We start from the raw sequence: 57,671 nt of genomic DNA on the forward strand, positions 1-57,671 counted from the left end.
CATGACAGCCGCACCAGAAACGACTGCCGTGATGTGCGTCAATGATGTTTTGGCGGTCGGAGCCTTACGTGCGGCTCGGGAAATGGGGCTTGGGGTGCCCAGGGACCTCTCAATTACCGGTTTTGACGATATCGAAATTGCAATGCTCGCCGAACCCGCTCTTACGACGGTCCATGTCCCGCATCGCGAGATGGGTCGTCGCGCCGCTGGGATGCTGATCCAGATACTCCGTGATGCGCACAGCGGTCAAAGTGTTGAGTTGCCGACAGAAATAAGACTACGTCAATCACTCGGTCCTGCCCGCACTATTGAGTGATCCCGACCTTGAGGGCTATGTCTGGAAATCCACTCGCTCGAATCTACCAACGATGTACGACCCGGATTCGGCATGCGCGGCCAATCCAACTTGAATTACTGGTGTGAATAATTCTTAGACTCAGAGTTTATGGCTAGCAGGCCAAGAGAGCTGTGAGAGTGATTGCTGAGAGGAAGGCCTTTGTACGCGGCTCATCCGTTGCGATGCAGAATGCCCCGAACCGGACGATGCCTGCCGCGGCAATCGGGCAAAAATTATTTTGTCGCGGCTGTCTTTCAGGTTCTGGTCACGTGGTTAACAGAGCCGAAAGTTCATTTGCCCCCTTTTTCAGGATACCCAGAAACGACATCAGGCTGTTGACGTTGTGACGTTGTGTCGGTGCATGAACCGAAAGTGTGCCCACCAATCGGCCTTGCCCATCTTGAACGGGTACTGCTAGGGCTGCCATTCCACTCATGAACTCTTCATCATCAGTGGAATAACCGTTCTGAGCGATATGTTGGATTTCCGTGCGCAATGACTGCGGATCGGTCAGGGAACTTTCAGTCTGTGGCTGCAGATTTCCTGCTGAAAGAAATCCATCCAGTGTTTTCTGCCGGAGCGTGGACAAGTACATCTTGCCGCTGGCGGTGCAATGAAAGGGAACCTGTGTCCCGACCGGTAATTGAATGCGCAAAGGCCACTTCGTCTCAACCCGGTCAAGATAGATCATGCCCTCTCGGTCAGGAATGGCGAGATTGCATGTCTCACCAACCTGCTCGGCGACACTGCGTAAGATCGCCAAACGCGCTGTGCGCAGATGCTCGGACGACATGGTGTTGACTGAAAGCAACCTTAGACGGTGCCCAGGACCGTATGAGCGGCCATCCAGATCGCGCTGCAGGAAACCTTCGGCCTCTGCTGTTTGCAATAAACGGTGGATTGTTGGTTTCGCCAGACCGAGTGTCTCGATCAGGTCCGATGGTTTGACGGCAACCCCGCGTCGCGCCACCTCCTCAAGGATGAGGAGAAGGCGCAAGTTAGTTGGGATCTGAGTTTCTTTGTCTTGTGTTTCCGTTTCGGCCATCCCGCAACAGTCTAGTTATTTGGCAGCAGGATCAAGGCCAGATCAGGTACAAGCGAGATCAAAATCCACACTGATATCAGCGCTGCTAGATAGGGCACAGTGTACCGAAGCAGACGGAAGTAGGGAACGCCAGTCACCCCTGATGCCACGTAGAGATTGAGACCGTAGGGGGGTGTGATGAAGCCAATCGAAGCCCCCACAAGGAAGATTACCGAGAAATGGATCGGATCAATCCCGACCGAGGCCGCAATCGGTGCCAGAATCGGGGCCAGGATGATCGTGACAGGCAGGCTTTCGAGTACCATGCCCGAGAAGAAAACGATCACCATCGAAGTAAACAGAACCGCATGGTAGCCACCCATCGAGGTTACGAAATCCCCAATGGTTTGCTGAGCGCCAAGCAATGAAAGGATCTGCTGCATCACCACAGAAATCGCGATCAGCGGTGCGAGGATACCTGTGATCTGGGCCGAGCGGATCACGATTGAGGGGATCTCGGGGATCGTGAAGCCTTCGACGACAAACATCTCGGCATAGCTTTTTTCGGTGGGTGAGATGTCGTTCCGCGCGCCCATGATCCGATTGATCGGATAGCTGACCAACCCTGCAATAACGCAGAAGCCGACCGTCACTCCGGCTGCCTCAGTTGGTGAGAATTTGCCTGTGTATATACCCCACAGCACCAGCCCGATGGCAAAGAATCCAAGCCAGGCACCGAATGCAGTTTTCAGCACCCGGTTCAGTTGCAGCGGAATCAGATGTCCCCAGCCGTTCATGCGGCAAATGATCCAGCAGGCGAACTGCATGCCAAAGACCATCAGCGCGCCCGGAAGGATACCAGCCACGAATAGCTCGGAAATCGGCAGGTTCATCAGGAAGCCATAGACGATGAAGATGATCGAGGGAGGAATGATGATCCCCACCGTGCCGCCTGCCGCCGCCGTGGCCGCGCTGAACCGTTCGTCATAACCCCCTTTGACCATCTCGGGGTGCAGCATCGAGCCAATGGTGGCTGTCGTTGCCGAGTTCGACCCCGAGATCGCAGCAAACAGCCCACAAGCGCCGAGTGACGCCATCGCTAATCCACCGCGTATCCAGCCCAGACAGGCATAGGCGAAATCGCTGAGCCGCCGCGCGATGCCCGATTTATTGATCAGGTCGCCGGTCAGGATGAAAAGCGGCATCGCCAGCAGGGCGAAACCCTTGTTGAACACGTTCAGAAGTTCAGCACCCATGTTGTCCAGCGTCAGGCCAAGAACAAACGAACAGCCGATGACCCAATAGCCGATTACCAGCAAAACCGGCACGCCCAGCATGAACAGAAAGGTGACCGCAAGAGAGATCAGTGTGACCATAGTTCCGTCTGTCATCAGTCTGCTCCGATCACGGCCTGCTTGATCAGCGGCTCGCCTGTTTTCCAGTTGTTCAGATCATCGGCAAGGTTCTGAAACACGCGCCCGACCATCAGAAAGAACGACAGCGGTGCGGCCAGAAGGAACCACCACTGCATGATATTATCTGTACCCAGAACGATCTGAAAGTTTGATGCCGACAATGCCACCAGCCGTGTTGTGGTCACGATGACGATCACCGCAAAGATGAACCACAATATTGCGTCGAGTATCAGGCAAGCCAATTGCCCAGCCCTCGGCATTGCAGTGCGGAATTCGCTGAAGCTCAAATGTGTGCGCAGGCGGACATTGTACGACGCCCCAAACCACGCCATGACCATGAACAGCAGCGGGGGAATGGTGGTCGACCAGGGTTCCTGATCGTTGAACACAAACCGGTCGATCACGCCCCAGAAGATGATTAATGCGATCGCAAGGTAGGAATACACCATCACCGACCGTTCCAGATGACGTTCAACAAATGGCACCGCCCGATAGATCAACATGATCACGATTCCGCCAATCGCTGAGACAATCGCGCCCAACACCCAGGCGGCGTCGGATTCCAGTGCGGATTGAATCTCGAACGAATCCTGGCTGAGAAAGGCGCTGAAAATCGCGCCGATGTCTGCCCAAAACGACATGAACCCCGTCCTCCCAGTCGGTATAAAGTTGAACCGGCCCGCTCAGGGCCGGTTCGTAACAGTCTATCAGGCTTCGCCTTTCCACCAACGGCGCGGTTCGACATTTTCCGGCAGGGTGTCGGCCGGAATCTCGCGCGCGATGTCGTAGATTTCCTGATAGGTATCAATGCCGCCTGCCCATTTATTCAGACGTTCGCGCCACTGGGCCCAAGGCTCTGGGTTGTAGTTCGGGGCGCACATCTCTTCGGCCAGCTTGATCTGATCGTCAGCCAGGAATGCCGGGCGCACGCCATTTTCGGCGAAGATCGTGTCCGGCAATTGCGGCTCCGAGAAACCCACCGTATTCAGCAATGCGGCTTCATTCGCACCCTGGATCAACGCTTGAGTGAAGTAGGAAGATTCCATAACTGCGTCCTGCAATTCTCCACTCAGACCGTCAAAGACCTCGGCCGACATGGACGTATGTTCAGTGCCGCAGAAAAATTTCAGATTGACCGACTGCGAAACCACCGGCGCCATGTTGGCGTAAGCCACGGCCGAGGCCCAGGTTTCCGCCCCATCGATCAGACCTGTCTTAAGCGCATCCAGCGTCTCTTCCCAAGCCACCGGGACTGGGTTCAGATTCAGCAATTGCATTGCAATCCGGCCCAACTGCGTACCCGTCACGCGGTTCTTGGTACCAAACAACTCTTCCAGTTTGGTGACGGTCGGCTTGTCGGCAAAGGTCGAACCCATTTGCAGGCCGCGTAGCTCACAATGGGTAAACAGGAACTTCAACCCGTGCCGTTTTTCCAGCGGATCACGCAGGATGCGCTGGCTCGCCGGGCTATAGAAGAAGTGATACTGCGCCGCGCGGCTGGGGAACATATAGGCATAGTCCAGCACGTTCAGATAAGGTGCGCCTCCGGCCGAGTTTTGAGTTGAGGCGGCATAAATATCGACGATCCCCTGTTGGGTCTTTTCGACACAGCTCAGCTGGCCGCAGATCTGGTTGTCGCCGATGAATTCGATGCGAATCTCGCCGTCCGTGCGTTCTTCCAGGTCGCGCGCGAACTCGATTGCGCCGGCGCGCTCAATCAACAGGTTGCGGGTGTTGAAACCCGACGCGCCGAATTTCAGCGTGTGCTTCGGCTCTTTCGAAAAGCGCTTCTCATAGGTGGATTCGGCGGCCTGCGCCAGATTCGCCAGACTCATCGCGCCGCCGAACCCGCCTGCCGCCAGCAGTGTCGAACTCATGCCGTAACGCCCGGCCACGCGGAAGAAATCTCGCCGTGAAATACCACTTAGTTTCCGTCCGATCTCCATTGCTTACCTCCCTGATCGCAATTATTGAGACGTTTTGTATCAAAAAAGGCTAGTATAATTCTTGCATCTTGCATAGAGTTTTTTTCAGCGAGTTTGGAAGGAGGCGGTCATGGAGGTGGATTATGCAGTTGTTGGCGCAGGATCGTCGGGCTGTGTCATTGCCAATCGGTTGAGCGCAGACCCCAACACAACTGTTGCGCTGCTCGAAGCAGGTGGCCGCGATACCAACCCGTGGATTCACATCCCCGTCGGCTATTTCAAAACGATGCATAACCCCTCGGTTGACTGGTGCTATCGCACTGAGCCAGACCCCGGCCTTAACGGTCGATCCATCGACTGGCCACGGGGCAAGGTACTGGGTGGCTCATCTTCGCTGAACGGGTTGCTCTATGTGCGTGGCCAGAAGGAAGATTACGACCGCTGGCGGCAAATGGGCAACGAGGGTTGGGGCTGGGACGATGTGCTACCCCTGTTCAAACGCTGTGAGGATCAAGAACGCGGCGAGGATGAATATCATGGCGTCGATGGCCCCTTGTCAGTGTCCAACATGCGCATTCAGCGCCCGATCTGCGATGCCTGGGTCGCAGCAGCACAGGCCGCCGGTTACCCGTTCAACCCAGATTATAACGGGGCCGAGCAAGAAGGCGTGGGTTACTTCCAACTGACCACGCGCAATGGGCGCCGCTGTAGCGCCGCCGTCGCCTATCTCAAGCCCATTCGCGGTCGTCAGAACCTCAACATCATCACCAAAGCGCTTGTGTCGCGTGTGGTTCTGGATGGGAAAAAAGTAACCGGGCTGGTCTACCGGGATCGTTCTGGTAACGAGCAGACACTGACTGTTCGGCGCGAGGTCATCCTGTCCGGCGGGGCGATCAACTCTCCCCAAATCCTGATGTTGTCAGGGATCGGAGAGCCGGATCATCTAAAGGAAAATGGTATCAAACCGCTGCACGCCCTGCCGGGTGTTGGCAAAGGTCTTCAGGATCACTTGCAGGCGCGGCTGGTGTTCAAATGCAATGAGCCCACACTGAATGACGAAGTTCGCAGCCTGTTCAATCAGGCGCGAATCGCGCTGAAATACGCACTATTTCGTGCAGGTCCGATGACAATGGCCGCCAGCCTTGCGACTGGTTTCATGAAAACCCGGCCCGATGTTGAGACGCCCGACATTCAGTTCCACGTGCAACCCTGGTCCGCCGACAGCCCAGGCGAAGGTGTGCATCCGTTTTCGGCCTTCACGATGTCGGTCTGCCAACTGCGTCCGGAAAGTCGGGGAGAGCTGCGCCTGAACGGACCGGACCCATCCGAACATGTCAAGATCATCCCGAACTATCTGTCCACTGAAACGGACTGCCGAACCATTGTCGACGGCGTGAACATCGCGCGCGGGATTGCCAAACAGAACCCTCTGGCCTCGAAGATTTCAGAAGAGTTTCGACCAACGGCAGAGCTGAGCTGCGAAGATTATGAAGGCACTCTGGATTGGGCCAGATCGAACAGCGTGTCGATCTACCACCCAACCGGCACCTGCGCGATGGGGAACGCCGAGACGTCTGTTGTCGACGCAAGACTAAAGGTACACGGTATTTCGAACCTGCGGGTGGCTGATTGTTCGATCATGCCGGAAATCGTTAGCGGCAACACCAACGCACCAGCGATCATGATTGGCGAAAAGGCAAGCGACCTGATAAAGGCGGATGCTTGAGAAATCTGCCATCGTATCTGATCGCCTGATCCCTACAGTATCAATAGATCAGTGCGTCAATCGCATCAAAAACGATCTGGCGCTGTGCCGGTGGTTGGAATCTGCATTCGCTTTGCGACCTCTTCGTCTTGTGACTAAACGAAGTCTGGTAACAGAACCTCGGATTATATTGCGTTAGCCAATAGTCCTAACCGCAACTCCAGCTTTCCTTTGACCTCCCCCGCGTTTCGGCCGGCTCAAAGTCGATCTTTGCTGCCTACATTAATGTCTCAGGCAGCTCCCTTTGGCTGACATTCACGAATTCCAAAACGACACGCCACCTACGTACTAATGACGTGCCAGCAGGGAACTCATAATAAAGTCTTCAGCGCACACAATGATCCCGGTCATGGGCATTTCTGACAGCACACTACGATATGCACTGCCTTCCAGAACTTCGATCACCAGTTGTGACGCCTGAAGGGGATCCGGAACGGTGCGCAATTCACCGCCGGTAATTCCTCGCTTCACTACAGCTTCCAGGGCCTCAGTCAAACTCGACCGGTTCTCGACGAACAGCTGCGCGATGTCCGGTTGACGAACTGCTTCGCTCGAAATTTCCAATGTTAAAATAACGTTTTCCGGCGCAGCAAGGTATTTTGCGTAGGCCTTGATGAACTTTCTTATGACTTTGGGCGCGGGCGCATCTGAGTTCAGGATTTTCAGAAACGGCTCCATCTCGTGGCGTTCAAGTATTGCGATTTCTACAAGCACATCATGTTTGCCGCGAAAATGATTATAGAGATTTCCAAGGCTGACGCCCGCCCGCGCAGCGATATCGCGGACGCCTGTCTGATGATAGCCGCGCTCAAGGAAACACATAACTGCGGCCTCCAAAATCTGGTTGCGACGCTTGGCTGTTGCCTTTTCCCGGATTGATTCCGGCTTCCTGGTGTCTTCGGACATTTTTTCAACTTAATATTGAACGAACGATCGTTCATAGTATATGACACTCTATCGAATGCCACAAGGTGCAATGGATTCGGCGGCACAGGAAAGACTGGTCTATGACAGACAAAACTTTGGTAACTCGGCAAAGACCGACCCGGCGGTGGCTTTGGATTGGACCATCGTTGGCACTGTTTGTAGCGATCGCCATCCTCCTGTTTGATACAGAAGATACAATTGATGTTCAGGCAACAACGACCTCACCTCCGCCGCCGACCGTCTCGGTCGTCACAGTTGCTTCAGCAACCGTACAAGCGCGGGTTTCGGCGTTTGCCGAAGTTCGGCCTCGGTGGGATGCCAAGCTGCGATCTGCTGTGTCCGGGCGCATCATTGCAGTGCACAACGCCGCTTTGGCAGGGACTAAGGTGGAACGGGGTGCCCCTTTGTTTTCAATCGAAAATGCACCTTATCAAAGCGCCGTTGCAGCCGCTGAGATGGAGCTTGAGCAAGCGGAACTGGCGTTATTGCGCGCGCAGAACAAAGTGACAGTCGCGCAACGACAGTTTGACCGGGATGAAACAGAACCGCCAAACGAACTGGCTGTGAATCTGCCGCAATTGCGCATTGCCGAGAAATCCGTTGCAGCTGCGCAGGCACGGCTGAATGCGACGCGAAATGAACTGAAGGACGCGGAGGTTGTCGCCCCTTTTTCGGGATTTGTAACCCATCGCTTTGCCAGCCTGGGCCAGACGGTCAACCCAGGCGATGCCCTGATACACCTTTCGGACGACCAGCAATTCGAACTGGTCGCCGAGTTTAGTCAGGCGGACTGGGCGTTGTTGGATCATCCGATCTCTGGCGCCACTGCTGATCTGACACAGCGCTCGGGCGGAGCGTTGGGGTGGGCTCAAGTCCGGCGTGGAGGAGGGTTTCTGGATCAAGACACACGGCAGGTGCGGGTCTTTCTGGATGTCACAAAGCCCGATGAACGCATACTCGCCGGAGACTTCCTGCAGGTTCACATTCCCGGACGCCGGATCTCGGACACATTAACCCTACCCGAAAGCGTCCTGACCCGTGCGGGATACATTTGGATTGTAGACGATAAGGACCAATTGCTGAGGCTTAGCCCGAACATCCTGTTCCGCAGCGAAAGTACAGTGACGGTATCGGCTCCCGAAGGGACCGGCCCGTGGCGCGTGGCCAAAACACCTTTGGCCTCGTTTCTACCGGGTCAGCGAGTGACGCCGCAATCAGATGGAGGCTGAGCCATGCACGCTCTGACATCCTGGTTTATCCGAAATCCGGTCGCTGCCAATCTGATGATGGCACTGATCCTATTTCTTGGGGTGCAAACGCTGCTGAACATTCGGATCGAAGGCTTCCCCCGCATTCCGCCGGAAAGTGTTACAATCGCGATCGAGTTTCCGGACGCCACAGCCGAACAGGTTGATGAATTGGTGACCCAGAAAGTTGAGCAGGCCCTCGAAGGTTTGGAAGGCGTGCGTAGTGTGATCTCACAATCCCAGAATGACCTAAGTGTCGTGACTGTCCGCCGCGCAGGTGGCCAGAAACTACAAGCCGTCCTGGATCGTGTCCGTATTCGGATCGACGGCTTGACTGATCTGCCTGATACTGCGCGCCGACCCGTGATCGAAGCCTCGGGTTTCGATTTCCCGGCGCTGTATCTGAACTTGTTCGGAGAAACAGACCCCGCCACATTACAGAGCTTGGCGCAACGCCTGAAAGAAGAGTTGCTGGCGCAACCGGAATTGTCGCGGTTGCAAATCTGGGGCCTGATACCGCGGGAATTGCGCATCGAAATCGACCCGGCGTTGCTGCGCCACTATGGGTTGACGGTTTCGGATGTGACCCGCGCCATCGAAGGGAATTCGCTGGCCTTTCAGGCAGGTCGTCTGAGGACTGATGGCGGTACGATTTATCTGCGGGCCGATGACAGGGCGAAATACGTGCCGGAATACGCAGCTCTGCCGATCATCGAACGTGACGACGGGTCCTATGTGCCTTTGGGCGATATTGCTAAAATCGAAGACGGGTTTCAGGACGGCGAGTACCTGTTTCGCCTGAACGGCAAACCAACCGTAGGGATGGAGGTTCTGGTCGGGCAGAAGGAAAACCTGCTGGAGATCAGTGATGTCGTGCGCAGCACGGTTGACGAGTTCAGCCGACAGCTGCCGTCGCAGGTACAGGTCGAGGTTTGGGGTGATAGCGCTGGCTACATCTCGGACCGTCTGGCGCTGTTGCGCTCAAACGGGGTGCAGGGTTTGATCCTTGTGACCCTGATGCTGTCGATTTTCCTGAACGTGCGTTTGGCCTTCTGGGTTGCCATGGGCATTCCCGTTTCGGTCATGGGGGCGCTTGCTGTCTCGGGCTCGAAATGGGTGGACTATTCGCTGAACGATGTCACGACTTTTGGTCTGATCATTGCCTTGGGAATTCTGGTCGATGATGCCGTTGTAGTCGGCGAAAGCGTTTTTGAAGAACGCCGCAAGGGGAAGGACCCGATTAGGGACACGGAACGCGGCGTACATCGCGTGGCTGTTGCGACCGTTTTTGGCGTGCTGACCACAATCGCAGCCTTTTTCCCGATGCTGTTGATCGACAATCCGCTGGGCAAGGTACTTGCCGGGTTCGCGGGCATCGTGATCCTGACGCTGATCTTTTCGCTTATCGAAAGCAAATTCATCCTGCCCGCCCATCTGGCGCAGGTTTCGATGCGGCAAGAGCGTCGATACTTGCCGACCCGCTTGTGGGGGCGGGTACAGGATTCTGCGCAGGGCGGGTTGTACTGGGTGCGGGATTGCATCTACCAGCCTTTGCTCGTCGCGGCGGTGCGTCAGCGCTACGCTGTGCTGATCTTGTTCATTGCCGCCGCAACGCTGGGGCTTGGCCTGATGTACAAGGGCAAGGTCAGGACGGTGTTCTTTCCCGAGGTGCCCGGTCAGGTCATCACGATGAACCTGGAAATGGATGCCCGCGCCCCCTTTGCACTGACCCGCACGAACGTGAATCGGATCGAAGCCGTGTTGAACGAGCTGAACGTCGAGCTTGCAGAAGAGGCGAGTATGTCTGCTCCACCCGTTCAGACAGTATTCACCATCATCAACAGCGCTGGAAATGCCCAAATTTTCGCTGAAATGATCCCGGTAGCTGAGCGTCCGAATGTCCCGATCCTTTCCGTGGTCCGCGAATGGCGCGACCGGGTCGGTGCGGTCGAGGGTGCCACCGAGTTGGAGTTCACCGGATCGGAAACGCTTGCCGGAGGGTTCCGAATCCGGTTGGCGTCAAAAGACGAAGACCTTCTGCAGCAAGCCAGCGCCGAAATGAAAGGTTTCCTGTCGAACATCGAGGGCGTGGCAAATGTAAGGGATGGGTTGGTGGGCGGCCAACCTGAACTGAAACTCCGCCTGCGCCCGGACGCGCGGCACCTTGGTTTTAACGCCGAGGCTCTGGCCAGACAGATTGGCTATGGGTTCGGCGGGGCCGAGGTGACCAAGGTCAGACGCGATGGGTCCGAAGTCCGCGTAGTCGTACAGAACGCGCGTGAAAACCGCGATACGTTGGCGGATCTGGTGCAGACCCGGTTGCGCAGCGCATCCGGCGCTTGGGTGCCGCTTGAGACCGTCGCCGAAATCGAGGGCACCTATGCCTCTGGCACTATCGATCGCCGTGACGGCAAGCGCATGAACATCGTAGCAGCGTCCATCGACCGCGACCTTGTTGCTCCCGAAGAGGTGGGGCAGGCGGTGTTCGAGCAGCTGGTCCCGAAACTCCGTGCCAAATATCCCAGCGTAACCGTCCTGCCGGCCGGTGAACTGGAAGAAATGGCCGATATAAGCGATGGCCTGAAGCGCGCGCTGTTGCTGGCAGCCATTCTGATCTATGTGCTGATGGCCGTGCCGTTGAAAAGCTATTGGCAGCCTTTCGTCATTCTGGCCATCGTGCCATTCGGCTTTATCGCAGCCGCCGTCGGGCACCTGATCATGGGTGTCTCGCTGTCGCTGTTTTCGTTCTTCGGCATGCTTGCTCTGACCGGTGTGATTGTGAACGACAGTCTGGTCATGATCACCCGCTACAATCAGGCGCGAGAGGAAGGTCAGCCCGTGAATCTGGCGCTGAGAAGCGCAGGTATTGGACGTTTCAAGGCGATCTTTCTGACCACCGCAACTACTGTGATTGGTCTGCTGCCTTTGCTGACCGAAACCTCTGAGCAAGCGCAGTATCTGATCCCTGCGGCAATCTCTTTAGCTTTTGGAGAACTCTTTGGCACAGCCCTCATGCTGCTGCTGGTGCCGGTACTGATCGCCATCACCGAGGATGTCATTGCCATTTTCAAGTCACCCCTTCCGCAGCCTTCTGAAGAAAGGACAAAGCCATGATACGGAACCTTCTAGCCCCTGCATTCGCCGTGGTAACGCTTGCGACTCCGGCCTCCGCCGAGGGTCTGAATGTGACTGTGGACGGCATCCGCAACGCCAAGGGCAACATCGTGATCCTTGTATTCGATAACGCGCACGCCTTTGACAGTTTGGATGTCTGGAGCGCCATTGACTACGCCCAGATTCCGTCACATAAAGGCAGCGTCAGCCATGAGTTTTCTGACCTGAACGCGGGCCCATACGCTGTGCTGTTGTTTCATGACGAAAACAAGGACGATGACCTGAACATGACTGAGACAAAACTGTTGGAGGGGCTGGGTTCAACAGGTGCCTCAGACCCTCAGGACGAGCCGGATTTCAAGGCTGCCTCGGTCTGGCCGGGCGATGTGCGTGTTCGCATTCACTATGATCAGTAATTCGCCATGCTGACAGATCGAAAACTGACAATCGGCACGCTTCTGAGTGTGTTCCGCTGGCGCGTAGGGCTTACGTGGTTCCTGATCCTGGCTGAAACTGCCCTGACAGTTTTGATTCCGCTGTTCGTCGGCTTCGCCATAGATGGATTGCTGAGCGAAGATTTTGAGCCCTTTGTGCAGTTAGGTGCGCTCATGGTTGCCCTCACTATGATCAGCGTGATCCGGCGGATTTACGATACACGTGTCTACGGTATGATCCGTGTCGAATTGGGCAAGGCGCTTGCCGCGCGGTTTTCAAATCTTCCAATTTCGTCGCTGAACGCCCGGATCGGCATGGGGCGCGAACTGGCCGACTTTCTTGAAGAGATCCTGCCTTCGGCAATCGCGGGGGTGGTGCAGTTCGTCGTATCAGCAATTTTGCTGTTTTACTTCTCGCCAGTTCTGGCCCTGTCTGCCTGTGGGGTTCTTGTCGGAATGATATCTGTATACGCTCTGTTTCATTCGACGTTTTGGCAATGGAACCGTGCGCTGAATGAGCAAATGGAGCATCAGGTCAGTGTTCTGGAACAACGACGTGACCGTCCGGTTTTCGTCCACCTGAGTAAACTGCGCCGGTTCGAAGTAAAGCTCTCGGATACCGAAGCCGTTCTGTATGGCGTAATCTTCATTCTGTTAATAGGTCTGCTCCTATTCAACCTGTGGTTCGCGACCCAAAACCTGGATGCGACACCGGGCATGATATTTTCGATTATCAGCTATTCGTGGGAGTTTGCGGAAGCCGCACTTGCTTTGCCCGTCACCTTACAATCCTGGTCTCGCCTGTCAGAAATTACGACCAGGTTGCAGAGCGATTGATCAGGCTTGCATACCATAAATGGCGTGATACGGGATTTGTAATCAGGAAGTAACCAGTCCATTCCGGTCGTGCGCAGCCTAGCTAAAGGAGGGGTAAGAAGAGCTGATAAACTAGAGCTTTGTGAATTCAGACAAAGCCTGCAACGGGCGCATTATGACTGAAGATCGGGCGTCGCGCTGTAATCGTTCGATGAGCTTCTTGAATATGGCCGGATTTCAATAGCAGATTCAGGTAAGTCAGCTCCAAAAGGTCACGCTGTGCGCGGCTGCCACCCAGACGAGCGTGATCTGCCATGACCGGAGTCAGCTGTTGCAGCGCATCCGTCCAATCTTGTCGCGCAATCGCGCCCCACGCACGGGCCACCGGGCGAACAAGATCTGCCGCAAAACCCAAGCTTGTTTCGGTCAGAACCGCAAGGCGTTCACCTTCCCCTGCCATTGCATGAGCCAGCGCGCCATGTATGTCCGCAAAACTCATGCCTGGGTTTGGAAAAAACCGTGATGCGTATTCGCTCAGGTCGCGCCAAAGTTTGGGCGCAACTGTTAGACCTGCAATTTCAGTGCGGTGCAAAAGTGCAGCAGCATCGGTTAGAACATTTATCGGCAACGAATAGGACGCTGCGGGTGCGATAGCTCCCTCGTAAATCGTCCATAGCTCAGCCTCATTCCCTTGCTCCAAGGCCCACAGAGCGCGATGCCAACTTAAGTGGCCGTGCAATACCGAGCGCACATCATAATCCGCGATCCAGTCGGCAAGGTATGCGCGACCGGCCTCTCCATAACCTTGCTCGTAGAGCGTGTGCGCTTTGAAGTGTGACGCGTTTGCATTGGCGTTGTTCAAAGCGAGCGAGCCGTCCATCATGGACATGGCCTCATCAAGCCGCCCAACTTCGCACAGCGCCTGACCGTGTACGCTCATAACCCACCAGTCTTCGCCCAAGGCATCAAATAATTTGGTCGTGTAGGCAAGTTGCATGCTTTCCCGACCAGGCTCACCCGATGTCCCAATCAAACCAAAAATGTTGGTACAGATCTGCGCGACAAGGACATCGCGGGGGTGATGAGCAGCGTGCTTCAGAACTGCGCTTCGTGCCTGTGAAACACGTCCCTGAAGCAAGAGATCGAATACCGCGAGATGACCCTCCTCGCGCTCAGTCAACCCAGATGCGCAGGCGCGGGCCGACGCCATTGCCTCTTGAGCGCCAGACATATCGTTTTCATACATTCGAGCTCGAGCAAGCCCAACGTGACCGAGGGCGAAGCCGGGATCGGCCGTGATGGCGGCGGAAAAAGCTTCGCTTGCACCAAACGTTGCTGCAAGGATGTGATCAAGCCCCGCGACATAGGCGTCCCGCGCCTCTGGCAGGCTGGTCGTCAGCGTCAGTCCATATCGGTCAACCAGCATCTCCATACTCCCACTTTCGTCAGCATACTCAAACGTGAGTGCTCGCAACTGCCCAACGCTAGCACAAAAAGCGAAACCATAAGCACTATTGTGGATAATCGATTGCTATAAGGATCGAACCATCGGTTAACGGGCTGGCCTTCTGGCCTTCACTGCTGATTGAAATGATATTGATTGAAACAAGCGTGCCTCATAGCCTTTCTTTGCCAATAGGGTTGTCCTAAGGAGGCACAGTGATGAGGTGCACATTGCCTACCAAGTATATGGCGATGGCTTTCTCGCTACGTTTGACGGACCCGGCCAGGCGATCCATCGTGGCAAGGCGATTGGCGATGCCATTTCCAAGCTGAATCTGGAAGTTCGCATAGGGGGTCACACAGGCGAGGTCGAAGTTTCTTTGCATTATGTGCGCGGAATTCCCGTTAACACTGCAGCGCGTATCTCAGAATTGGGCGGAGGCGGCGACATCGTCGTTTCCAGAACAGTAAAAGATCTGGTGGCTGGGTCCGGTCTGGACTTCGAAAGTCTTGTAACAAAAGAACTGAAGGGCTTATCCGAAGACTGGCAAGTTTATAAAGCGGTCTAAAGGCATCTCTAGCCATTCCACCCAGCAGCTTTCGGAAGTCACAAATCAAACATCAAATGATGACGGCGGGAGGGGTCGAGCAGATCTTCATTAGCCTTAAATTGTGGTTTTCACCCAATCAATATGAACGGCGGATTTGGCCTCAAAGCCGCCGAATAGCAGCGTGCTAGCCACCTCGGCACGAATGCTTCGGAGCTGGGCATCGCCTAATGTGTAACCGCTCTTTGAACGTCCGACATCGTTGATCCATTTGCCAAACGCATACTTTTTAGCCAATTTGCGACAATGGAGTTTCTCGACGTCAGCCACAACAGTTTCCTCGTCGCCATGTCCTGCATTGTTGCCTTCGTGGCAGGGTTTACAGGATTGTCGATGACGCGAGATCTTTCGACGAAGCCGGTCTTTGAAAAGAAGGCCTCGGTGGCTCTTGCGGCTGTTTCGCTTGGCGGTGGAATCTGGGCCATGCACTTCGTGGCCATGCTCGGGCTTCAGATGCCGATCCTGTTCTATTACGACGCTGCAATCACACTTGTGTCTGCCCTTGTCGCGATCCTGCTCGTCGGAGCTGCGCTTATTCTGTTGCATTTCACCGAACGCAACCGCGCCACGATTGCGATGGCAGGAGGCGTTGTTGGGTTGGGCATCTTGGCGATGCACTATATTGGCATGGCTGGCTTGGAGCTTTGCCGGGCAGTGTATACGCCCAGTGGCGTCATCTTGTCCTCGATTGCTGCAATAGCGCTTTGTATGCTGGCTTTCGCGATTGCCTACGGGCAGCGAACAAACAGAAACATTTTGCTGGGCACTTTGTGTTTTGCAGCGGCGGTTTGCACCGTTCATTTTCTTGCTCTGGCGAGCACCCGTTTCGTCGCGGTGCCAAGTGGGGTTGAGTTTGGCCCGTTGATGAGCAATGAGACGCTGGCCATTGGCGTAATCCTGTTCAGTTTCATCATATTTGGTGCTTGCTTGTGGGTCAGCGTGACCTATTTGCCTGGACCTTCGAGGAAAGACCCGGAGCCAACAGAAGCGGCCGTGGATGTAAAACCATTGCTGCAAATTCCTTGCGAACGGGATGGTGGAAAGGTCTTCATCTCTGCCGAAGATGTTTTGTTTTTGCGCGCGGATGGGCACTACACCCAAGTTTACACCGAAACGGATCGGTTGTTTTGTGTCTGGCCAGTGACCGAGGCCGCCAAGCGATTGGTGCCCACCGGATTTCTCCAGACCCACCGCAGCTACCTTGTCAATCCTCAGCGCGTGGCGCGGTTTGAGCGGACCAAGGATAAGGGCCGATGCCTGTTCGACGGGGATGGTTTACCACCCGCGCCGGTCAGTCGATCCAAACTCAAGACGGTTCAGGATGCGCTTGCATCGCAGGTGGGCGCAATTCGTGCGACCTAGGGCGCATTTCGTGCAAAATACCTGTTTTTTGTTGATTTCCTGAAGCGTCGCCATCCAAGCGCATGCAGTGATCCGTTCAGCCAGAACATTTGCTTGAAGGGAGGAGAGCCGATGATTCCAGCGGCATTCGAATACTACAGACCCAAGGACATGGCCGGTGTGCTGTCGATCCTGGAAGAGCATGGCGATGATGCCCGCGTCATGGCCGGTGGGCACAGCCTGATTCCGATGATGAAGTTGCGGATGGCGGATGTGCCGCATCTGATCGATCTTCAGGATGTTGGCGGCATGTCTGATATCGAGATCGGAGGTGACAGTATCCGCATCGGTGCGATGGTCACCCAGCACGCGATTATTGATCACGACGCACTGGCTGAGGCCGCTCCGATTCTGCGCGAAGCTGCCCTTCAGATCGCAGACCCGCAAGTCCGATACATGGGTACAGTTGGTGGCAACGTGGCCAATGGCGACCCCGGTAATGACATGCCCGGCCTGATGCAGTGCCTGAATGCGCGTTTCACTGTCGAGGGTCCTGACGGGGAACGCGACATCGCTGCCCGCGAGTTTTACGAAGCCGCCTACATGACCGCTCGGGAAGACGAAGAAGTGTTGACTGCAGTCACCATCCCAACGCCGCATGGCGGTTACGCCTATGAAAAACAAAAGCGCAAGATTGGTGATTATGCTACCGCTGCTGCTGCAGTCCAGATCGTGAAAGAAGGTGGCACCTGTGCCTCCGCCTCGATTGCAATGACCAATCTGAGCGACACACCGGTCTTTTCCGAGGCGGCTGGGGCCGCTCTGGTTGGCACCGGCGTCGATGCAAATGCCATTAAGACCGCTGTGGCCGCCATGCTCGGTGATATTGACCCCACCGAGGACAACCGCGGCCCCGTCGCTTTCAAAAAACACGTGGCAGGTATCATTCTGACCCGCGCCATTGAGCGCGCCTGGTCGCGTGCGTGAGGAGATCGTCCGATGTCAAAGAAACAACACTACAAGATCACGGTGAACGGCAAGGAAGAGGAATTCCTTGCCGAGCCACGCGAGCTTCTCATCTACACGCTGCGCGAGCGGCTCAACATCACCGGCCCGCATATTGGCTGCGAGACTTCCCATTGTGGCGCTTGCACCGTCACCATTGATGGCAAATCAGTCAAGTCCTGCACCATGTTCGTGGCGCAGGCCGATGGCAAGGATATCACAACCATCGAAGGCATCGGTGGGCCTGACGCGCTGCACCCGCTGCAAGAGGCGTTTAAGGAACATCACGGGCTGCAATGCGGCTACTGCACTCCGGGCATGATCACACGTGCGGCAAAGTTGCTCGAAGAGAACCCGAACCCGTCCGAGGAAGAGATCCGTTTTGGCATGGCAGGTAATATCTGCCGCTGTACCGGGTATCAGAACATCGTGAAGTCCATCAAAGCCGCAGCGGCCGAGATGAATGCAGCCAAGGAGGCGGCCCAATGAATGACATGACTCCAGATCGTGAGGAACGCACCGCGAACCTCAAGGGCATGGGCTGTTCGCGCAAAAGGGTGGAAGATGCCCGCTTTACTCAAGGCAAGGGCAACTACGTCGATGACGTGAAGCTTGACGGGATGCTCTTTGGAGATTTCGTCCGCTCTCCCTACGCTCACGCACGGATCACCAACATCGATACGGCGGCAGCGCTTGAAGTGCCCGGCGTTCTCGCTGTGCTGACCGCCAAGGACCTTGAACCGCTCGGCCTCCATTGGATGCCGACGCTGGCCGGCGACAAGCAAATGGTTCTGGCCGATGGCAAGGTTCTGTTTCAAGGCCAGGAAGTGGCGTTTGTGGTGGCCGAAGACCGCTATGCGGCGGCAGATGGAATCGAGGCCGTCGAGGTCGAATACGAAGAGCTTGAGGTTCTGGTCGATCCGTTCAAGGCGATGGAATCAGAGATAGTTCTGCGTGAAGACACCGTGGGCGAGGATGGCAAACCAATCGATGGAGCACATGGTCCTCGAAAGCATCACAACCACATCTTCACGTGGGAAGCGGGCGACAAGGATCCAACATTCGAGACAATCGACAATGCCGAGGTCGTTGCCGAAGAGACCATGTATTACCACCGTACGCACCCATGCCCACTGGAAACCTGCGGCTGCGTCGCCTCAATGGACAAGGTCAATGGCAAGCTGACTCTTTGGGGCACGTTCCAAGCGCCTCATGCTATCCGCACTGTGGTCAGCCTGATTTCCGGGATCGAGGAACACAATATCCGTGTGATCTCTCCCGATATTGGCGGCGGGTTTGGAAATAAGGTTGGGGCCTATCCGGGCTATGTGTGTTCGGTCGTCGCCTCCATCGTCACCGGCAAGCCGGTAAAGTGGATCGAAGACCGGATGGACAATCTGATGACCACCGCCTTTGCCCGCGACTATTGGATGAAGGGCCGCATTTCTGCCACCAGGGACGGCAAGATCACCGGGTTGCATTGCCATGTGACAGCGGACCATGGTGGATTTGACGCCTGCGCCGACCCAACCAAATTCCCGGCGGGTTTCATGAATATCTGCACCGGATCTTACGACATCCCGACTGCATTCCTTGAGGTTGATGGCGTCTACACCAACAAAGCGCCGGGCGGGGTCAGCTACCGTTGTTCCTTCCGCGTGACAGAGGCGGTTTATTTCATCGAACGGATGATCGAGGTGCTGGCGATCGAGTTGAACATGGACGCGGCAGATTTGCGCCGGATCAACTTCATCAAGAAAGAGCAATTCCCCTATCAGGCTGCGCTTGGCTGGGAATATGACTCTGGCGATTATCACACTGCCTGGGACAAAGCGCTCAGCACCGTCGACTACGAGGGATTGCGCAAGGAACAGGCCGAGCGTGTAGAGGCGTTCAAACGGGGCGAAACGCGCAAGCTTATGGGAATCGGTCTCAGTTTCTTCACTGAGATAGTGGGTGCTGGCCCAGTGAAGAATTGCGATATCCTGGGTCTCGGCATGTTCGATAGCTGCGAAATTCGCATCCATCCCACGGGCTCTGCAATTGCACGGCTTGGAACGATTTCGCAGGGGCAAGGCCACGCGACGACATTCGCACAGATACTGGCCTCCGAGATCGGATTACCTGCCGATAGCATCACCATCGAAGAGGGCGACACCGATACCGCGCCCTATGGTCTGGGCACCTACGGCTCGCGCTCGACCCCGGTTGCCGGGGCGGCTACGGCCATGGCTGGCCGCAAGATCCGCGCCAAGGCGCAAATGATCGCGGCCTATCTGTTGGAAGTGCATGACGATGACGTCGAGTTCGACGTCGACCGTTTCGTGGTCAAAGGAGCGCCCGAGCGGTTCAAGACCATGAAAGAAATCGCATTCGCCGCCTACAATCAGGCCATTCCAGGGATTGAGCCAGGGCTTGAAGCGGTTAGCTACTATGACCCGCCGAACATGACTTATCCGTTCGGTGCCTATGTTTGCGTGATGGATATTGATGTGGATACAGGCGTGCCAGACATCCGCCGCTTCTACGCTCTGGACGATTGCGGTACCCGGATCAACCCGATGATCATCGAAGGACAGGTGCATGGCGGCCTGACCGAAGCACTCGCCGTCGCTTTGGGCCAGGAAATCGCCTATGACGATCAGGGCAACGTGAAGACGGGCACGCTGATGGATTTCTTCCTGCCGACGGCATGGGAGGTTCCGAATTACGAGACCGACTACACCGTCACGCCGTCGCCACATCATCCCATCGGTGCGAAGGGCGTGGGCGAAAGTCCGCATGTGGGCGGGGTGCCATGCTTCTCCAACGCGGTGCAGGATGCGTTCCGGGCCTTTGGTCTGCGGCATACCAACATGCCCCATGATCACTGGCGGATCTGGAAGACCGCCAATGAGCTTGGCCTGCACGGCTAAAGGCGAAAGGCAGGGCGGAGACGTTCCGCTCTGCCCGGAGACACACATGACCTGGACCGATTTACAATCCGCTCTTGAAGGGCAGGGCTATGTCGCATCCGACGACCTAGCAGTTGCTCTCCATCTGGCGCTGACGTTGGAGCGGCCTCTTCTTCTGGAGGGCGCCGCAGGCGTAGGTAAGACAGAGGTTGCGCGCACCCTGAGCGATGCGCGCGACACCAAGTTGCTCCGACTGCAATGCTATGAGGGGCTCGACGCCGCGCAGGCCATCTACGAATGGAACTACCAGCGGCAATTGCTGACGATCCGCGCCGCCGCCGAAGATGGTGAGACGGGCAAAAGCGTTGAAGAGCGTATTTTTTCCCGTGATTTCCTGTTGGAACGCCCTCTATTGGCCGCCATTACCCAGGACACGCCGCCTGTTTTGTTGATTGACGAAATTGACCGTGCTGATGTGGAATTCGAAGCCTACTTGCTGGAAGTTCTGGCCGACTATCAAGTGACTGTGCCAGAACTCGGCACCATCACGGCCTCTAGTAAGCCGATCGTGATCCTGACATCAAACGGCACACGCGATCTATCCGATGCACTGCGTCGTCGCTGCCTTTACACCTATGTCGATTATCCGGACCGACAGACAGAACTTGCAATCCTCAAAGCCCGCTGCCCTGCGATTGAGGCGCGTCTTGGCGCGCAAGTCGTAGGCTTTGTACAAAAGCTTCGCGAGGAGGAACTGGAAAAGACACCCGGCATCGCTGAGATGCTCGATTTTGCTGCCGCCTTGATGGGACTTGGGATTGCGGATCTGACCAACGATCCAACCGTGTTGCACTCCACCTTAACCACGCTGCTGAAAACTCAAAGCGATCAGGCACAGATCACCGCCGAAGTCGCGGCCCGTATCGCGGGGAAGGCCGCATGAGCCGGGTTTCCAAATTTGCGGCGCGTGATCCGGGGCCAGCGGCCCGTGTCGCCGGGTTCATTGCGCATTTGCGCCAGAACGGCCTGCGCCTAGGTGTGGCAGAGGCAGAGCTTGCCTTGCTTGCCCTCGGCGAGGTCAATGCCGCTGTCCCGAATGAAAGCCGTCGCGCGTTACGGGCCATCTGCACAGGATGCAAGGATGAGGCCGAACGGTTCGACAGCCTCTTCGATAGTTTTTGGATGGATTCCGGTCGGGTGAAGCAAAGGGCCGTGCCCAAAGCGCAGTCTGCGCTCAGCGATGACGTGCATTCCTCTCGTCAAGCCAAGGGTCAGGATATGGGCGCATCGGGCAGCGCCATCGCTCCTGATTCCGGTGACGGCGAGGCCGACAGCGACGGCACCGGTAAACTTATCGCAACTCAGCAACGCAATCTCAGCCGCCGCGATCTGCGTGATCTGGTCCGCGCGGATGATATCGCAGAGGCCGAAGCAGTTGCGCGTCGCATCGGTGCCGCTTTGCGCGACCGACGTTCGCGCCGTCGGATCGCCGCCCGCAAAGGCGACCGCCTGCATTTTCGCAAGACCATTCGCCTGAGCCTTGCGACAGGAGGGGAACCTCTGCAGCTCTTGCGCAAGTCTCGCCCAGATCGCAGCCGCAAAATCGTAGCGCTTTGCGATGTATCGGGATCGATGAGCGTCTATGCACAAGTTTTCCTTGCTTTTCTCGCTGGGCTGATGCGCGCTGACAAAGATGCCGACGCTTATCTTTTTCACACACGGCTGGTTCGCATCACTGAAGCATTGCGCGACAAAGACGCACTGCGTGCAATTGGTCGGATGTCGCTGATGGCAGATGGCTTCGGCGGTGGATCAAAGATCGGGCCATCGTTGCAACGCTTTGCCGATACCTATGCGCGGCGCTTTGTAGATGGCCGGTCTGTCGTAGTGATCCTGTCGGACGGCTATGATACCGAGCCACCCGCAATCCTGGCAGCAGCGCTTGAGAAGCTGAGAAAACGCGGCTGTAAGATCATCTGGCTCAATCCACTGAAGGGCTGGAGCGAATACGCGCCCATAGCTGGCGGAATGGCTGTGGCCTTGCCTTATCTCGACCTTTTTCAACCGGCCAACACCCTTGCCGATCTTGCCGCCCTGGAACCAAAATTGGTGACGCTATGAGTCCGGCAGAGATCCTAGACACGGACCTTGCCGATGCGGCACAAGACCTGCGTGACCGGCAAGAACCTTTCGCCTTCGCGACAATCGTGCGCACTGCGGGGGCGACGGCGGCCAAGCCGGGTGCTAAAGCGCTGCTCAGCGCGGACGGGACAATCCTGCATGGATGGCTTGGTGGCGGATGCACGCGTGGCGCGGTCAAACGCGCTGCGGTAGAGGCTTTGCGCGCCGGTCAGCCGCAACTGGTTTCTGTCGCGCCCGAGGAACTCCTGGAAGAAATGGGCGTGATAGCGGGGGATGAGATCGACGGGACGCGCTTTGCGCGCAATGGTTGCCCGTCAAAAGGCACCGTCGACATTTTTATCGAGCCCTGTTTGCCAATGCCCGAACTTGTCGTGCTTGGCGCATCCCCTGTGGCCCAAGCGCTTAGTTCCCTGGCACCGCAATTCCACTGGTCGGTTTCTGGCACCACGTCGGCTGATACGACGTGCAATCGACGACGCTTCGTTGTCATTGCGACGCAAGGCCAAGGAGATCTGGACGCGCTCAAATCCGTACTGACAGATTTGCCCGACTATGTTGCCTTCGTCGGAAGCGCTCGGAAATTCGCGACACTGGCTGAAAAACTAAAGACCGCCGGCATAACGCCCGAGGCCATCAACACCGTCCACGCCCCGGCGGGTCTGGACCTGGGGGCGGTCACGCCCGAGGAAATAGCGCTGTCGATCCTTGCGCAGTTAGTCCGTGTCAGACGGCAGACTGTGGGGCTTGCCGATGGCTGATGTTGCCGCGATCCTTCTGGCCGCCGGTCTTTCCCGTCGCATGGGGGCGCAAAACAAGCTGCTGTTTCCAATAGACGGCGTACCGATGATCCGCCGTGTAGCCATGGCTTACTTAGGCGCCATTGATACTGACCTGACGGTGGTAACAGGACATGAGGCGAGCGCCGTGCGCCGGGCATTATCAGGGCTAGCTGTTTCTTTGGTTCACAATGCAAACTTCACCAGCGGCCAGCAGAGCTCGGTTGCCACGGGATTGCATTGTGCACCTGACGCCCATCTGCTTCTGATCGGCTTGGGTGATCAGCCGCTATTGACCACTCAGGATCTGCAAGATCTGATTGCCGCTCACATTGCAGGTGATGCGACTAAAGTGACGATACCTGTCCATAACGGCGCACGAGGCAATCCAATTACTATCCCGCAGCTATTGCGCCGGCGATTGCTGGAAAACCCCGTACGCCCCGGCTGCTTGGGCTTTACGCGCGATCATCCCGAACATGTACAAGCCGCTACGCTGCCATCGCCAGGGTTCTACACCGATGTCGATACCCCGGATGACTATGCGACCCATTTGGAAACCGCGAACGAGCCGATCTCATGAGCCGACTTCTGATCTGGATGCGCGGGCGTCTTAAATCGCTCGAAATGACCACTGAACAAGCAGACAACATAAGATTTCCCTGTTGCTAAGAAGGACTAGACTATGGAACTGAAGGACGAAATCATCATCAACGCCCCGAAAGATCGCGTCTATGCGGCACTGAATGATCCCGAGGTGTTGAAACAATGCATTCCGGGTTGTGAAGAACTAATCAAGCATTCTGATACTGAACTGGAGGCCAAGGTCTTGCTTAAAGTAGGGCCCGTCAAGGCGCGGTTCGGAGGCAATGTCACCCTGGACCAGACCGGCGCCCCTGATGCATTCTCGCTGTCTGGTCAGGGCAATGGTGGTACCGCTGGTCATGCAAAGGGTGGCGCAGATGTGACGCTGAGTGCAGACGGCGACAAAACGATCCTGCGCTATGAAGCAAAGGCCGAGATTGGCGGAAAACTGGCTCAGCTCGGCAGTCGTTTGATCCAGAGCACAGCCAAGAAGCTCGCAGGAAAATTCTTCAAGTCCTTCGCTGATGTAGTGAATGAAGACGCGATGATTTGATCTTAATGGGTGGAGATGAAGCAGTTCTTTGAGCTTGCTCCACCTGCTAACGATCCGAATTGAAATTTGCACCGTTCCAGCAACAACAAATGTGCCGAATATGCGAGCGGAAGCTGCAGGAGCAAGGATCAAGTATTAAGATTCTGGTAAGTCCACTCATCCATCATTAGCTACTTGGTTCTAAACGCTTGATCTGAACAATTGCCGTCGGTTGCCATAGATTCACAGTTTTTCTTTTGCGCTCATCTGCCTATTGCAACTCGGACATGAACGTCTGGTTTTCGCTCTAGTGCCCCGATCTTACCGGCGTGGCCTGTAGAAGATTTTTCTATCTATAACCCGCGTACTGCTCATAATTCTGGAATAAGTATAGAAAAATTCTTACCACTATTTGCCTAGGCACCAAGCGTAAGTGCGCCAGAAACTAACGGTCAACGTAGTATAGCTTACCTAAATGCACTCTGGTTAGTATTTCTGTCCTCGAAAAAAGCGACGCTTGGAATTTTTCTCCTTGAGGGAGAACTGGGGGGCAATTTCGACCGAGATACGGAATGTGATAATTCAACCAATCGATAGTGACTTAATATTCAGATATTTAAGTGAAATATGGCTGGGATGGAAGAATGTCAAACTAAGTCATTGACATGTTATTTATACACGTAAAATGGAGGGGCAGGGGGCAAGTTAAAGTTCTTGTTGCCTGGTTTGTATCCGCAACAGAATAATCGCCTTGGTAACTTGACCAACGTTGTAAAAAGGGGAGTATTTGGCGGTTTTTCTTGACTAAAAGATGGGCCGATCCCGATTTAGCTCAGGCCGACCTCTTGCCCAACACTCCGGGCGACGATCAGACTGGGTCGCCTCCGAATGCGTGGCCCATGCGCCGCAAGCGACGACTTACTTGTCGTCGCCACGGCTTAGAAACTTGGAAAAGTAACCAAGATCTTTCCTACACAGAAGCAAACACGTGTAGCCTGAGCGGGTACTCACGCTTGGTTCGGCACGTCTCTTTCTGCGACAGTAAAGCGTTGATTTTTGAAACAAGCCCTAAGGTAACATCCGGGATAATCTAAGATTGTTTCGGCCTTAGCACCGATTACCGACATTCGGAACTATGCTCCAAAAGTCTCATATTTGATCTGATCGCTCATGACGCCTGCAGCCTCCAATCCAGTTTTCAAACCGGTCATAAACTCCAGAGGGCCGCAGATCATATAGTGCGCGTCCGGCCCCGCCCTGATCGCCAACAAGTCCTTAGCAGTGATCCGGCCATGGACGTCAAACGTCTCGCCCAGAAGATCGGTCCTTTCCGGTGAACTGAAGAATATCAATCGAGTTGCATTCGGGTTTCCCGCAATCAGTTTATCAACCTCACGGCCAAACGCATAGGCGCGCCCACTTCGAGCTCCATGGACATACCACACTGGCCGATGGTTTTCTTCTGCTGAGGCTTCGTAAAGCATTGCAAGCATTGGTGTCAGGCCGACACCAGCGCTGATCAGAACTAATGGATTGTCATCTTTGGGGAGTACAAAGTTACCAGCGGGCGGCTTTGCCTCGATCACATCGCCCACGTGCACCTCGTCATGTAGGAATTGCGACCCGATACCGCCTGCCTCGCGTTTTACGCTTATCCTGTAGTTCTGAATCGCGACCGAGCCAGATAGTGTGTATGTCCGACGTACCTTCGCCCCATGACCCGGGATGTCCAAGGCAATCGGCAAATGCTGTCCTGCAAGAAAAGGTGTCACCGCCTCGCCGTTCGTGGGTGCCAGATGGAAAGAGGTGATGTGCTCTGCTTCTAAGACCTTGTCGATCACGGTCAGTTTTGTCATCGTCGCAGGGTCTGCAGACCACCTCAGAGAAAGCGCGGCTGGTCTGTCGATGACAGATTCTATCTCTACATCAATCACACGAAGGATGCTTGGATCGCGCGCTTCCTCCGGGTCCCACTCGACCGAAGCCCGACCCGTCAAATGCAAAAGCCCGCCAGTTGAGAAGTCGACAAAGAGCAACCCAACACGCGGATCTTCGAGCAGGTTCCCGATCGTGTTGAAGAAGTTATTGCCGGTATAGTCGGGGATGCGCAGGCGCTTCGGCCCAACTACCCGGACGAATCCAGGGTCACCGCCACGATGGGAAGCGTCATAGCCGTCGGAGTGCGCTTCGTTAGAGCTTTGTCGCCCCGATCCGATGAATAGAGTGTCAGCGGCGCCTATGTGTTTGATTTGTTCGGAGCTGAGTTGAGTAGACGTCGTCGCTTCAATCGTCATCGCCCTATCGGCTCGCCACCAATTTCGCTCGTTGATATACTTCGGACAATTCCCAAAGGTCTGATGGATATCGACTGCAAAGCCATCCTTGGTTGGACGCGACTTACCGCTGAAGCGGTTGCGGCGGCGCGTAGCGAGTTCGATGCCAACCACGCCGATATCGGTGCCAGCCATAATCGATTCGCTCAGCGGATCTTGTGGATCAATCCGTGTTGCAAGCGTCAGCGTCTGAGAGTCTGGTGACCCAATGAATCCTTCCTCGCCTTCGATGATCGTCGCCCACACTCGTCCCTGGTTATCGCTGGAGGCAGCAACCAAAAACGGTTGTGCTTGATAAAAAGCGCGGTGTTGATCTGGCATGTGATTTCGGATGAAGGGCGCCACGCGTTTGGAAAGCCCCCTAACACCCGCGCGTTCTTGTGCAGCCAGTTCGCCCGGATGAAATGGGGTTTCTTCGTCCAACATCGTTTTGTCCTTCTTTCTCAATCTTGTCATCAAAGACGCTGTACACTCAGGTCCGGGTTATCGTCCGCAAGCAACCCCATGACCCAACAGAACAAGCGACTTTCGGGGTGCTCTGCACGGTTGCGTCAGTTGCCGCCTCGCGTTTATGCGGGCGCGACCTTAGCTACGTTGCGTCCGTTCATGCCGACTTAGTCAAGGCGCGCGTTTTCAATCACGGTTTCCCGAGTCGATGATGAGACGGCGCTTCGTTCGCCTTCGCAAATGTCCATTGAACTACTCGGCAGCAAGACCAACGGCGGTGGCTGGCATCGCTTGAAAACCGGCCAGCGCTTCGAACCTTGCAATCCAGGCACGGACATTCGGGTACGGCGCGAGCGAAATATTCCCTTCTGGCGCATGGGCTGTGTAGGAATAGGCCGCAACATCAGCGATGGTCGGTTGATCACCAACAAGCCAGTCGCGACCGTCCAGCCCAAATTCCAGTTTTTGCATTGCTTTCGCCGCGGTTGCAGCTGCAAAGTCCTCGTCCAGAGGTGCGCCAAACACCGTAATCAACCTTGCAGCACATGAGCCAAATGCAATTTCACCTGCAGCGAGTGTCAGCCATTGCTGAACGTTCGCTTCTCCTACGGCATCACTTGGTATCCAGTCGGGTGCGTATTTGCGGGCTAAGTAAACTAATATTGCGTTTGAGTCAGAAATGACGGCGTCGCCATCTTCCAGCACGGGCACCTGTCCATTCGGGTTCATGGCAAGGAAGTCAGGCGTTTTGTGCTCACCAGCGGCGAGATCTACAAAGACAGCTTCATGGGCAATCCCTGCGAGCTTAGCAAAAACCAAAGCGCGATGCGCGTGACCTGATTTGGGGAAGTGATGAATACGAACCGGGTTTGACATTTAAGGGCTCCTGCTGGGTTGGTCATTTACCAAAACAGATACGACTTGCACAATTGCGCGATAATCGTCAATTTTGGAGAAAGTTTAGGCCCTGAGGGGGCTGAATAAGCTATGGATAAGATTGACCGCATGCGAGCCTTTGCGCTTGTCGCAAAGAACGCCTCTTTCACACTTGCCGCACAGCGTATGGGACGATCCGCGCGGCAGGTCAGCAAATACGTCGCGGATCTGGAAGAAGCGCTAGGCGTTCAGCTTCTGAACAGAACCACACGCAGTGTATCCCTGACGGATGTCGGCGCCACGTATCTGGCGATGTGTGAACCACTTCTTGACGGGTTCGACGAGTTGGAAGAAACCGTCAGGAACCAACAAACGGCTTTACGCGGTGTCATCCATATCTCGGCTCCGACGGGATTTGGATCGGTGCGGCTCGCGCCTTCTCTTGCGGTATTCGCCGCACAGCATCCGGAAGTTGAAATCGACCTTCGTCTCTCGGATCGAAGGGTGTCAATTATTGACGAAGGTCTGGATCTCGCGATCCGCATCGGACCGATGAGAGACAGTTCACTTAGAGTACGCCAGCTTGGCCCAATGCCTTTGCTAGTCTGTGCATCTCCAGACTATTTGAAGCGCACAGGTATACCGGCGCATCCACGTGCACTGGAGACGTATGAGTGCATTTTAGACGGCAACATGACGGATCCTACGATCTGGCGCTTCGATTTAGAAGGTCGGGAAATTGCGGTCCATGTTAACGGTCGGCTTCGCGCCAATGCACCAGCAGCATCAGCACGGCTGGCAGCCACGGGAATAGGGGTTGCCCGTTGTCCGGCCTACACAGTTTCAGAAGCTCTAAAGACAGGAGAATTGGTCGAGCTCTTCGCCGAGAATCGCGTTACACCCTATGTGGTCGCCGCACTTTTTCCGCAGAATCGCCGACTAACGACCCGCGTGCGCGCCCTTATTGATCATCTTACAAGCGACACGTCGCTTTGCACTGACTTAAAGGGGTGATGAAGCAAAAACGGTTAATAAAAGCCGTTACGATGTGCAGCTTCCTTTGAAGCTCCTGCTTCTCAATATAACTTAATGAGCTCCGCCTGGACTGAAACCCGCCAATTGCAGCTTAAAGCTGCGTTCAGGATCACCGCGGAGAATGACTGCAGTGGAGAACCGGTTGATTGCCATCATGATCGAACGGCCAGACAATTTGGTCGCGGCGGCTATCGTCGGATTGCAGTTTTGCTCGAACCAGTCTTCCATTTGAACGCGGTCGGATTGTACCTCGCATCCAGCCTGAACCGGATCGTTGGTCGATGGGTAACGGCACCTAGCGTCATTTTCCTGGGATTGCGCCGCGAAGCACCAACCTGAGCCGAGCGTTCAGATGCGTCAACCCGCTTTTAGTTCAGGTTGCCATTTGTGCCAAAATCCCTATCGACGGAAAGTCTTTCGTACAGCTCCAACAACCGTTTCGCCTGCGCGTTCCAGCTATACTCTTTGTTAAGTATCTCGAGGGAGTTATCCGTGAGTTTATAGGCTTCGCGGTTCTCAGCAACTTTCTTTATGGCTACGGCGATAGCAAGTGGGTCGGTTTGATCCATAGCGACGCCATGACCCAATACTCTGACAAATTCCTTTTGATCAGGGCGATCTGGAACGCAAACCGGCAGCCTAGCAAATGTGGCCTCAAACAGTTTGTTCGGCATCGAATGTAGATAGCTTAACCCGATGTTTTGTGAAGCGCTCGCTGCAAGCGTAGCATCTGATACAACGTAGGGTACTGCTTCGGCAGGAACGGGCGCCAGCAAGTGAATTCGGTCAGCAACGCCCAGTTCCTCGGCGATACCCATAATCCAAGCGTCGTTGGGTTCCTTGCGTGGCCCAAGATTTGCAATATGAAAACCAGGTAAGTGGACTAATGCTGCAGCGAGTTTGTCCACGCCACGGTTTTCTCGTTGGATCCCACCAATGTAAGCGATCAATGGAACGTCTTCTGGCAGATCTAGCAGATCACGTAGCCGGTTTCCGCCTCGGTTAGTTTCACTTCGAGCAATGTCGGGTGAGTTATAGATTAAAGTAGGCTTACTCTTTGTGAAGCGCTTAGAGTAGAGTTCAGCAATTCCCTTAGAAACTGTGATCACATGATCTGTTTGCTTCAGGCAATCGTCTTCCAGTTTCTTCGTTAGTTCCTGCACATCTGTATGGAGTCCGGCACGTTCGGCTTCATACTCATGAGCGTCATAAATAAGTTTACCATTGCCTCGCTTTGCGAGCGCGACACCTGCGGGCAAAGTTAGCAAATCGTGAGCATGAACTATGTCGAAAGTACTGTCGTCCAGCACGGGTAACAGGTTTTGCATGAATACCAGCCCCCGAATTGCGCCGAGGCTCTCCCAACTTGCGGCAAGTTCTTTTTTTTCGCGGTCAAGTTGGGCGATAAGTTCATATTGCCTTGCAACACCGGGCGCGCCGATGCCTATTTTGCTTAAGCTTCTTATAACCTTGTGATGCAGTTTGCGCCGCATTCGAGCGGTACCACGCGCAGATTTATAATAGTATTTGTTTAACGGAGATTGTGCGCAGCAAAACTGAAGGCGTTCTAGCTGACGCTTCTTCTCAAGATAGTCGTCAAACCGTTTTGTTACTTCTGCTCCCGAGTACTCTAAAAATGGAAGTTTGTTGACAATTTCTCTGTCCAGAGTGGAGCGTTCGAAACAGCGGAAACGCTTAATCTTGATGTTCGAGATCGTTTCGTTTTTCTCTCGGTTTCCAAGCTGGTTGCAAAAGACATGAACATTATGCCCTGCATCAGCAAGAACGCGAGCTTGTTTAAAAACACGCGCATCTTGCGTTACTTCGCTGTAATTCAAGATTGCGATGCGCTTCCGATTGACAATATTCATCGCTGTTTTTGCTCGCTTTAATGTGGTGAGGTCAATTGCTGAATTTTGGATTTGTTTGTCTGATTGGCCAATCTTTTTACTGTCGTCAAACTATCTGAAGTTATGATTTGGATCTAGAGATCACCCTAATATGGTCAGAAAAACTTCTCTTCGCCTAATCCGAATAGACCCATTGGTGTGCACACCGCAGCCTAGCAGAATCGGTAACATCCCAGCCATGTTACTTCTCATTTCCGATGGGCGAATGCATAAGATGGAATATCTTGGGAAGAGAAAAATATAATCCCCATCCCAATCAAACGGGGTCAAACTGCGGATCATAGACGGTTCCGAACGCTTCGTCAGGGCTTGGCATTTCCTTTTCGTAAGTCTCTACTAGCACAGTTTTATTAACAAAATGCTTGATCGAAAGGTTCTCTGATATGGAATTTTTGCCCCAAGTCCCACACCCCATGGTAAGCGTGAATGGTAGTGCATTATTCATTCCGCCGCCATTTCCGAATGTGTGAGCCTGGTTCACGAGAACACGCGCAACGTCAACTTTCTCAGCGAGCGCCACCGAGCGTTCTTTTCTAGCGGTATGAATGCCTACGGAATGTCCGGCACCCTCGTAGTCAAGAATATCGTTGCAAATATCGATGGCGCCGTCAAAGTCTTTCGCTTTGTACACCGAAAGTACAAGTGCAAGCTTTTCTCCGGAAAGAGGAGCTTCTTTTCCGATTTGAGACTGAGGAACCAATATGAAGCGCTTCGAATTCGGGAGCTTCATTTCAAACAGTTTCTGAAGGGTAGAGATGTCTTTCCCTACAGCTTGACGGTTTACGGCACCATTTGTAAACAACTTTTCCTCAATCCTGCCTACTTCTGTAGGAGTCGCGAGGTAACCCCCAGCAGTCTCTAACTCTGAAATCATTGTTTCGTAAACACTTTCGAGCAAAATGACCGAGTTTTCCGAACTGCAGGATGTGGCGTTGTCGAAAGTCTTTGACGCCACAATTTTCGCGGCCGCGTCTTTAATATCCGCGGTCTCATCGACAATTACAGGAACATTGCCTTTGCCGACGCCTATACAGGGTGTGCCACTGCTGTAACCTCTCCGAACGTTTGTCTGGTCACCAGTGACCAGGAGAAGGTCGACATTTCGTGCAAGGTAGTCAGCCTTGTCGAATGATATAGGTGCATGTAGCACTTGGAACAATTCAGTCGGGGCGCCGATAGCTCGCAATGCGTCATCGAAATATGATTTCAGTTTTTGAGCAGTGCGCAAACCGGCAGGGGAAGGGCTGATTATGATTGAGTTTCCACCCTTGACCGCCATGAGTGCCTGATTTGCCGGAGTTGCTGCAGGGTTAGTCGAGGGTGTTAGGCTACCGATGACGCCAACAGGCTTTGCCCATTCCGTTATGCCGCGCTCTGGATCTTCAAAGATCTTTCCAACTGTTGGAGTCGCGAGTAAGTCGCAAAGTGTTCCAAATGTTTTCCGACGGTTCTTTAGTATTTTATCCTCAATGTTTCCAAGGCCAGTATCGGCAACTGCCATTTCCGCCAGGGTGCGCGCATGGTCCTGTCGATAGATCGCCCAAGCTAGTGCTCGCACAACGTTGTCGATCTGGTTCTGACTATATTTTGCAATTTCCTGCTGCGCGTCATGAGCTGCGGCCAGCTGTTTATCTATCTCTGAAAATGCCAAACGATTTGTCCTGAGTTTGTCGGGTTACTTCTTATTGAGAGGAGTTCAACATTGACACTATATCGTCAAATTTACGAGGCTGTTAGAGCTATCCTAATCTTAAGCACCGCTATCCATAATTTATTTCGAGTCACGAAGGCCTGCGTATATTTCGAGATTTCTCTGATGAGAGATTGCAAAGTTCCCCGATACCACTGTGTTATCAGGGAGATGCGAAATGACGATGCTGCCGATCTTGATATTGCAATTGCGTCCAATCCGCCGATTGTTCGATATCGTCGATCCAGCCCAGATTTCAGTTCCGCTACCGATCTTCGTGCCACCGGCGACCTGGCACCTAGTTCCTATCAAGCAGTCTTCGTCAATTTCGACATTATGTGCGATCTGAGTAAGGTTTCCGATGCGAACACCATTGCCAATCATTGTGGGCGACAGGCCTCCACTATCAACACAGGTGTTTGACCCAATAGAGACATCGTTCCCGATTACGACACCACCGAGGTGTGGAAACGGCTTAAGGGCACCATTTGGCTGACGTACATGTCCGAAGCCAGGCGCCCCGATGACGCAACCAGAACAAATCTCAACGTTGTCGCCTATGCTTACGCCTGGGTAGACAGTCACATTCGGATGAATAATCACATCTGCACCAATTGCTGCTTCTTTTGAGACAGATGCAGTATGAGCAATCCAGGTATTCTCGGACGTTTGGGCAAACATAGTTTCGTCGTGGAGGCCCTTTGAGAAAGCTATTTCATCGCTGTAGAGCCCAACCAGGATCATTCTAAAGGTGTCACGTGGATTATCCACCAAAATTAGTGTTTTATCGCTCTGAGCTGCTATGTCTTTTGCTTTAGCTTCGGGTAAAATCAAAATACTTGCCGGAACAGAGATTACGTCGGCGGATACCTCGCGCGACCATGTAAGATTTATTGATTCACTTTTTCCAATCGGAGCAGGGCCTATAAAGTCGCGATGGTCTCCAACGATCCTATGGGCTACCCGCATTTTTGTAAGAAACGAGCAAAGAGCTTCGGAGTTTATTGATTGGAACAGCACGGATCAAACCTTTAGAGTAATTAATTCAAACGCTTCTGAGTATTTGACACCCTGCTGGATGCCACGAACTGCAGCAAGCCCCCGAATAAATTCAGATTCAAAATAGTTGCGGTTCTTCAGAATCTGAGACTCATACGACTGTAGTGCTCTTTGCTTCGCCGCTAGATGCTCTTCAGTAACCCGGACAAAAACCCGGCTCTCAAAGCGGAAGTTGTTCCAAGGTAGCTCGTAGCCCAGCATAGTGGTCGTTTTGAATGCGCGCAGTGACTCATTGTGAACAACTTGATGATCCTGATGAACGTCACCACCGGAAGGCGTAAAAATTATGTTTGGTTTGATTTTGCTTCTTAGTTGCACCAGATCTTCGAGAACATCTTGGCGCGAATAATTCAAGCGCCTTACTTGATAATCAAATACGTGCAGCCGCTCTTTGGGAATATCATAAGTTTCCATAGCAGCAAAAAACTCACGTTTTAGGTGGTCCTTGTCGAGGCCACTAGGCAGGGATTGCGCGGCCGTGGAAAACACTGCGACATCAACGGTTTCGCACTCCTCCATGCATCGAGCAAGCGTTGCTCCACACCCAAGCTCTACGTCGTCAGTATGTGGGGCGAGAAACAATACTCTCGCACCGCTGAAAAGACTCATGTTGCCCTCCGGTACAACGCTCTGGTTTCGATCAAAAAAGTGTTATCGGCGTTCTGGCTAGAAATCATAGGGCATTAAATATGTCTAGCAGAAAACCTCTGACTTTGTTGGAGAGATGCCAGCAACCATTTCCGATCAATAAGGTTGGGTCGTTGAGAGTCGCGCGCATACAGTTCATCAAGGGCTACGAACCTGAATTTGCGCGAACAGTTGACAGCGCTCTTCAGGTTGCCTTCGGCAATTGGTGAGTCAGTTGAATGTTGTGGCAAGGCTTGTTTCAAATGCCGCTTAGCCTTGCGCTGGAAAAGCCCATTGGCCTGCCAACCAAAGGTCGCTTAGGCGAGAAATCAGAACGGCAACAATTCGTGACAGGTCCACAATTGCCAGATAGATGACAAGTAACGAGCCAAATCATTGCGATGGTTTTACTAGGTTGCATGCCACGCTGAGATTAACGTAAATGCGATTGCATCTGAATTTCTAGGCAGGAAACCATCTAATCTGGTTTGGACGAAGAAGCGATTTTTAAGGGCTTGTCAATGAAAAGAACTATCGCTGTCGGTCACCGTCTCCCTTTCGTCAAGATTCCCCTCTTCGGTGATCGCGACCGCTTCGGTTTGATTTCGGACCGTAAAGATCCAATGTGGGACGAATGGGAGAAAGCGTGCGCGGATTTTTATCGGGCCAACCAGCGATCAGGGCTCGGAAAGTCTATCAACGACGCGGGTTACCGTGTTCTAAGTACATTTGATTTCACCGGAAAAACTGTGATCGAGATCGGGCCCGGTTATGCGCCACATTTGCCGTTCTTTAAGACGAAACCTTCGCATTACATTCTGATTGATATACGCGAAGAGTTTCTACTGAGCGCCGCTGAACAATTGAGCAAGATGGGAATTTCCTACGAAACTCATCTGATCGATCCACAAAATCCGCATAAGCTACCTCTAGAGGCTGGTGTGGCAGATGTTCTGCTAACATTCTATTCTCTCGAGCACCTCTATCCATTGCAGAGTTTCGTTGAGGAATACCGACGTGTTTTGCGGCCCGACGGCCATGTTGTTGGTGCGATTCCAGCTGAAGGCGGGCTTGCCTGGGGCCTTGGAAGATACTTTACCTCGCGTCGTTGGTTGAAACGCAATACTACGATCGATCCCGACAAGCTGATCTGCTGGGAACACCCAAACTTCGCTGACCATATTCTCGATGTTCTTGGCGGGTCGTTCCACTTCAAAAAATTGACATATTGGCCGCTTGGTATTCCATTGATCGATACAAATTTGATAGTTTCCTTCGTCGCAAAAACTCGACATGACGAATGATTGCAAGACAGCATCCGCTATGAGTAGGTCGGTTCTCGTCATCACGGGGAACGGATCGCCGGCCCGAGCAGCTGCAAATATCTATGCAAAAGCTTTCTCTGAGGCAGGCTACACTATTCATTTCATTGAGAATACGATAGGTCCAAGGCGCATCGCGAGTTTCTTCTGGAAACGGTTCAGACGTTATGGATTACGCGATGTATCAAGCATGTTCTGGCTACGTCTAACTGGTCCGGGGCCTGCGTCGGTCGAAAAAACCTATACACTGCATAAGACCGTTAGTGACCTGGATCACATCGACACCGATTATCTGGAGAGTATCGCTCCGTCTGTGGTCATTACCAATGCCTGCGCCCTTCTGAGTGGTGCTTTGATTGATCGTCTTCATTCGTTTGGATGTGAGATTATCAATGTACACAATGGCATAAATCCCCGTTACCGAGGAACCGGAAACATCTGGGCTGCATACGAGCGCAACTTCAAGATGACCGGCGTGACGCTTCATCATATTGATGCGGGTATAGATACAGGCGAGACCATTGCTACCCGCTATATTGATTTCATCGCACAGGAGACGTGTTTCAGGCAGATTGATGTTGTCGCCTTTGAGGAAGGCGCAAGAATGGCTGTCGAGTATGTTTTGGAGGGATCCGTAACCGGAACGAAAGGAGTTGCTGCACGCAGCCGCGCTTACACCTTTCCACGGCAGGGCCAGTATATCGCTGCGAAGGCACGATATAGTGCGGCACTGAGCGCCGATGCAGTTTGTCAGACATCTGAAATCTGGCAGAAATCGTTTAAGGATTTGGCATCCGAAGAAGACAAGGATGTTTATCAGCGTCAGCACTGGGGGGACTCTGGTACTATCGCTTCGCGGGATCAGCTTGTACGACAGATCGTTGATGAATGCGGACCAGGCCCCAAAATCCTGGACATCGGTTGTGGTGACGGGCGGTATCGTAGCTTTTGGACCGGTAGCGATTATTGGGGCTGCGATTTTTCATTGGAAACAATGAGCTTAGGTGGCAAGCTGGTGCCTTCATCTACCCACTTACAGTGCCCAGTCCGACCAGGTGCAGAAGTCCTTAGCGATGGTGACGGAAATCATTTTGTAGAGGCGGCCGTCGATGCGATGCCTATCGGGGACGCTCAGATGTCTACTGTACTTTGCGTGGGTTTGTTCCAACATCTTGATAACACGGGCGAGGCGGCGGATGAAATTTTGAGGGTGCTGGCGCCGGGTGGCCAGTTAATTGTCAACACATTGAGACAACCATCGTGGTTTGAGCTCTTTCCGCTGCGACTGCTTGGCTTGATGAAGAGGGATCTTGGTGCCCTTGTGTCGGCGATTAGCCGACAAGACTACTTTTGCAATATCGAAATTGCTGGCACAAAACTCGCACGCCGCTATTCAGTCGCCGAGTTGTCTTTGCTTTTCGCTCCGCAAGCTGTGGTGAAAGCCGTCCATTATGGTGGACTCGGGAGAACTCGCTTTTTGTCGCGTGAAATCACGATTGTATTTGAGAAAAAGCACCGCTAGGCATATTTTATGTTAAATGAGGCACTAGGACAGGCGGTGCGGCTTTCAAAAGCCATATTGGGCTATGCGCAATTACTTGGCGGGCCAGAGAAAAGCTAGAATTCAAGTCTATCGGCTTGGGCGTATGTTGCCAATAATAGGCATAGGCGGGGCTTTCGGTACAGCCCCAACGTTGTTTGAAAAACAGAAGTGGTGCATCACTAGGTGCTGAGGAACCAAAGCCGAATGTTTGCGCTTCAGCTTCAATGGCCAGAGAAATCGCATGATCCAGTATGAGTGATGCTAAATCACGCTGGTCAAAGTCTGCCCGCATTGCTCCCCAGCAATAATCCCATCGCTGGCTGTCATGTAGCAAGAACACCCCGCCGACCACTCGCGAATTTTCTCGCGCCAATAACAGTGTACTATGACTCTCAATCTCAAGAAGACGCTGATACAGCGAAAGAGGCTGGCAAATCATCCGGTGCTTATTCCGGTATAACTGTAACATCAGATCGTACCATTCGTTCAGATCATTCGGATCTCGACTGGTACCGATCTCTAACTCGGCTAGTTCTCTCCGAGCTTTGTTCACCTTCGTACGATGACGTTTTTTGTAGCTTTGCCGCTGTTTTTCAATCGTGGAAGACAGCGGCACTTCGCTGACAATTGAAAAGATGGTTTCCGCTAGCTCATGCTGATTGACTACATCTCCATCCAACCGATCTAGCGTCTTGTATTCAGCATAACAGCGCGGGCCTTGGGTTTTGGCCAAAGAAATCAAGTGTTTCACTGCGGCCTGTTGTGAACCTTCCCCTGTGAGCGGTGGATAGAAATTGAAAGGTGCACTTGTAATTTTATGACCGGAAAAAAACGAATGGCTTGCAAAGGCCGGAACCCCGGTGATACCGGTTTCGCTCATTACCGATTGATGGAGCGGTTTGATTTTGTAAACGTGCTCCAGCACCGACACAAATTCGCGGGCATTCATATAGGAGCCGGCTTGTGCTTCTGTGAAGAATTCAACCAGACTCATTGGGTGTCTTCCGTTTTATGCCGTTTGCCGTGAATCTGCCAAATTCTGTGATAGAGATCCCGGAAGTTGAACCCATCAAATACCAGAATGTACAGAAGCAATAAGATATTTGGCACTAGCACGATCAATCTCAGCATCAAGCCGTGCACCAAACCCTCGACGAGGGGGATTCCGTATGTGCTCAAGGCGAGAGCAATAGCAAACTCATAAGTTCCGATTCCACCAGGAGTCACCGTTACAAATAGACCCAGTGCTCCGGCTATGAAAACCAACAGTACCGCCAATGCGCCGATCTGAGCAGTTGTTCCTTCAGTGTTCAAATGCACGAGGTAAACATAGAAAATAAGGTAGGAATTGGCCCAGACGATGACAGATAAAACGCCCGCCTTCGTAAGAACAGGGGTAGAGTTTGTCAAAGCGTACAGGAACTGAATGGTCATCCGTTTCAATCCGTCAAAGGGCAAATTTTGAACGGCGCGAACCAATGCGTTTGGCGCAAATATCAGTAGTGAAAACACAAGCACAAGGATCACGGCCAGCGCGGAAAGCAAGGTGGTGCTCCCGATCAGTGCCTCGTCTCGGGCGGCTCCTTGAGCAAAGATCAGTATAGCCAGCATTCCAAGAAGGACAAAAACGTCGAGAGCGCGCTCATAAAATAGGATAGAGAATCCCTTGGATAGCTCAAGAGAGGCACGCTCAAGCAGATACACGGGCTTGACGAGGTCGGATAATCTGCTTGGAAAGACAATTAGAAGTGAGGCAACAAGCGCTATGGATTTGCTCCCGGTGGCAAGGCTTACGCGCCCTTCGCTAAGCACTTGCATTCGCCACGCAGCGCTTATAAGCGACACCCCGCTGACGAGGACCGCTAAGATAAAACCTCTGATCGGAACAATGGTGTAGTCTTCCTGCCAGAGTGTCCGAGCTGCCCAGATGATCAACAAACCAAGCAGCAATAGTGCGATGCTAATGCGAAGGACTGGCCGGTTTTTGGGTGCTTTCGTTGCGAATCTATTGTGAGGCATCGCGCTTTGTCAGACGAGCGTAAATCATGAAGCCTGCGTGCTTATCGAGAAACTTGTGTAAACCAAGAGGTATCGGGAAAGGTAGCGCCCGAGCCGGAAAGAAGTGATAGAAGATCTGGTCAATTTCAAAATATGGAGACAGCAAATCGACAAATTGCTGTTTCGAATAGGATTTTCCTATGGGGTTCTCGGCGCCGTCATAAAGCCGGACAATTTCGTCAACATCAGAGTTGTTCATTATGTCTTCGCGCCCACGTCCTTTGAGACCACCGCCCAGCTTACTGACGATCCAACCGCCATATCGCAAAATCGGCCACATCCGGATAAACAGATTTCGGTAGTAGACCGAGATCATCGCGGTGCCGCCAGGTTCAAGGACACGAGCGATCTCTCGCACGCAAGATTCTGTATCGGGCGTGTGATGGATTACTCCCTGACAATTCACATGGGTAAAACTCGCGTCGGGGTATGTAAGCTTTTCCGCGTTTTGCTGGCTCGCCTCGACTGTCAAACCATAAATTTCAGCGCGTTTTTTTACCAATTGTACCGCCTGTTCGGTCAAATCCGCCGAACTGACGTGTTTGGCACCCCTATTTTGCAGTTCTACAGACCACATGCCGGGACCACAGCCTAGGTCCAGAACGTGCTCATTCGTCTGCGGGCTTGGGAATAAATGATCGGGCAAAGCACCGGCAAAGCAATCATCAATCACGACCTGACGATGGTGATCAAAAAAAGCCTTCGTCGCAGGCTCATGTTCGGATTCACCGGTGAACAAGGGATTTGCTTCCCAAAAATCGCGGACGTCATCGATGGTTTTATTCTGACTCATTTCCATGATGCCTCCAATTGAACCATTGAATATTGGTTTTGGTTCCGGACTTACTTGATATCAAGGCGCATATGCCACGTCTCTTCCACCTGGCGCAACCATGCTTCAAGGCTAAGTAGCATCCAAATTCGGTGGCTGGGCAACTCGTCCAGCGGGCGAAATTTCCGCTTCAGACTTCTTTGGTAATCATGAACCACAGCCTCAAGGTACTCTGGCCTGAATAGCCGTTGCAGAGGGCTGTCTTTTGCAGTTAGGCGCTTGGTCATCCAAGATTGCATCGGCCCTCGCAGCCAATTGCGCAATGGTGTTGGGAATCCACGCTTGGGCAATTGGTATAGCTCACTGGGTAAAAGGTCGCGGGCACCACCTTTGATGATTGCCTTCAATTCTCCGCCTGTCAATTTGACGTCGGATGGAATCGAAAGCGAAAGAGCAATCATCTTATTGTCGAGCATTGGAGTTCGAGACTCGAGCGCATGCGCCATCGAAATCTTATCTTCCACCACCAATAAACCCGGCAGGTATATCTTGAAATAGGTGTAAATTAGCTGTTCGTACAAACTTTGTGCTTTGGCGTTGACCTCCTTCAACTTGGACGCCGGATCATGGGGCTCCAAGGCGTTCCAGGCATTGGGCTGCAAAACGCGAGCCTGATGTTTGCGTGAAAACAAAACCGGAAGCAAATAGCGCCCTTCTCCTCCGCGCAGCATCGAAAGCGTAAAGTAGCCAATGTGTGGGAGCTCGGACATACGGATCGAGCGCAGCGCAAACCAAGTCTTCCTTAAGCTGCGGCGGAAACCGGATAGCACCGCGGCAAACTTGAAGACAGGGTAGCCGGAAAAGAGTTCGTCACCTCCATGTCCGGTAAGGATCACCTTGCATTTTTGCGCAGCAGCTTGTGCAACCAAATACTGCGGAAGTGCACCCATACCCATTTGGGGAGCGTCAAGTGCATAAGCCAGATTATCCATCTCTGCCATCGCACAATCTGGAGTGATATCCACACCTTGATGCGGGGCGTTAATACTGGCAGCAACAAGCGCGGCCCCTGACATCTCATCGTACCATCCACCCTCGGGGAAACGCCCGGTAAAAGTCAGTGGTGGGGTCGGCAATAGCGCGGCTGCGGAACTGGCTACTGCCGAACTGTCAAACCCTGCACTGAGATAACTGGCAACCCCCACGTCGCTCATCAGGTGTCGCTGTACACTTCCCTTTAAGGTATTTTGAAAGCCCATGGTAGCTTGCACGAAGTCAATTTCGTTGTTTGGAGTAACGCAGAGCTCCCAATAGTGTGTCTGCGTTACGTGATCTTCAGAGACTTCGAGGAAACAGCCAGGCTCAAGAAGCTTGACATCCTGAAAAAGCGTCGTTGAACCGAACTGGTTCTGGTAGGTCAGGTATTGAGAAAGTCCTGTTGGATCAATTGGCCATTCTCGGGCATCGATAGCGCCAAAGAGGGCCTTGATTTCAGATGCGAACAGAAACTCGCCCAACCGGGTGCTGGAATAGTATACCGGTTTGATACCCATCCGGTCACGAGCAAGGATGAGACGTTTTCGGGCAGGCTCCCAGATGGCGATCGCGAACATTCCGTTTAACTTAGAGAAGGCATCCGTTCCATACTGTTTGAATAGGGGCAGAATAACTTCGCTATCGCAATCGGAGTGAAACACATGACCAAGCGCTTGCAATTCGCGACGTAATTCAGGGTAGTTGTAAATCTCTCCATTGACGACACTGCTCAAGGTGCCATCGGTGCTGTGCATTGGTTGGCTTCCCGCATCGGTCAGATCGACTATCGCAAGGCGCGTATGTCCGAGAGTAATATCGTTATCCGACCACTTTGCCTGTCCATCGGGTCCACGATGCCGCAGGCGTGTCATCATTCCATCAACCCGAGTTTCACGGTTCTCGGGTGTCCCACGAGCAAAATCTAGAATACCACAAATCCCGCACATATCCTGTTACTTATCTTCCAGGTCTTTGAGACGAGCGCTGATCCGGGATAGCAGGACATAGTTCTCTTCAAAATTCTTCCGATTTTGTTGAGAAATGAAATAAAACACCATGAAGATAAAAAGTATCACCGATGAAATGAATACTAAGAACAAGGTAAGGTACCCGTTGATCAACGTTTCGCGGAGCGATTCGTAGAAGGAAAATGCCTCAACTCCCATTCCGCCCCAGATGTAGATAGTTAGAAAGTTTTTGAGAAGGATCACCAAGCCAACAAAGATGACGCTTGAAAGGAGCACCGTGGGTACAAGCAAAATCAGTCCCGGTCGCAGCAGCCAGTTATAGACCAAGTGTGACGCCATCGTGCTGGACATCGAAACAAAAGGTAACGATGCAATAAAGCCTTTTTTAGCGGCTTTTCCACGATCCCGATCGCGCCATTTCAGCAAGGCGGGAACCTCGACAATCTTCAGGTTGCCTAATCGCGCTTTTTGTAGGATCTCTAGGTGTAAGTCTTTGCCATCATTAATTAACTCCATAGCATTGATGGCCTCGCGCGTATAGCCGCGTACGACGCAGGTCACGGTTGCAAATTGCCCATTGAGGCTGGCCGACAGAATTTTGTTTCCCCATTTTGACATCAATGCGCGCGAAGTTGGCACATTCTCGACACCACCACCGGGCGCATACGCCGAGGCCAAAGAGATATCTGCAGTGCCATTCTGCAATGGCTCAAGTAATGCAGGAATGTGTGACGGGGCGTAAGAAAGGTCGGCATCAAGACAGATCACAACCTTCCCTAAAGATTCATCAAAACCGGTCCGAATAGCTTTTCCGCGCCCCATGTTGCGTTTGTGATGTGTGACCCGAACTCGAGCGTGCTCTTGTGCATAGCTATCAACAAGATCACCCATGCCATCAGTTGACCCGTCGTCGACGACCAGAATCTCGTAGTCGAGATCTGGCATATTCTTCTTAAGCCAGTCCCGAAGTTCTGTTAGATTTCGAAGGATGATCTCGCTCTCGTTAAATGCGGGGACAAGAAGTGACAACTCAGGAGTAGCAAAGTCCTGCGGCATATCTGCGTATGTCATATGGGGTCTTTCAGCAAGTCGGAATTAGGATGCATTTAGGCTGGCCACGTCGAGAACGAAAAAGGTATCATTCTCGAATACTGGTGTATAGCGCGGACCATCCACGGCGTGTTCTTTTAGGTATACAAAATAATCGATTTCATAGTCACGGACCATGTTGGTCATCCAGTCTAGGTCCTGCGCGTAGTATATCCTGCGTGCAATACTACAGACATTTCGAAAGTTCCGTCGGATACTTGATGGATCCTCCTGCAACATTTTGCGACTATCGATACCGATCCTTTTAGCACGCGCCAACCCTTCGTCGAAATTGTTCAAATTCCCTGAGTAGAGCCATCCATTCTTGAGGAATTCTTGAATGCTACCCCAAGAGCTGCGCTGCGAGAAATCACGCCAACCATATGAAATACAGGGATCGGTCATGAATAGATCGGTTGGGTCAGAGTTGCTCTGCGCCCATAGTTGTACTTCTTTGTATTCCGATGCCGTGGTGCGACGATTTTCTGTTAGTGTGTAGCGTTCAGTGATCCATAGAAAAGACAGAATCATGCTGATTAGCAGAATGCTGAGCGCGGTCAGCCGCGCCAGCCAATTCGGTAAATGCCACAGCTTAATTGAGGTAGCTGATTGAATGAGGATTAATGCAACCCCAACTAAGGATAAAGCAAAGAGCCATGGCGTACCGAAATATCTAGCAAACGACAATTGATATCCAGCATGAAAGTGAAGGGCCAGCAGTAAGGCTGGGGGTAAGGCAAACAGGACAACCGCCGTTTCGTAGGACCACAACTTAGGTCGGTGCACAATGGCACCGATGACCGGACTGGCATAGAGAAGCGCAAGCACGATTGAATATGGATATTTCTGAAACAGCGCTGTCGCGAGAAAAGCAATGCCAATCAAAACAAACCCATAATTGCCGCCCAGCAAATCGCGAAACAGACGATGAACTATGATCGGTAGTAAAAGCAGCGCACCAAATGCACTTAGTCGCTGAGGTGATATCTTTAGTAGTGTTACACTCCACTTATGTTCGGCTGCCAGCAAGCCAAACAAACTAACGATACAAATTACGGAAATCATCACCAGGATCTGCTTGCGGCGCAGATCACCCAGTTCGGGCGTGCGCCTCAATGCCTCGACACCCACCAAAACAAGCCCCATGAAGGGCAGAAGCACCCTGTCCGGGTTTGGTAGAATCATGCCTAAATCGGACAGATACCAATGAAAGTTGAAGAGGCGACTAAACTCGATATACTCAATTTTAGGTATTTCTGGCCCCGTCAGTGATTGTGACGCGACGAATTCAAAAAACCAGATCGCAGAAAATGTGACGGATACAACAGCCGCGATCCACGGTGTCGGCCGTTTCAACTCGGACTTGTCAATCAGGAAAGCAAAAAACAGAACCGGAAGGGTCAGCGCTGTCATGGACGGATGGATGGTAAAGCCGGCCATCAGAAGGACCGCCATCAACACATATCTATGGGTCAAAAGCGCGCAAAGCGCCGCTAGTCGCAGCATGTCGGCAAAAACGTAGAATTGTCCGACCAAGAATGGTGTGCCAAATCTTGCAAGATCAATCTGGCGGGCGCTACTTGCTAAAAAAAGGATGGCAAGCAGAACAAAACTGTACGGAAGCGTTTGCGGTAAAAGTGTTCTCAGGATCAAAACAGCGCCAGCGATCAATACCACGACTTCGCAAGCGATCATCATGTACATAGCGACGATAGGCTGAATGCCTAGATAGCTAGCGACAAAGGGATAAATCCAAACAAGCAGTGAATTGCCGATAAAGGCGGCACCACCAGGGTAGTCCTTAGGGAAGTTCTCAGGGTAAAGTACCGAATTCGCGAAATCCACGGCCGAGAACCCACCCCAAGCTACAACGAGGTCTAGTTCAAGGAAATAGGTGTGCCCAAGGTAAGCGAATACCGCCAGAGCGGTCATACACAGCCATATAACCGCGAACTCATGACGTTGCATTAGGATGTGCCAAATTTCATAGAGACCCGCAAAGGGTTGCCAGCGCAGGTTTTTTCATGGAGGTCTTTCACGGTGTCGGAACTGCGATCAGCAAGGGTGTGCTTCCGTTCTATATCTGCTAACTGGGTGCTGTTCTAGTCCTTTTTGTGAGACCCCTCATGTCTAATAATGTGGTTGTCCAGTTCGTCTTGCAAAGTGCTGAGCGCTATTGTGCCGAGGCGACGAAGGATGCCCTGATTGACCTTCCAATACCGACTACTTCAAAGCCATTCGATTGGCCGCTTGTCCGCATTTGCCTGCCGGACTGGGCCGCGGATATTGGTGTCGGCCAGCCCTCGCACCTGATGGTGCCAGCCTTTTGTGTAACAGGTGAAGGTGCGGACTGGGAGTGCTGCGATTGGTGGCGCGCTTGTTTTTCATTTCTGACTTGCGAAGCTGAACGCCATTACGAACAGAGAATGGGCCCCTGTCATTCCTATGCCTATCGGCTACCTAAGACACTTACATCACTCTGGGACCATGCTTGGGTAAACCGTATTCTACTTTTTCTGCGGCGCTGGGCTGCCCGGAAGGCAGGGCGAAACGAAGCTGATATGTTTGGTGCGTTACGTGGGGCGGAAATTTTGCTCACGCATGATGTTGATGCATTACAAAAAACCTTGCCAATAAGGATCAAAGCGCTGGCCTTTGACGGGTTCAACGCCCTCAAACTTGCACGGCAAGGTGCGCTTCGTGACGCTGTAAAGCGATTGGTCAAAGGGACTGGTTTTTTCTTGCGTCCGGCCGATTATAATTACTTGGCGCATATTGCTGCCCTTGAGCAAAGTTTCGGACAGGTCAGCACATTCAACTTCCACGGTGGAAAATCGCGACGGATACGCGGGCCAAAACGCTATCTGATGGATCCCGGCTATGATGTGACATCTCCGTCAATTGCACATGAGTTGCGCAAATTGGCCGCGAACGGCTTTACGATCGGAGTCCATCCATCCTTCGACGTGTTTGCCGATGCAGGACAATTGCGCGCCGAAATGGATCGCATACGCTCAGCAACAGGTTTGTCGGTCGTAGAAATCCGCCAGCATTGGCTGCGCTTCAGTTGGGCAGACACCTGGCGGGCGCAAGAAAAGGCGGGGCTATTGCGTGATACCACATTAGGTTTCAATGATCGCCCAGGATTTCGCAATGGTGCAGCAATGTGCATACCGGCGTGGATAGCACCAGAAAAGCGCGCCTCAGATCACTTGCGTAGTATACCCATGATCCTTATGGATTCACATTTGTTCGATTATCATGTTTCAGACGAGCAAACGCGACGTGCCACAATCGATCGGTGGTTGGACGAGGTGAAAGCCGTGCACGGGATCGCCACGGTGGTCTGGCATCAGAGAGTGTTTCACCCTAAGGACTACGGCTGGGGGGACGACTACACCTATCTCCTGTCTCGCCTGCCTGGCTCCAAGGAAGATCTTTAATGATAGACAAGGTCCATTGCCCATATCTTCAACAGGTGCACAGGGCATTGCCACGACTTCTGGCACTCTTTGACACAGACTCGCTTTCGCCAACGCTTGGTATGGGTGATCGAACTTATTGGGCGTGGAAACTCAAGGACTTTCCCAATGCCACACAACAAGGTGCGGTTAACGGGCTCGCGCGGCTTGTCTGCGCGGATCTCCTGCCGGATGGGATTAGCGCGAGATCGGTGATCGAACGGATCATACAGATCATCCACGGAGCGAATGAAGCTACCGATCGTAACGGATCACTATCTGAAGCGCTTCCAAATGAAGGGTCATTTTGCGTCACCGCTCTTGTTGCTGCGGACGTCCTGACTGCGCTGGATCTGCTCGGCGACCGACTGACGGCACAAGAGCAGCAAGCGGTCGAGGCCGTCGTGGCGCCGTGGATTGCATTTCTGCATCGCCAAGACGAGTTTCACGGGATCATATCAAACCATCTCGCCGTTGCGGTCCTTGCGCTGGTAATGTGGGAAGACCGCACAGGCGAAGACCAAAGCGTACGTGCGAAGGAGTTTATGAACCGAATTCTGCAGCATCGTTCGAGCGAAGGCTGGTTCCGTGAGTATAATGGGGCTGATCCGGGCTATCAAAGTTGGCTTATGAGTGCGCTTGCCGAGGTGCATAAGCGGCGCCCTGATTGGGCACTTGGTGATGCGTTGGAACAAGGATGTACTTTTTTGATGCATTTTGCACATCCCGACGGGTCATACGGCGGAGTTTATGGCAGTCGTATGACCCGGTTCTGCTTTCCTGCCGGATTTGAGGCGCTTGCCCACGAAATGCCGTCAGCACACAGCATGGCGATTTTTGTTCGCAACTCGATCTCTCGTCATGCACTGGTTACGCTGGATACTATGGATGCCCATAATTTGGTTCCGCTATTCAATGATTACGTCTGGGCAGCTGTTGAGCGGCGCGCCAACAGCTGCCGCCCAACCCCCTTGGGCCTTCCCGCCACGCAAGCCGGCCTTCGGGTTCATTTTGAAGATGCTGGATTGTTGATCGACGTAGGGGAGACACACTACACCGTCATCGCCACAAAGAAAGGTGGCGCCTTGCTTCATTTCCAAAACGGCATAGCTGTCCGCGAAGACGAGGGCACAGTTTGTACCAAACGTGGGTCTGCGCCTTTGACTTCGCAATTCCTGGATCAGAATTCCGAACTTCAAGTTCTGGATACTACGGTGCAGATTTCATCAGATCTGCGGCCAGCACGTGCACAGTTACCAACTCCTTTCCGCTTTATCATTCTTCGAATACTGTCACTTACCTTTTTCCGCACTGTCGCATTGGGAAATACGATCAAAAAAGCGCTCGCTGCCTTCCTTGTCACCAAAGTGCCTAAGGCGAAGGGTAGAGTTACACGGTTGATAACCCTTGGTCACGATCTGAACCTGCAAGATACGGTTCAAGCACCTGCCGGTTACAAGCAAACCAAAGCCTCTAAATTCAGGGCGATACACATGGCCAGCCAAGGATATTGGCAAAGATCGGACGATACCCGATGATACCGCGTTTCAAGGCGGATTTTGGTGCCGCGGAGCTTCGTGCTGCATTCAGCCCATTACTTGGGCGTGAAAAGGAAATCGCAAAGTTCGAATTAGATTTTGCTGGGCTCTTTGACCAGCGGTATGCCATTGCAATGCCTTATGGGCGCACTGGCCTGATCATGCTGCTGAAAGCGTTTGGTTTTGAAGGAGACGAAGTGCTGTGCCCATCTTACACCTGCCTTGTCGTTCCCGAAGCGATCGAAAAAAGTGGCAACCAAACTGTATTCGTCGATTGCTCGGCTGCTGACTACAACGTGGATTTTGATCTGCTGGAAGAAGCAGTCGGCCCACGTACAAGCGCCTTTGTCGCAACCTCGATTTTTGGACATCCCATAAATGCTAAGAAACTAGCGTCATTTCGTGCGCGTCATCCGCAGATCAAAGTAATCCAGGACTGCGCCCACAGCTTTGCAGCCGAGTGGGACGGGGAATCGGTGGTAGCAATGGGTGATGCGGCCTTCTTCGGACTCAACATATCCAAGACGATGTCCTCGATCTTTGGTGGCATGGTTACAACAAACGACGTGGCGCTTGCCGAACGCCTGCGAGTGCTTTGTGGCGAGCAGATACGCGCCCCGGGAGTAAAGAAAAACCTTGCACGCAGAGCTTATGTGCTGGCGGCTTGGACCGCATTCACCCGTCCGGTATATGGTGCAGTAAACTGGCTTGAGCGTATTGGCGCCTTAAGTAAGTTCACAACCTACTATTCTGAAGAAACCGTTATGATGCCTTCAGACTATCTCGACGGGATGACAGCTATAGAAGCGCGGGTCGGGCAACTGCAATGCGGCAAGTACAAAGACATTGTCGCGCATCGGCGTGCGGTCGCGAAGATATATTTTGACGCATTGTCTGCGACTGAAGCAGAGGATTTTATCCTGCCACCCAACCTTGCTGGCGCCAGTTACTCGCATTTTGCCGTTCGGACCAAATTCGCACCCGTCCTCATTGAGGACTTGCGTAAGAATGGTGTCCAATTGGGGCATCTCATCGAATATCATTGCCCTGATCACCAAGCATTTAATGCAAGGCGCTGCATCGGCCCACGTCATGCTGCAGAATGGCCAGGAACCATGATTAATTTGCCATTGCAGCGTGATCTCAAGCCAGCTGAGGCGTTAGAAATCGCAGAATTGATCACGGGTAGTTTGCTGAGATTACGTGCGGAAGCCCCGAGAACCTGCGTGTTAAAGTAAGTTCGATCCAGAAGTTCTTGAAGATTCAATAATGCAACCAGCATGGGACGATTGACGCTGAGCGTCTTGCTCGCTTTGCGCAGTTTGTACGAGAGGTGACCGCAGAGCGCATTCGAGACAAGATTGCTGCTTCCAAACGCAATGAGTTGTGGATGGGTTGAGATGCAGCCTGCGGATACCTCGCAGATGGAAGATCGCTGCTAAAGATGGATGAAAAAGAGGCAGAAAGGCACTTCTGATGATGGCATTCCATCCGTGATTTGTGCAGTCAGGGCTGATAGAAGGCGAACTTTATTGGAACAGCGCTGAGAAGTTCGCGGGTTTCTGAGTAGAAGCTGCTTCGCATCCCAAGGGTTCAGCCCCGACAGGCAAATCAAATCATCGAATGTTTCCGGCGCAACTGCGGGCGCGGTTGTCCACGATCAATTGGGACAACGAAGGTTTACAACACACTCACTATGCTGAATGACAAAGTACGCTGGCAGATCGTCTTCGGGGCGTTTCAATGGCTCACATAGCGGATAAGAAGGCGTGGTAAGGGCTCTCTGCCAAACTTGGAACGTTCACAGCACCGAAGTATAACCAGACCTTCATTTAGAAATGGCGATGCTGTGTTGTAGCAGGTTGGAATGGCATAAATTGCTATCGAATCGTTCTCGGTCGATCAAAATCGAGCAACGCGGACGCCAGCGCTAAAGCCGCTGACAGCGATACCTTAAAACCAGACTTATTGAAAATCAGCAGCACTTTAGCGCAGAATCTGCGACTAACTTGCTAGCAGTAACCGCAAGTGTAACCCCCCAGCCCGCATTGGACATAAACTACCGCCAGTTAATTCCCCTGATTACGAGCTTCCAGCCGTTCAAGGTTTACAACCGTCGAAAGCATAAGACGATCATGGCTCCAATCCTGAGTTTGACGAACCGAGGCCGAACCAATTGCAAGCACAACAACAAGGGAAAGCGTCGACCCAAGGAAAATGGCCGACAACTGGGTCGTCGTCACTGGTGCATCGGTCAGGGCGATCACACGCTGTCGCAGAACGCGCTTTGCTTTCGGCCCGTTAACCAAGGCCACATGAAGAATGCGAGGGCTTTTTAGCTTAACCGATCGTGTGCAGTATTCCAGTAAACAGGCGGTATAGTCGGTCGCGTCAATCCCTTTACGCGAGACGACAGACTGATCGCAGGCCAATTCGCGAAGCCGGTCAAACTGATGCTTGATAGCCAGATAGGCCGGGTTCCAAAACAGCAACGGGCGCAAAAGCTCGAAACCCAGTTCCCATTCCACGTCCAATGCGCGGATGTGCTGAAACTCGTGCGCCAGAGCAAAGCGCAGATCGCGTGGCGAGTTCAGTAAATGGCTGGGCAAAACAACGTGGCGGCGACGAAGGCCGCGTACTGCAAAGGGTACGGTCACGCGATCCGAAAGACGAATGTCCACTTTGGCCGATTGTCGCCATAGAAAGCTGGAGCTTACAGCGTTGCGAATTGCAAGCGCGTTGAGGGCAACCCGAATTGCCAGAACAGCCGCCACCAAAACCAGTGTAATCAACGCACAAGTCACAAAAACAGAGCCGCCTGACATGACATGATCAACCCAGCGTTCGCGCGTGTTCAGAAGGGTTTCGAACTGCGCAGCCGGCATTGCGATTTCGCCGCGCAAATAGGCTGCCACTGCGATATCCCCCAGCGCAACAACCCGTCCGGGCCATACCTGAGCAACAAAACCCGAAACACCCATCGCCAGAACCGGGCTGAGCATAACGCCGATGCAGAGTATCTTGAGCGAACGAAGCTGAGCAACAAAGCCGTACCGCATGGGCGTCAGCGCAAGGCCTCCGCGCACGGCCAGCCAGATCAGCGCCGACAATCCAAGCACTATGTTGAACTCGAGAAACGCATCGAGAACCGGTTTAACCGCTGTCATTTTGCAGTCTCCTCTCTACCAGTGCTCGAATCTCCTCTAGATCATCTTCTGTCAGCCCCTCATCATCGACCAGCCTTGCCACCAGAGTTGCGGGCGTGTCGTCAAACAGGGTCCGGGACAAATTCTGCAACGACCGCGACTGATACCTGTCCTTCTCCAGAAGGGGTCTGTAGATCAGCGACTTGCCGTTCTTCTCGCTTTCGACAAAGCCCTTTTCATCAAGAATACGCAAAATTGTGGCTCCGGAAGTGTAGGCCAGATTGCGATCAGGTGGCAGGCGATCAAGGACTTCACGGACCGAGCCCTGACCAAGCGCCCAGAGTTCGTTCATGAACTCAAGTTCCACGTCGGTCAGAAGATTTGTTGTCTTTTTCTTTCGCATCGATCTCGGTGTCGCCATTATTTAGTATGCCTGACAGACAAGCATCCTTTCGCTGTTTCTCAAAGCTTAAACTTTCCAGAAGACGAAGACGCCCCAACCGATGGACAGGTAAAGAGGCGTCCATACAGGTTGGCCTACCAGCCCAAGCCAGGCAAGGAAGATATAGGTCGAGCCGAGCAGTGTTATGAACAACCGATCGCCCAACGTGGTTGTCAGACCAAGTACACCGCGACGTTCAAGGCCGTCGCGGAACTTGAACCCTTCCAATAGTCCAATTAATGCGATGGCCGCAAAGATACCCACGAATACCGCCAACGTCGCCGGGGTCCAGGCCATCCAGAAATCAGGCCAAAGAGGGGCGGTCCACGAGAATCCCTTTTCCTCTTGCTGGCCAACATTGCCCCATCCGGCTTGCTGGGCGAATGCCATCGAAGGCAGGAAGGGGAGGGTGAGAAGAAGTCTACGCATATCGAACCTCACACACGGCCCATCGCGAAACCGCGCGCGATGTAGTTGCGGACAAACCAGATGACAATGGCACCAGGGATAATGGTCAGTGTTCCGGCTGCTGCCAGCAGACCCAACTCATACCCCGCGCTGGAGGCGGTGCGGGTCATCACGGCGGCGATGGGCTTGGCCTCGACCGCGGTGAGAGTCTTGGCCAGCAACATCTCGACCCATGAAAACATGAAGCAGAAGAAGGCCGCGACGCCGACACCCGCTTTGATGTTGGGCAGGAAGATCGTCACGAAGAAGCGCGGAAAGGAATAGCCATCAACATAGGCAGTTTCATCCAGTTCCTTGGGAATGCCGCGCATGAAGCCTTCCAAAATCCACACCGCCAGAGGCACATTGAACAGCGTGTGTGCCAGCGCCACGGCCAGATAGGTGTCGAACAGGTGGATTGACGAATAGAGCTGGAAGAAGGGCAGCGCGAACACTGCCGCTGGCGCCATCCGGTTGGTCAGCAGCCAGAAGAATAACTGCTTGTCGCCCAGAAACCGATAGCGCGAGAACGCATAGGCCGCTGGCAGCGCTACACAGACCGACAGCACCGTGTTGATCGTCACGTAGATTATCGAGTTGATATAGCCCCAATACCACGTCGGATCGGTGAAGATGGTAATGTAGTTCTCCAGCGTGAAGGTCTGGGGGAACAGGGAAAAGCCCGACAGGATCTCGTTCGTGGTCTTGAAGGACATCGCCACCAGCCAATAGATCGGCAGCATCAGGAACGCGATATAGAGGATCGGGATAAGGGACCGCTTCTTCATTGCGCGTCATCCTTTGTCATCAGAGTGTAGAAGACCCAGCTGACCAGCAGCGTGATGGCGAAGTAGATCAGGCTCATCGCGGCCGCAGGGCCAAGGTCGAACTGTCCCAGCGCGATCTTCACAAGGTCGATCGACAGTAAGGTGGTTGAGTTGCCGGGACCGCCGCCGGTCAGAACGAAAGGCTCGGTATAGATGTTGAAACTGTCCATAAAGCGCAGCAGAACGGCGATGGTTAGTACAGTCTTCATCTTGGGCAGCTGGATATAGCGAAACACTGACCAGGGGCTGGCACCGTCTATCTTAGCGGCCTGATAATAGGCATCCGGGATCGACACGAGGCCCGCATAACACAGCAGCACAACCAATGAGGTCCAGTGCCAGACATCCATCACGATGACCGTGATCCAGGCCGACAAAGGTTGCTGCGTCATGTCATAGTTGATGCCCAGGACGTCATTCAGGAAGTAGCCCAGCAGGCCGATCTTGGGCAGAGTGAAGATATTCCACATCGAGCCGACCACATTCCACGGGATCAGCATCGGCAGGGCCATCAGGACCAGACAGACCGGCACCCAGAACCCTTTGCGTGGCATCGACAGGGCGACGATGATGCCCAAGGGCACCTCGATCAGCAGGATCAGGAAGGTAAAGAGAAACTGCCGACCGAGGGCCGCCTGAAACCGGTCGGAACGCAGGATCTGTTCGAACCAGCCCAGTCCTTCCCAGAAGAACTGATTGTTACCGAAGGTCTCCTGCACCGAATAGTTGACCACCGTCATCATCGGCACCAGCGCATTAAACGCGACCAGCGCCAGCACCGGCAGGACAAAGAACCATGCTTTTTGGTTTTCCGTTCTCATTGCGTCCGCTCCTCGGTTGCGATCCAGCCGTCGCGGTAGACGCGAGATTGTTCGGGTTTGAATTGCAGGTACACATGTGAGCCAGGGTTGGGCGCATTGTGTTCTGCTACAGCTTTCACCGGCGTATCACCGACCATGGCACTGACCACATAGTGTCGCCCGATATCTGCGACCTTGGTGACATGGGCAGGGATGCCGGTTTCGCCAAAGCTTATATATTCAGGCCGGATACCCAGATCGGTGCGGCCTCCGTCACCGTGGGTCTGGCCTTCCAGCATCACTTCATGGCCTTCGAACAGGGCCCGATCGCCCTTTGCTTCGCACGGCAGCACATTCATGCCGGGAGAGCCGATGAAATGGCCGACAAATGTGTGCTGTGGGCGTTCGAACAGTTCCACAGGGGTGCCGATCTGCACGACTTCGCCTTCCTGCATCACGACTACTTCGTCCGCGAAGGTCAGCGCCTCGGTCTGGTCGTGCGTGACGTAGATCATCGTGGCTTTGACGCGCTGGTGCAGCTCTTTCAGCTTGGACCGCAGTTTCCATTTCAGATGTGGGTCGATAACAGTCAACGGCTCATCGAACATCACCGCGTTCACGTCGTCGCGCACCAACCCACGACCCATCGAGATTTTCTGTTTGTTGTCCGGGCTCAGACCTGAGGCCCGGGTATTCAACATATCCGTAACGTCCAGCATTTCTGCAATCTCATCTACGCGACGTTTGATCGTTGCCGGGTCAACCCCCCGGTTCTTCAACGGGAAGGCCAGATTTTCGCCCACAGTCATCGTGTCGTAGATCACCGGGAACTGGAACACCTGCGCAATGTTGCGTTGATCTGGGGGCAAGGCAGTAACGTTCTGACCATCGAACAGAATTTGTCCCTCGGAAGGCGTCAGCAACCCCGAGATGATGTTCAGCAGCGTTGACTTGCCGCATCCTGATGGCCCCAGCAGCGCATAGGCGCCGCCATCGCGCCAGGTGACGTCGATTTCCTTCAGGGCGTAATCCTGTGGCCCCTTGGGATTGGGGAAATAGCTGTGTCGCAGGTTTGCAAGCTTGATTTGTGCCATGTCAGGCTATCCTTTTGCCGTCTTGGCCGAAATACCGGCAATGGGCCGGGTTCATGTAGAAGCTGTGGTCTTCGCCCACCTGATAGGGATGGACACCCGAGGCCAGGGACACCCACGCCTCATCCCCATGCTGGAAGTGCGCGCTGGAATCCGAGCCCGAAAGCTCGGTCACGATGACACGCCCGGTCAGCTCCACGTCGGCGTCGGAAGAGCGGAACGGGGTCACCCGGTGCGGACGCACGGCGACCAAGTAGTCACCATCGGCTATATCGGTGACTTTCCAGCCACCACCGCCGACCAATTGCGCCTGCGCATCAGACACGGTGATGCGCGCCACATTGATGGGCGGGTCAGAGAACACACGAGCTGCAGAGATGTTCTCGGGGTTGCGATAGATATCTGAGGTGGGGCCAAATTGGGTGACGCGCCCGTCCTCCATCAAGGCGGTGTTGCCGCCGAGCATCAACGCCTCTTCCGGTTCCGAGGTGGCATAGACGACCACGGCCCCGCGCCCGGCGAACAGGTCGGGCAGTTGTTCACGCAGTTCTTCACGCAGCTTGTAATCGAGGTTGGCCAGTGGTTCGTCAAGAAACACTGCGCGGCTTTCCTTTGCAATCGCGCGGGCCAGCGCGGTACGCTGCTGCTGGCCACCTGACAACTCATGCGGACGGCGCTGTAGCATTGGGCGCAACTGCAGCAAGTCGGCGGCCTCTTCGACGCGGCCTTCGATTTCGGATTTTGCCATCTCTGCCACGCGTAAGGGCGAGGCGATGTTGTCGAAAACGGTCATATGCGGGTAGTTCACGAAGAACTGGTGTACCAAACTGATCTGCCGCTTTTGCGTGTTCAGCTTGGTGACGTCCTGCCCGTCCATCAGAACTTTGCCCGAGGCGATCGGGTCCAGCCCTGCCATCATCTTGATCAGCGAGGTTTTGCCCGACCCCGTGGCGCCCAACAGCACATTGAAATGGCCAGTCTTGAGCGTCAGGTTCGTAGGCTTGATATGGATGACATTGCCAACCCGTTTGGTGGCGTCTTTAAGTTCGATCATGTCCGTGGGTTCCGGTCCTTCAGTGCGTCGCACTGGCCTTGGGGTGGGGATGCCGCACACGGCACCCCCGGTTTCGTTTGCTTACTGAGACTGCCAGCGCTGAACCAGTTCGTCATAGTTGACGGTCTGGCCCTGCGGCTTTTCGTTCTCAAGCTTGGCCTTGGGCGAGCCCGGCTTTTCCAACCAGAAGGCGGCATCCTGCGGCTCGTTCAGACGCGGGCCACAGCCACCGTAGACACCGGCGCTTTCGTCAGCGGCCTGCATCCGGGCCATAGTGATGTCCATCTCTTCTGCCAGACGGTCCATCGCCTCTTGCGGGGTGAAGGCGCCCGAGTTCACGTCACCGATCTGCTGCCACCAGATCTGGGCCAGCTTCGGATAGTCCGGCACGTTGATGCCGGTCGGTGACCATGCCACACGGTCGGGTGAGCGGTAGAACTCGACCAGACCACCCAGCTTGGGTGCGCGCTCGGTGAACGACTCGTGGTTGACCGAGCTGTCGCGGATGAAGGTTAGGCCCACATGGGATTTCTTCACGTCGACAGTCTTGGACGTCACGAATTGGGCATAGAGCCAAGCCGCCTGAGCACGATCCGCAGGCGTCGACTTCAGGAAGGTCCACGACCCCACGTCCTGATAACCAACCTTCTGGCCTTCTTCCCAATAGGGGCCGTGCGGGCTGGGCGCCATCCGCCACAGCGGCGTGCCTTCGTCATCCACGGTGTTGTTGCCTTCGGATTTCGGCTTCACCATGTCTGCGGTGAAGGCGGTGTACCAGAAGATCTGCTGAGCCACGTTGCCTTGGCTAAGCGCTGGCAACGACTGGTAGAAGTCATAAGACGCCGCACCCGGAGGCGCATAAGCCCGCAGCCATTCATCCCACTTGCGGATCGCATAGACCGCAGCCGGGCCGTTCGCAGCACCACCACGCGAAACGGATGCGCCAACAGGGTTACAAGTGCCCGCTTCCATGCGGATGCCCCATTCGTCGACGGGAACGCCGTTCGGTTCACCCACGTCACCGGCGCCGGCCATCGACAGCCAGGCGTCAGTCATGCGCCAGCCGAGGTCAGGCGCGCGCTTACCATAATCCATGTGGCCATAGATCGTGGTGCCATCGACTTCTTTTACGTCATTGGTGAAAAACTCGGCGATGTCTTCGTAGGCCGACCAGTTGACCGGAACGCCTAGATCATAGCCGTATTTCTCTTTGAACGCGGCCTTGTTGGCTTCGTCATCGAACCAGTCCTTGCGGAACCAATATAGGTTCGCAAACTGCTGGTCAGGCAATTGATACAGCTTGCCATCAGGGCCGGTGGTGAACTGAATGCCCATGAAGTCATCCAGATCCAGCGTTGGCGAGGTTGTCGCCGCCCAATCACCTTCCATCATATCGGTCAGCGGATAGGCCAACTGCAGGCGCGAATGTGTCCCGATCAGGTCGCTGTCGTTGACATAGCCATCATACAGGTTCCGTCCGGTTTGCAGCTGAGTCTGAACAGCCTGAACCACTTCACCTTCGCCGAGAATCTGGTGATTGACCTTGATCCCGGTTATTTCCTCGAACGCCTTGGTCAGAACTTCGGATTCATAGGAATGCGTCGGGATACCCTCGGACAGGACATTGATTTCCATTCCCGAGTACGGTTGTGCAGCATCGATGAACCACTTCATTTCGGACAACTGTTCGCCCTTCGACAAGGTCGATGGCTGGAATTCGTCGTCGATCCAACGTTGTGCTGCGGCTTCGTCGGCCCAAGCAGGACCATGC

The 57,671-nt window shown here is 53.7% G+C and carries 51 protein-coding genes and 1 pseudogene (2 of these 52 cut by a window edge); 24 read left to right on the forward strand and 28 right to left on the reverse strand.

Translation table 11 applies throughout. The annotated features are described in order from the left end of the window. A protein-coding gene (locus tag ACRZ96_RS05450) for a LacI family DNA-binding transcriptional regulator (RefSeq protein ID WP_480771896.1) crosses the window boundary here: on the forward strand, positions 1–316 show its end. It extends 722 nt beyond the left edge of the window; the window shows 316 of its 1,038 coding nt (coding positions 723–1,038); its start codon lies beyond the left edge, outside the window; it ends in the stop codon at positions 314–316. 286 nt (positions 317–602) lie between these two features. Here the strand turns inward: ACRZ96_RS05450 and ACRZ96_RS05455 are convergent, their stop codons facing one another. The 4 genes from ACRZ96_RS05455 to ACRZ96_RS05470 all read right to left on the reverse strand — a co-directional run bounded on the left by ACRZ96_RS05455 (position 603) and on the right by ACRZ96_RS05470 (position 4,722). Further along, positions 603–1,382, reverse strand: a complete 780-nt coding sequence (locus tag ACRZ96_RS05455) for an IclR family transcriptional regulator (protein WP_170661686.1) — start codon at positions 1,380–1,382, stop codon at positions 603–605. A gap of 11 nt (positions 1,383–1,393) precedes the next feature. Beyond that, on the reverse strand, positions 1,394–2,752 hold the full coding sequence (locus tag ACRZ96_RS05460; RefSeq protein WP_170392534.1) for a TRAP transporter large permease: 1,359 nt from the start codon (positions 2,750–2,752) through the stop codon (positions 1,394–1,396). Then, positions 2,752–3,417, reverse strand: a complete 666-nt coding sequence (locus ACRZ96_RS05465; RefSeq protein WP_170392533.1) for a TRAP transporter small permease — start codon at positions 3,415–3,417, stop codon at positions 2,752–2,754. Before ACRZ96_RS05465 ends, ACRZ96_RS05460 begins: the two co-directional genes overlap by 1 nt. 66 nt (positions 3,418–3,483) lie before the next feature. After that, positions 3,484–4,722 (reverse strand): TRAP transporter substrate-binding protein, encoded by a 1,239-nt coding sequence (locus ACRZ96_RS05470; protein ID WP_170402109.1) that lies wholly within the window; start codon positions 4,720–4,722, stop codon positions 3,484–3,486. A 109-nt stretch (positions 4,723–4,831) separates the two neighbouring features. Between ACRZ96_RS05470 and ACRZ96_RS05475 the strand changes: the two genes are divergently transcribed. Beyond that, positions 4,832–6,427, forward strand: coding sequence for a GMC family oxidoreductase N-terminal domain-containing protein (locus ACRZ96_RS05475; RefSeq protein WP_170402106.1), 1,596 nt, complete (start codon positions 4,832–4,834; stop codon positions 6,425–6,427). 327 nt (positions 6,428–6,754) lie between these two features. On the opposite strand, the gene ACRZ96_RS05480 is transcribed toward ACRZ96_RS05475, so the two are convergent. After that, on the reverse strand, positions 6,755–7,372 hold the full coding sequence (locus ACRZ96_RS05480) for a TetR/AcrR family transcriptional regulator (RefSeq protein WP_480706940.1): 618 nt from the start codon (positions 7,370–7,372) through the stop codon (positions 6,755–6,757). Positions 7,373–7,412: 40 nt separating this feature from the next. On the opposite strand from ACRZ96_RS05480, the gene ACRZ96_RS05485 reads away from it, so the two are divergent. The 5 genes from ACRZ96_RS05485 to ACRZ96_RS05505 are packed head-to-tail and all read left to right on the forward strand — an operon-like array spanning position 7,413 to position 13,025. Next, complete coding sequence (locus tag ACRZ96_RS05485; protein WP_480791107.1) at positions 7,413–7,577, forward strand: hypothetical protein; 165 nt, start codon at positions 7,413–7,415, stop codon at positions 7,575–7,577. Continuing rightward, positions 7,540–8,622 (forward strand): efflux RND transporter periplasmic adaptor subunit, encoded by a 1,083-nt coding sequence (locus tag ACRZ96_RS05490; protein ID WP_480771898.1) that lies wholly within the window; start codon positions 7,540–7,542, stop codon positions 8,620–8,622. Before ACRZ96_RS05485 ends, ACRZ96_RS05490 begins: the two co-directional genes overlap by 38 nt. Positions 8,623–8,625: 3 nt before the next feature. Next, positions 8,626–11,754, forward strand: coding sequence for an efflux RND transporter permease subunit (locus tag ACRZ96_RS05495; protein WP_480771899.1), 3,129 nt, complete (start codon positions 8,626–8,628; stop codon positions 11,752–11,754). Beyond that, positions 11,751–12,170: a DUF2141 domain-containing protein gene (locus tag ACRZ96_RS05500; RefSeq protein ID WP_480814302.1), complete on the forward strand. Its 420-nt coding sequence runs from the start codon at positions 11,751–11,753 to the stop codon at positions 12,168–12,170. The genes ACRZ96_RS05495 and ACRZ96_RS05500 overlap by 4 nt, the downstream gene beginning before the upstream one ends. Positions 12,171–12,176: 6 nt before the next feature. Then, positions 12,177–13,025, forward strand: coding sequence for an ABC transporter six-transmembrane domain-containing protein (locus ACRZ96_RS05505; protein ID WP_170512798.1), 849 nt, complete (start codon positions 12,177–12,179; stop codon positions 13,023–13,025). Positions 13,026–13,152: 127 nt separating this feature from the next. Here the strand turns inward: ACRZ96_RS05505 and ACRZ96_RS05510 are convergent, their stop codons facing one another. Then, positions 13,153–14,430 (reverse strand): tetratricopeptide repeat protein, encoded by a 1,278-nt coding sequence (locus ACRZ96_RS05510; RefSeq protein WP_480814303.1) that lies wholly within the window; start codon positions 14,428–14,430, stop codon positions 13,153–13,155. A 241-nt stretch (positions 14,431–14,671) separates the two neighbouring features. Here ACRZ96_RS05510 and ACRZ96_RS05515 point away from each other — a divergent pair, with 241 nt between their 5' ends. Continuing rightward, positions 14,672–15,016, forward strand: a complete 345-nt coding sequence (locus ACRZ96_RS05515; RefSeq protein ID WP_480814304.1) for an adenylate/guanylate cyclase domain-containing protein — start codon at positions 14,672–14,674, stop codon at positions 15,014–15,016. Positions 15,017–15,112: 96 nt separating this feature from the next. Here the strand turns inward: ACRZ96_RS05515 and ACRZ96_RS05520 are convergent, their stop codons facing one another. Beyond that, positions 15,113–15,325 (reverse strand): hypothetical protein, encoded by a 213-nt coding sequence (locus ACRZ96_RS05520; protein ID WP_170513065.1) that lies wholly within the window; start codon positions 15,323–15,325, stop codon positions 15,113–15,115. Here ACRZ96_RS05520 and ACRZ96_RS05525 point away from each other — a divergent pair. The 9 genes from ACRZ96_RS05525 to ACRZ96_RS05565 all read left to right on the forward strand — a co-directional run bounded on the left by ACRZ96_RS05525 (position 15,302) and on the right by ACRZ96_RS05565 (position 24,351). After that, on the forward strand, positions 15,302–16,417 hold the full coding sequence (locus tag ACRZ96_RS05525) for an MHYT domain-containing protein (protein WP_170802047.1): 1,116 nt from the start codon (positions 15,302–15,304) through the stop codon (positions 16,415–16,417). The two genes, ACRZ96_RS05520 and ACRZ96_RS05525, sit on opposite strands and share 24 nt — an antisense overlap. A gap of 111 nt (positions 16,418–16,528) precedes the next feature. After that, positions 16,529–17,383 carry an FAD binding domain-containing protein gene (locus tag ACRZ96_RS05530; RefSeq protein WP_170646652.1) on the forward strand — a complete coding sequence of 285 codons (855 nt, stop codon included), beginning with the start codon at positions 16,529–16,531 and terminating at the stop codon, positions 17,381–17,383. A 12-nt stretch (positions 17,384–17,395) separates the two neighbouring features. Then, the gene (locus ACRZ96_RS05535) at positions 17,396–17,890 is read left to right on the forward strand and encodes a (2Fe-2S)-binding protein (RefSeq protein WP_170392521.1); all 495 of its coding nucleotides are present in this window, start codon (positions 17,396–17,398) and stop codon (positions 17,888–17,890) included. Further along, entirely contained in the window at positions 17,887–20,316 is a 2,430-nt protein-coding gene (locus tag ACRZ96_RS05540) for an aerobic carbon-monoxide dehydrogenase large subunit (RefSeq protein ID WP_480706934.1), read from the forward strand. The genes ACRZ96_RS05535 and ACRZ96_RS05540 overlap by 4 nt, the downstream gene beginning before the upstream one ends. 46 nt (positions 20,317–20,362) lie before the next feature. After that, positions 20,363–21,238 carry an AAA family ATPase gene (locus ACRZ96_RS05545; RefSeq protein ID WP_170392519.1) on the forward strand — a complete coding sequence of 292 codons (876 nt, stop codon included), beginning with the start codon at positions 20,363–20,365 and terminating at the stop codon, positions 21,236–21,238. Then, positions 21,235–22,416: a vWA domain-containing protein gene (locus ACRZ96_RS05550; protein ID WP_480771903.1), complete on the forward strand. Its 1,182-nt coding sequence runs from the start codon at positions 21,235–21,237 to the stop codon at positions 22,414–22,416. The genes ACRZ96_RS05545 and ACRZ96_RS05550 overlap by 4 nt, the downstream gene beginning before the upstream one ends. Further along, on the forward strand, positions 22,413–23,195 hold the full coding sequence (locus tag ACRZ96_RS05555) for an XdhC family protein (protein WP_170564287.1): 783 nt from the start codon (positions 22,413–22,415) through the stop codon (positions 23,193–23,195). The genes ACRZ96_RS05550 and ACRZ96_RS05555 overlap by 4 nt, the downstream gene beginning before the upstream one ends. Then, positions 23,188–23,796, forward strand: coding sequence for a nucleotidyltransferase family protein (locus ACRZ96_RS05560; protein WP_480771904.1), 609 nt, complete (start codon positions 23,188–23,190; stop codon positions 23,794–23,796). Before ACRZ96_RS05555 ends, ACRZ96_RS05560 begins: the two co-directional genes overlap by 8 nt. 102 nt (positions 23,797–23,898) lie before the next feature. Beyond that, positions 23,899–24,351, forward strand: coding sequence for an SRPBCC family protein (locus tag ACRZ96_RS05565; RefSeq protein WP_170513592.1), 453 nt, complete (start codon positions 23,899–23,901; stop codon positions 24,349–24,351). A 1,112-nt stretch (positions 24,352–25,463) separates the two neighbouring features. Here the strand turns inward: ACRZ96_RS05565 and ACRZ96_RS05570 are convergent. Then, positions 25,464–27,089, reverse strand: coding sequence for an FAD-binding oxidoreductase (locus ACRZ96_RS05570; protein ID WP_480706931.1), 1,626 nt, complete (start codon positions 27,087–27,089; stop codon positions 25,464–25,466). A 273-nt stretch (positions 27,090–27,362) separates the two neighbouring features. Then, on the reverse strand, positions 27,363–27,986 hold the full coding sequence (locus tag ACRZ96_RS05575; protein ID WP_480706930.1) for a glutathione S-transferase family protein: 624 nt from the start codon (positions 27,984–27,986) through the stop codon (positions 27,363–27,365). Between the two features lie 111 nt (positions 27,987–28,097). Here ACRZ96_RS05575 and ACRZ96_RS05580 point away from each other — a divergent pair, with 111 nt between their 5' ends. Further along, the gene (locus ACRZ96_RS05580) at positions 28,098–29,000 is read left to right on the forward strand and encodes a LysR family transcriptional regulator (RefSeq protein ID WP_480706929.1); all 903 of its coding nucleotides are present in this window, start codon (positions 28,098–28,100) and stop codon (positions 28,998–29,000) included. Between the two features lie 72 nt (positions 29,001–29,072). Here ACRZ96_RS05580 and ACRZ96_RS05585 read toward each other — a convergent pair whose 3' ends face one another. The 5 genes from ACRZ96_RS05585 to ACRZ96_RS05605 form a co-directional block, all read right to left on the reverse strand. After that, positions 29,073–29,249 (reverse strand): hypothetical protein, encoded by a 177-nt coding sequence (locus ACRZ96_RS05585; RefSeq protein WP_480814305.1) that lies wholly within the window; start codon positions 29,247–29,249, stop codon positions 29,073–29,075. Between the two features lie 140 nt (positions 29,250–29,389). Beyond that, positions 29,390–30,892, reverse strand: coding sequence for a glycosyltransferase family 4 protein (locus tag ACRZ96_RS05590; protein ID WP_480814306.1), 1,503 nt, complete (start codon positions 30,890–30,892; stop codon positions 29,390–29,392). A 295-nt stretch (positions 30,893–31,187) separates the two neighbouring features. Beyond that, a complete protein-coding gene (sauS, locus tag ACRZ96_RS05595; RefSeq protein ID WP_480706927.1) occupies positions 31,188–32,582 on the reverse strand; it encodes an acylating sulfoacetaldehyde dehydrogenase in 1,395 nt (464 codons plus the stop codon). Between the two features lie 120 nt (positions 32,583–32,702). Continuing rightward, on the reverse strand, positions 32,703–33,641 hold the full coding sequence (locus tag ACRZ96_RS05600) for a hypothetical protein (protein ID WP_480706926.1): 939 nt from the start codon (positions 33,639–33,641) through the stop codon (positions 32,703–32,705). Between the two features lie 3 nt (positions 33,642–33,644). Beyond that, positions 33,645–34,289, reverse strand: coding sequence for a PIG-L deacetylase family protein (locus tag ACRZ96_RS05605; protein WP_170733055.1), 645 nt, complete (start codon positions 34,287–34,289; stop codon positions 33,645–33,647). 506 nt (positions 34,290–34,795) lie between these two features. Here ACRZ96_RS05605 and ACRZ96_RS05610 point away from each other — a divergent pair. Both ACRZ96_RS05610 and ACRZ96_RS05615 read left to right on the forward strand, forming a co-directional pair. Continuing rightward, entirely contained in the window at positions 34,796–35,611 is an 816-nt protein-coding gene (locus ACRZ96_RS05610; protein ID WP_480814307.1) for a class I SAM-dependent methyltransferase, read from the forward strand. A 19-nt stretch (positions 35,612–35,630) separates the two neighbouring features. Next, positions 35,631–37,151 carry a formyltransferase family protein gene (locus ACRZ96_RS05615; RefSeq protein ID WP_480592785.1) on the forward strand — a complete coding sequence of 507 codons (1,521 nt, stop codon included), beginning with the start codon at positions 35,631–35,633 and terminating at the stop codon, positions 37,149–37,151. Positions 37,152–37,158: 7 nt separating this feature from the next. Here ACRZ96_RS05615 and ACRZ96_RS05620 read toward each other — a convergent pair whose 3' ends face one another. The 6 genes from ACRZ96_RS05620 to ACRZ96_RS05645 are packed head-to-tail and all read right to left on the reverse strand — an operon-like array spanning position 37,159 to position 45,026. Beyond that, positions 37,159–38,166: a GNAT family N-acetyltransferase gene (locus ACRZ96_RS05620; protein WP_480706924.1), complete on the reverse strand. Its 1,008-nt coding sequence runs from the start codon at positions 38,164–38,166 to the stop codon at positions 37,159–37,161. Then, positions 38,163–39,191 (reverse strand): lysylphosphatidylglycerol synthase transmembrane domain-containing protein, encoded by a 1,029-nt coding sequence (locus ACRZ96_RS05625; RefSeq protein WP_480706923.1) that lies wholly within the window; start codon positions 39,189–39,191, stop codon positions 38,163–38,165. The genes ACRZ96_RS05620 and ACRZ96_RS05625 overlap by 4 nt, the downstream gene beginning before the upstream one ends. Beyond that, positions 39,178–40,029 carry a class I SAM-dependent methyltransferase gene (locus ACRZ96_RS05630; RefSeq protein ID WP_170802033.1) on the reverse strand — a complete coding sequence of 284 codons (852 nt, stop codon included), beginning with the start codon at positions 40,027–40,029 and terminating at the stop codon, positions 39,178–39,180. The genes ACRZ96_RS05625 and ACRZ96_RS05630 overlap by 14 nt, the downstream gene beginning before the upstream one ends. A gap of 44 nt (positions 40,030–40,073) precedes the next feature. Continuing rightward, positions 40,074–41,984, reverse strand: a complete 1,911-nt coding sequence (asnB, locus tag ACRZ96_RS05635; protein ID WP_480706922.1) for an asparagine synthase (glutamine-hydrolyzing) — start codon at positions 41,982–41,984, stop codon at positions 40,074–40,076. A 6-nt stretch (positions 41,985–41,990) separates the two neighbouring features. After that, positions 41,991–43,076: a glycosyltransferase gene (locus tag ACRZ96_RS05640; RefSeq protein ID WP_480706921.1), complete on the reverse strand. Its 1,086-nt coding sequence runs from the start codon at positions 43,074–43,076 to the stop codon at positions 41,991–41,993. A gap of 24 nt (positions 43,077–43,100) precedes the next feature. Beyond that, on the reverse strand, positions 43,101–45,026 hold the full coding sequence (locus ACRZ96_RS05645) for a hypothetical protein (RefSeq protein ID WP_480706920.1): 1,926 nt from the start codon (positions 45,024–45,026) through the stop codon (positions 43,101–43,103). Positions 45,027–45,220: 194 nt separating this feature from the next. Here ACRZ96_RS05645 and ACRZ96_RS05650 point away from each other — a divergent pair, with 194 nt between their 5' ends. From ACRZ96_RS05650 to ACRZ96_RS05665, 4 genes and pseudogenes are all read left to right on the forward strand, one after another. After that, entirely contained in the window at positions 45,221–46,537 is a 1,317-nt protein-coding gene (locus tag ACRZ96_RS05650; protein ID WP_480706919.1) for a polysaccharide deacetylase family protein, read from the forward strand. A gap of 101 nt (positions 46,538–46,638) precedes the next feature. After that, a complete protein-coding gene (locus ACRZ96_RS05655; RefSeq protein ID WP_480814308.1) occupies positions 46,639–48,093 on the forward strand; it encodes a hypothetical protein in 1,455 nt (484 codons plus the stop codon). Further along, entirely contained in the window at positions 48,090–49,331 is a 1,242-nt protein-coding gene (locus ACRZ96_RS05660) for a DegT/DnrJ/EryC1/StrS family aminotransferase (RefSeq protein WP_480706918.1), read from the forward strand. The genes ACRZ96_RS05655 and ACRZ96_RS05660 overlap by 4 nt, the downstream gene beginning before the upstream one ends. A gap of 24 nt (positions 49,332–49,355) precedes the next feature. Beyond that, positions 49,356–49,489, forward strand: a pseudogene (locus tag ACRZ96_RS05665) (recombinase family protein); the annotation flags it as partial. A gap of 673 nt (positions 49,490–50,162) precedes the next feature. On the opposite strand, the gene ACRZ96_RS05670 reads toward ACRZ96_RS05665, so the two are convergent. From ACRZ96_RS05670 to ACRZ96_RS05705, 8 genes are all read right to left on the reverse strand, one after another. After that, positions 50,163–51,260 carry a M56 family metallopeptidase gene (locus ACRZ96_RS05670; RefSeq protein WP_480706917.1) on the reverse strand — a complete coding sequence of 366 codons (1,098 nt, stop codon included), beginning with the start codon at positions 51,258–51,260 and terminating at the stop codon, positions 50,163–50,165. Then, a complete protein-coding gene (locus ACRZ96_RS05675) occupies positions 51,247–51,642 on the reverse strand; it encodes a BlaI/MecI/CopY family transcriptional regulator (protein WP_008759241.1) in 396 nt (131 codons plus the stop codon). Before ACRZ96_RS05675 ends, ACRZ96_RS05670 begins: the two co-directional genes overlap by 14 nt. A gap of 66 nt (positions 51,643–51,708) precedes the next feature. After that, positions 51,709–52,110: a DUF2160 domain-containing protein gene (locus ACRZ96_RS05680; protein ID WP_480771908.1), complete on the reverse strand. Its 402-nt coding sequence runs from the start codon at positions 52,108–52,110 to the stop codon at positions 51,709–51,711. 8 nt (positions 52,111–52,118) lie between these two features. Beyond that, positions 52,119–52,916 carry a carbohydrate ABC transporter permease gene (locus ACRZ96_RS05685; protein WP_058280831.1) on the reverse strand — a complete coding sequence of 266 codons (798 nt, stop codon included), beginning with the start codon at positions 52,914–52,916 and terminating at the stop codon, positions 52,119–52,121. Continuing rightward, entirely contained in the window at positions 52,913–53,776 is an 864-nt protein-coding gene (locus tag ACRZ96_RS05690) for a carbohydrate ABC transporter permease (RefSeq protein ID WP_170392846.1), read from the reverse strand. Before ACRZ96_RS05690 ends, ACRZ96_RS05685 begins: the two co-directional genes overlap by 4 nt. Then, entirely contained in the window at positions 53,773–54,849 is a 1,077-nt protein-coding gene (locus ACRZ96_RS05695; RefSeq protein WP_170401961.1) for an ABC transporter ATP-binding protein, read from the reverse strand. The genes ACRZ96_RS05690 and ACRZ96_RS05695 overlap by 4 nt, the downstream gene beginning before the upstream one ends. A gap of 1 nt (position 54,850) precedes the next feature. After that, positions 54,851–55,900, reverse strand: a complete 1,050-nt coding sequence (locus tag ACRZ96_RS05700) for an ABC transporter ATP-binding protein (RefSeq protein WP_480771910.1) — start codon at positions 55,898–55,900, stop codon at positions 54,851–54,853. Between the two features lie 81 nt (positions 55,901–55,981). After that, positions 55,982–57,671, reverse strand: the 3' portion of a protein-coding gene (locus ACRZ96_RS05705; protein WP_480706915.1) for an ABC transporter substrate-binding protein. 50 nt of this gene lie beyond the right edge of the window; only the last 1,690 of its 1,740 coding nucleotides appear in the window; the start codon falls outside the window, past its right edge; its stop codon occupies positions 55,982–55,984.

Source organism: Ruegeria sp. CF1, assembly GCF_056537445.1.

Coding starts and splice junctions, on each gene's coding strand:
- ACRZ96_RS05455 (WP_170661686.1), bottom strand. CDS start 1,382: ATGGCCGAAACGGAAACACAAGACAAAGAAACTCAGATCCCAACTAAC.
- ACRZ96_RS05460 (WP_170392534.1), bottom strand. CDS start 2,752: ATGACAGACGGAACTATGGTCACACTGATCTCTCTTGCGGTCACCTTT.
- ACRZ96_RS05465 (WP_170392533.1), bottom strand. CDS start 3,417: ATGTCGTTTTGGGCAGACATCGGCGCGATTTTCAGCGCCTTTCTCAGC.
- ACRZ96_RS05470 (WP_170402109.1), bottom strand. CDS start 4,722: ATGGAGATCGGACGGAAACTAAGTGGTATTTCACGGCGAGATTTCTTC.
- ACRZ96_RS05475 (WP_170402106.1), top strand. CDS start 4,832: ATGGAGGTGGATTATGCAGTTGTTGGCGCAGGATCGTCGGGCTGTGTC.
- ACRZ96_RS05480 (WP_480706940.1), bottom strand. CDS start 7,372: ATGTCCGAAGACACCAGGAAGCCGGAATCAATCCGGGAAAAGGCAACA.
- ACRZ96_RS05485 (WP_480791107.1), top strand. CDS start 7,413: ATGACACTCTATCGAATGCCACAAGGTGCAATGGATTCGGCGGCACAG.
- ACRZ96_RS05495 (WP_480771899.1), top strand. CDS start 8,626: ATGCACGCTCTGACATCCTGGTTTATCCGAAATCCGGTCGCTGCCAAT.
- ACRZ96_RS05500 (WP_480814302.1), top strand. CDS start 11,751: ATGATACGGAACCTTCTAGCCCCTGCATTCGCCGTGGTAACGCTTGCG.
- ACRZ96_RS05505 (WP_170512798.1), top strand. CDS start 12,177: ATGCTGACAGATCGAAAACTGACAATCGGCACGCTTCTGAGTGTGTTC.
- ACRZ96_RS05510 (WP_480814303.1), bottom strand. CDS start 14,430: ATGCTGGTTGACCGATATGGACTGACGCTGACGACCAGCCTGCCAGAG.
- ACRZ96_RS05525 (WP_170802047.1), top strand. CDS start 15,302: ATGGAGTTTCTCGACGTCAGCCACAACAGTTTCCTCGTCGCCATGTCC.
- ACRZ96_RS05530 (WP_170646652.1), top strand. CDS start 16,529: ATGATTCCAGCGGCATTCGAATACTACAGACCCAAGGACATGGCCGGT.
- ACRZ96_RS05535 (WP_170392521.1), top strand. CDS start 17,396: ATGTCAAAGAAACAACACTACAAGATCACGGTGAACGGCAAGGAAGAG.
- ACRZ96_RS05540 (WP_480706934.1), top strand. CDS start 17,887: ATGAATGACATGACTCCAGATCGTGAGGAACGCACCGCGAACCTCAAG.
- ACRZ96_RS05545 (WP_170392519.1), top strand. CDS start 20,363: ATGACCTGGACCGATTTACAATCCGCTCTTGAAGGGCAGGGCTATGTC.
- ACRZ96_RS05550 (WP_480771903.1), top strand. CDS start 21,235: ATGAGCCGGGTTTCCAAATTTGCGGCGCGTGATCCGGGGCCAGCGGCC.
- ACRZ96_RS05555 (WP_170564287.1), top strand. CDS start 22,413: ATGAGTCCGGCAGAGATCCTAGACACGGACCTTGCCGATGCGGCACAA.
- ACRZ96_RS05560 (WP_480771904.1), top strand. CDS start 23,188: ATGGCTGATGTTGCCGCGATCCTTCTGGCCGCCGGTCTTTCCCGTCGC.
- ACRZ96_RS05565 (WP_170513592.1), top strand. CDS start 23,899: ATGGAACTGAAGGACGAAATCATCATCAACGCCCCGAAAGATCGCGTC.
- ACRZ96_RS05570 (WP_480706931.1), bottom strand. CDS start 27,089: ATGTTGGACGAAGAAACCCCATTTCATCCGGGCGAACTGGCTGCACAA.
- ACRZ96_RS05575 (WP_480706930.1), bottom strand. CDS start 27,986: ATGTCAAACCCGGTTCGTATTCATCACTTCCCCAAATCAGGTCACGCG.
- ACRZ96_RS05580 (WP_480706929.1), top strand. CDS start 28,098: ATGGATAAGATTGACCGCATGCGAGCCTTTGCGCTTGTCGCAAAGAAC.
- ACRZ96_RS05585 (WP_480814305.1), bottom strand. CDS start 29,249: ATGGAAGACTGGTTCGAGCAAAACTGCAATCCGACGATAGCCGCCGCG.
- ACRZ96_RS05590 (WP_480814306.1), bottom strand. CDS start 30,892: ATGAATATTGTCAATCGGAAGCGCATCGCAATCTTGAATTACAGCGAA.
- ACRZ96_RS05605 (WP_170733055.1), bottom strand. CDS start 34,289: ATGAGTCTTTTCAGCGGTGCGAGAGTATTGTTTCTCGCCCCACATACT.
- ACRZ96_RS05615 (WP_480592785.1), top strand. CDS start 35,631: ATGAGTAGGTCGGTTCTCGTCATCACGGGGAACGGATCGCCGGCCCGA.
- ACRZ96_RS05620 (WP_480706924.1), bottom strand. CDS start 38,166: ATGAGTCTGGTTGAATTCTTCACAGAAGCACAAGCCGGCTCCTATATG.
- ACRZ96_RS05625 (WP_480706923.1), bottom strand. CDS start 39,191: ATGCCTCACAATAGATTCGCAACGAAAGCACCCAAAAACCGGCCAGTC.
- ACRZ96_RS05630 (WP_170802033.1), bottom strand. CDS start 40,029: ATGGAAATGAGTCAGAATAAAACCATCGATGACGTCCGCGATTTTTGG.
- asnB (WP_480706922.1), bottom strand. CDS start 41,984: ATGTGCGGGATTTGTGGTATTCTAGATTTTGCTCGTGGGACACCCGAG.
- ACRZ96_RS05640 (WP_480706921.1), bottom strand. CDS start 43,076: ATGACATACGCAGATATGCCGCAGGACTTTGCTACTCCTGAGTTGTCA.
- ACRZ96_RS05645 (WP_480706920.1), bottom strand. CDS start 45,026: ATGACCGCTCTGGCGGTATTCGCTTACCTTGGGCACACCTATTTCCTT.
- ACRZ96_RS05650 (WP_480706919.1), top strand. CDS start 45,221: ATGTCTAATAATGTGGTTGTCCAGTTCGTCTTGCAAAGTGCTGAGCGC.
- ACRZ96_RS05655 (WP_480814308.1), top strand. CDS start 46,639: ATGGGTGATCGAACTTATTGGGCGTGGAAACTCAAGGACTTTCCCAAT.
- ACRZ96_RS05660 (WP_480706918.1), top strand. CDS start 48,090: ATGATACCGCGTTTCAAGGCGGATTTTGGTGCCGCGGAGCTTCGTGCT.
- ACRZ96_RS05670 (WP_480706917.1), bottom strand. CDS start 51,260: ATGACAGCGGTTAAACCGGTTCTCGATGCGTTTCTCGAGTTCAACATA.
- ACRZ96_RS05675 (WP_008759241.1), bottom strand. CDS start 51,642: ATGCGAAAGAAAAAGACAACAAATCTTCTGACCGACGTGGAACTTGAG.
- ACRZ96_RS05680 (WP_480771908.1), bottom strand. CDS start 52,110: ATGCGTAGACTTCTTCTCACCCTCCCCTTCCTGCCTTCGATGGCATTC.
- ACRZ96_RS05685 (WP_058280831.1), bottom strand. CDS start 52,916: ATGAAGAAGCGGTCCCTTATCCCGATCCTCTATATCGCGTTCCTGATG.
- ACRZ96_RS05690 (WP_170392846.1), bottom strand. CDS start 53,776: ATGAGAACGGAAAACCAAAAAGCATGGTTCTTTGTCCTGCCGGTGCTG.
- ACRZ96_RS05695 (WP_170401961.1), bottom strand. CDS start 54,849: ATGGCACAAATCAAGCTTGCAAACCTGCGACACAGCTATTTCCCCAAT.
- ACRZ96_RS05700 (WP_480771910.1), bottom strand. CDS start 55,900: ATGATCGAACTTAAAGACGCCACCAAACGGGTTGGCAATGTCATCCAT.